We start from the raw sequence: 57,671 nt of genomic DNA, 5'->3' as shown, positions 1-57,671 counted from the left end.
AATACTTAAAAAAGGGAATAAAGAATTTTCACGATAATTTTCAAGCTAGCGATGTTTTTGAAAGTAAAAATGTTGATGAACAAGAACTTTCTAAAAAAACAAAGATTGGATTTTCTATCACTCCGCTTTAATTTATCATAGGTAACTTTTACCCATTCTTCAATAAATAAACAACCGAAAAGTAATAACATTTCTTTTCAAAAAGGTTGGTTTTTTATGATTAATATTGGCCACAGAAGAAAAGTGCACATATTTTTCTTAGTTTTTGCAATGTATTTTCCAAAAACTTATGCCGAATCCATTCCAACTGATTGGAATGGTTCTCGATCAGCTGGAATGGGGTCATCTTTTACAGCAAATTCAAATGATGAAACAGCAATCTTTGCAAATCCATCTGGTATCAGTGAAACAAGAAATCCTTTAGCAAAAAGATTTCTCCATGAATTAAAATTGCCTGATCTCCAAGTTGGCGGAAATCCCCAAATGTTATCCAATTTAAGTAGTGATCCTACAAATTGGGGATTTGATATGTATCGATCCGCAAAAGCAAATTTTGGGAATCAATCTTATCTTCTTCTTCAGAGTTTTAATGAAATTATAGTAGGAGCAAAAAATTCTCTTACCATTTTGCTTGGAGTACCAATCAGAAGTGAAAATAAAATGGCTTTTATTGATCCAAACTCTCCTAGCAAAGCCTATTTTGTTTCAACCACAACAGCTACAGGAGCAATTGGAATTGCAGGTGCATCGACAAGAGGTTTTTTTAGATATGGAATTTCACTTCGTCCCAATTATCGTGTGGATTATCAGACTCAAAACCTTGATACTAATAAATATAATTCAACCAACGATCTTGTAAATGTAAGTAATAATTTGGGCTATCAGACCACTGCATTTGCTACCGATGCTGGTTTTTCATTAACAGCTGCTGACTATTGGTTTCCTACTTTTGCCGTTGCTGTTAGAAATATCCCTACTGGTTGTATAAATAACTACACAAATCCTATGACACAACAAACCGAGACAATGTGCGGAACATTACGAGATGGGGCAAATACATCTGCACCTAATACATCAAAAATTGACCCCACAGAACTTAGAGCTGGTCTGTCATTAACTCCAAGGGGAAAAATAGGAAAATCAAAAGTAAATCTTCGACTTTCTGTCGATGCTTATCCAATTCCTCTGCAAGTTTCACAAAACAATTATGGAGTGGATGGTTTAAATTTAAACCAAATATTGCATGCAGGAGCTGAACTCTTTTTTGGTAATGTTCTTTTGCAACAAGGTTTTGCTTTGCGCGGAGGACTCATGGAAGGTGGGCCGACATGGGGTGCTTCTATGGATATTGCCTTTTTATCTATCGAATACTCCTCTTATTTAGTAACCGATACTTTACCAACAACCACTTCCGCTACAAATAAATTTGTTGAAAGAAGACACTTGCTAGGGATCTCATATCACTGGTAACATGCCCCATAAAACTTGAGCTATTTCAGCTCAACTTTCTTTTAAAATAAAATTAAAGGACTACGACTTGAAAAAATATCATACTTTAAAATGCATATTAGGTATAAATTTTGTTTTTTTATTAACAAGTTGTACATCTATGAATGGTAAAAAAGAAAATGTTAGTATTGTTAATCCCCCAATAGTAAATCCAAGTCCTTCCGTTATTCCAAATTCAACAGGGAAAAACAATTCCACTAAAAGTACTGAATTTAAAGAATACCTTGAAATAATTAGTGACATTGAAGAACAGTTTTTAGCTCAAAACTGTGTTGAGGTTTTAAGTAAGGTTAAAAAGTTAGAAAATTTAGTAAAGAATATTAATTTAAATTCACTGCCTCCACTTGCCCAAGCTGCAATTTATTCCTGCGATGCTAGAGCTGGAATGGACAATCCTTTACGAGTACAAAAAGCTGTAACTGTTCTGCAAGGACTCTCTCTACGTTACCCAGTGATCCATGAACCTTGGTTGCATAATATGCTGTCAGACTTTTACTTTGCTTTGGGTGATAAACAAAATGCATTAGCAGAAAAACGTCTTGCAAGGGACCTCATATTAGCTCAACAACAAGATATTTCTTCATTAAATGCACAAATTTTGCAAATTAATCCTAGCGAGCCAGGACTATCGCAAAATAGTAACAGCAATAACGAATCAAGTGGTAATTTTAATCAAGACCAAATTGCAGCTTCGGCTTCCCAAATGTTGAATAATGATTCTCCTGAGCAAGCAATTGCTTTAATAGATTCCATTCCCCCAAATCAAAGAAATGATAATTTAAAGCGAATTCGCTCCGATGCTATAAATTCTCTTGTTACAAATTTACGTTATAAAGTTCGCGCTCTATTTGTCCGCTCAACTCAACAAACAGGTTCAGCTAGAAAAGAAACTTTACAACAAAGTGAACAAATCCTTAAAGGAATAATAAAAAATTATCCTGAATACACTGATATGGCTGCAGTGCAAAATAATTTAAAACAAGTACAACGTGAATTAGCAAAACCTTAAGGAAACAAAATATGTTGCAAGAAACATTAAATGAATTAACAGCATCAAATTTTTCAATGTTAAATGATTGCTTTGATAAAATTTCTGCATGGCTAAATGATTCTTCTATTAATGATGAAGACAAACAAGAAATACTTAGCTTAATTAAAAATAAAAAAACTGAAGAATTACGCGATAGATTTTATCGTGATCTTGAATTTGGTACTGGTGGTATGCGTGGCGTTTTGGGTATGGGAGCTAATCGTTTAAATAAATATGTTATTCGCCGTGCAGTTCAAGGAGTTGCAAATTATATCAAAAAATTTGGTTCTGAAGGTTGTTCTAGGGGAGTTGCAATAGCCCATGATTCCCGGAATTTTTCTAATGAATTTGCTAAAGAGGCTGCATGTGTCTTAGCCGCAAATGGAATAAAATCATATTTATTCCCAACATTACAAACAACACCTTGTTTATCTTTTGCTATAAGAAGATTAAATTGTATTAGTGGCTTTTGTATAACGGCAAGCCACAATCCACCACAATACAACGGTATTAAAGTTTATTGGGAATATGGTTCGCAAATTATTTCACCCCAAGATGAAGAAATTCTTTCTCACGTCTTTGCATTAAAAAATTATTCTGACGCAAAATATATTTCTTTTTCACAAGGTATTGATCAAGGTTTTATTCAATTCATATCTGAAAATACTATTGATGATTATTTTAATGATTTACAAAATTTAAGCATTTTAAAGGATAACTCAAAAAAAGATTTTGAAATTGTTTATACACCATTACATGGCACTGGTAAAATACCAACTTTAAGAGCCTTAAATAATTTTGGTTTTAAAAATGTGTTCGTTGTTCCTGAACAAGGTGAACCAAATGGTAATTTTCCAACTGTAAAAAAACCTAACCCCGAAGAAGCCGATGCTTTATCTTTAGCAATATCTTATGCTAAAAAAAGAAACTCAAAATATATATTCGCCACAGATCCTGATTCCGATAGGCTTGGAATAGCTGTTTTTGATCCTAATATGTCAAAAGGATTAATGAAATCTCAAGCTAAAGATGACTACATAATTCTTAATGGAAATCAAACCGCTTGCTTAATTATCGATTTTATTTTATCCGCTAGAAAAAATTCTGGCATTTTAAAACCTCAACACAAAATAATAAAAACAATTGTTACTTCAGACTTAGTTGCAAATATTTGTAATTCATATGGAGTAGATTGTTTTAATACTTTAACGGGTTTTAAATGGATTGCTGGACTAGTCCAAAAATGGGAAAAAGAAAAAAATGGCTTTGAATATCTATTTGGTACTGAAGAGAGCTTTGGGTACATGCCTAATAATAACGTAAGAGATAAAGATGCCATCGGTGCAATGTGTCAAGCTGCAGAAATGCTTGCCTTTATTGAAGGTCAAAACAAATCACTATGCGAATATCTATTTGAAATTTTTGAGAAATATGGAGCTTGGCAAGAGCATCTCATCAATGTAGATCTTTATGGAGAAGAAGGTTCACTAAAAATTTCTAAGATGATGCAGACGATGCGAGAAAAGCCTCTTATGGAATGGTGCGGAGAAAAAGTAGTTAATATTATTGACTATTTAATTCCAGAAACACAAGTAAAATATCAAATTCCAAAATCTAATGTACTCCAATTTTTACTTACAGATGGCAGTAAAATATCTATGCGTCCGAGCGGAACAGAGCCAAAACTTAAATTTTATCTATCTGTTTGCACTAAAGAAACTGATACACAAGCAGCATATCAAAGAACTTTAAATAAAATCGATATTTTATCCAAAGAAGTTCATCGTTTTATCGAACTTTTTTAATAAAAAACATTAAAAAATTGTTCAAAAACCCTCTATTTTATCCGAACACAAAGAATATGGGGGCTTTTCTAAAATGCAATCACTGGACCAAGACGTATTAATAAGAGATGTTTTACTATTTATAGCCGCTCTTATTGGTTTAGTCTATATTTTGATTGTTCATTTTAAAGAATCTCGCTTTCATTTTAGGTACCTTGGTAAAATTAATAAAGAAAATAATGATTATGATTTTTCTAAACTCGAATGGTTTGGTCAATTTTCAAGTTTTTACTCATTAACTTTTGATGAGCCCCATGTCATTTGGGAAATAAATATGTTTTCTATTAGAATGATTAAAAAAGATAAAAAATTCTCATCTTTTGCTGGTTTTTCATGGTTTGAATTTTCTAAATCTCAGTCAACTACTGAAAAGATAATGGCACCTATTTTAAGAAAAATATTTCTAAAATACCGCATAAAATATGAAAAAATTCATCCAATAAAAGTAGTTAGAGTTCCAAAGGAATCTGTTCATTTGTATACCTGGTTACAAAATGAAACACATACAACAACAGCTATTTTTAACTTCCTTGATGAAGCATTATATATTTCTTCAGAATCTAAAGTTTATCCAAGTCTGTCAATAGTATGGGATGATGTCATTTATGTAGAAGTTATTTTACCAAATAGTGTGAATATTAATAATTTAGATAAAAAATTTGAAAAAATAATTGGGGTTGAATATACTAAAACAGAATCAACAATTCATTTAAAACTTTGGGTTGCATTTAGTATTGAAAAAATTCCGAATTCTTTAAAAGAAAAAGAAAAGAAAATTGGAAATCTGCCTTCTTACTACAAAGTTTCTTAGCTAATTAATTTCAATATTTCTTCTCTAATAACATCTTTCGCATATTTTGGAGCTTGTTCTTTAACCCATTTATCAATTAATTCTTTCATATAGTTTTCAATTTCAGTAGATTTTATGTCTATATGAATAGCCTCTTTTTCTTTCATTTCATGAATATCTAAGATACTATCAATTAATTTTTTCCACTCAACACTCTCAAATGGTTTTTGGAGAAAAAAGTATTTATTGGTTTTCGGGATATTTTCAATTTCTTGTTTACTTTCATAAATTATTAATAACCTCTGATTTTCAATCTTTTTTTTATCTAATGCATTGTAAAATTTTGAGTTGACTATTAATAAATCAAAATTATTTTTACTGACTTCTAAATCAAAATTTTTACTGTTACTTACTATAAAAATTTTGTATATATTTTCATTAGCTAGGATTAATTTTATTGCTTTATGCAAAGAGAGGCTATTTTCTAAAAAGAGAATATTTTTCATATTTTCTCCATCAAATTATTTTAATATTTTATCTAGTCTCCTTGCCCTCATTATAGCCCTAAGCTAAATTTCTTTTGCTGATTAACTCGCCACATCTTTGGCATATGAAAGTAAGCAAATGATCGGTTTAATTAAATTAAGGAATAGTTATGCAGTCATCAGTATATGCCGGTTCTTTTGATCCTTGGACACAAGGCCATCAATTTGTTTTAGAAACCGCTTTAGAAGTTTTTGAAACAGTTCATGTTGTTTCTGCTGTTAACCCCGCAAAACAAAGTTTGCTGAAACCAGAGGTTCGGGCTCGAGTTATTGCACATTCTATAGATCCCTTTTTAGATTGGTGGGCATTAGATCCGCCTTTTCGGGTTGGTGAAAAAGTAATTGTTACTTCTCAAGAGGGACTTATTGCTGATTATGCTAAAGAAAATAATATCACCCATTTGGTCAGAGGTTTGAGATCAACTTCTGATTTTGAAGCTGAATTTAATTTATATTTCTCCAACCAAGCTATTAACCCTAAACTTCAAACTTGGGCTATTTTATGTCCAAATCATCTTCTCCATTGCTCATCAACTTACGTAAAAACTGTGGTAGGCAAACCACATGTCCGCTCCGTTGGTGCAAAGTTTATAGCTCAATCTTTAATGCTAAATTGGGTAAGAGTTATTGGCCAAATCTTTGATCTCATAGAAACATGCTCAATTCACAGATTTGATATAGATTCTTCTAATTTAACTGAAACAGATTTAAATGAAAGCTTGCAACTATTATTTACAGCCTTAAGTTATAGAATACTTCGCATATCTCGCTCAGTAATGGTAAAAACATCTAAATATGTTGATCAGTTTTTAAAGCATCATGGCTCGCGTCTACGAGAAGAAATTAGAAATCAAAAAACTTATCCTAGAAATGAAATTAATACTCTTTGGGCAATCTTAGCGCATTGCATTGAACAAGACGCAATCTTTCCTGATGGTGTTGAAAGTGGTGTAACTTATTTGCTCTCACTAGCTAAAAATTTAGGAAAAACAACAATTAAACTTTTTAATGAAGATGAAGTAAACGAGGCCTATGAAAACCTAAAAAATAAATAAAGGAAACAGTATGGAGTTAAATGCAAGTGATTTTCTTAATGCGTTTGCTAATCTTGATGAATCACAAAAGTTGATGAAAGATACAGTTAGAAAGTTTGTCACTGAAATATTTCTACCAAACATAACCCTTAATTTTGAACAAGGTTATTTTCCAAAAGAATTTATTACAGAGCTAGGGAAACTAGGATTACTAGGCTGTAACTTAACAGGCTATGGCTGTGCAGGACTAGATGAAGTTTCCTATGGATTAATAATGAAAGAGCTTGAAAGAGGGGACAGTGGCCTGCGGAGTTTTGCAAGTGTTCAAAGCAGTTTAGCAATGTATGCCATTCATGCATTTGGCAGTGAAGAACAAAAAAATACTTTTCTACCATTGATGGCTAAAGGTGAACGCATTGGTTGTTTTGGCTTAACCGAACCAGATTTTGGTTCAAATCCAGCTGGTATGAAAACGTATGCAAAGAAAGATAGTGGTGATTGGATATTAAATGGTTCAAAAACCTGGATAACAAACGCTCCAATTGCTGATGTTGCCGTAGTATGGGCTCAAACAGATGAAGGAATTCGTGGTTTTCTAATAGAAAAAGGAACAAAAGGATTTTCAGCCCCAGAAATCAAACATAAATTGAGTTTAAGAGCTTCTATCACTGGTTCTTTATTCTTTGATCAATGCCGTATTCCAAAGAAAAATCTTTTAGAAAATACTGTCGGATTAAAAAATGCCCTCATGTGTTTAAATCAGGCTCGTTTTGGTATTGTCTTTGGAGTTCTTGGTGCAGCTGAAGATTGTTTACAAGAGGCTATTCAATATACAAAAGAAAGAATTATGTTTAAAAGACCTTTAGCTGGATATCAATTAATTCAACGTAAATTAGCTATTATGGCCACCGAAATTGCCAAAGGAAACTTGTTAGCAATGCAGTTAGCGCATTTAAAGCACATAAAAAAATTGCATCCAGCACAAATTAGTATGGGTAAACAAAATAATGTACAAATTGCATTGGATTGTGCAAGAACTGCAAGAGATATTTTAGGTGCAAATGGAATTAGTGGTGAATACCGCTCTATGCGCCATATGTGCAATTTAGAATCCGTCTATACATATGAAGGCACAAACGATATTCATTTGCTGATTGTAGGAGAAAAACTTACTGGTTTATCAGCGTTTGAATAAAGGAACAAAATTAAATGTTAATTGATACGCATTGTCATCTCGTATCTGATAAATTAAAGGATAATTTATCTGAAATTTTAGCTACAGCGAAAAATAATGGTTTAGAAAAAATAATCAATATTGCCTACGATCCTGAAACAATTCAATTAGGATTACAACAACTTCAATTATCTGAGATGATTTACTTGACTCTTGGTATCCAACCCCACGATGCAGCAAAATTTACCATTTCGGAAGCCGAAATTGTGCGCACACATGCTAAAAGTAACAAAAGGGTCGTTGGTATTGGCGAAATAGGTCTTGATGCCTATTACACTTTATCTCCTATGGAAAATCAAATTGAATGTTTTGAATATTTTTTAGAAATGGCAACTGAATTAAAATTACCAATTGTTGTTCACGTCCGTGAGACTCATGCATTGGTATTAGAAAGAATAAAACAATTTATAAATAAAGGTCTTACAGGTGTTATCCATTGTTTTACTGGTACTTTATCAGAAGCAAAAGATTTTTTAGATTGTGGTTTTTTCTTATCATTTTCAGGAATTGTTACTTTTAAAAATTCAACAAGTCTGCAAGAAGTTGCAAAAATAGTTCCTGAAAACCGAATTTTAATTGAAACTGATAGTCCCTATCTAGCACCAGTACCTAAGCGCGGGAAAATAAACGAGCCCGGAAATTTAAAATACACTTGTGATTTTATAGCAAACCTGCGAAACATATCTTCACAAGAGTTAGCAACTTTGACTAAACAAAATGCAGAAACTTTATTTTTCCGTTTAAAAGATAATTCCTAAGGCTTTAAAGAATGATATTGCAAAATTTAAGACTCCCAATTGATGATTGCCTCCCAGATATACTCGATACCATTAAAAGCAATAATCAAATTATCATCCAAGCTACCCCTGGTGCAGGAAAAACAACGCGTGTACCACCAGCTCTTCTTAATGTTCTACCTGGAAAAATATTAGTATTAGAGCCCAGAAGAATGGCAGCTAAACTATCTGCAGAAAGAGTTGCCCTTGAGTTAAATGAAAAAATTGGGGAGACAATTGGATATCAAATTCGCTTTGAGAACGTTAGCAATGAGGAAACAAGAATAAAATATGTTACTGAAGGAATATTTACACGCCAAATACTTTCAGATCCTTTTTTAACAAATATTTCCTGTGTCATAATTGATGAGTTCCATGAGAGACATCTGCATACAGATATTGCATTAATGTTAGTTAATTATATCCAAAAAAATTTCCGTAATGACTTAAAATTAATTGTAATGTCTGCAACGCTAGACACTGAAAAATTAAACTCCTATCTCAATGAAGCAAAAGTATTTATTTCAGAAGGTAAAAACTATTCTGTTGAAATTGAACATACATTAGATTATGAACTAAAAAAACCTCTACATATTTTGGTTTATAACGCTATTGTTGAGCTTTTAAATAAAAATAAATATCCAGGAGATTTTCTTGTTTTTCTTCCAGGAAGTAATGAAATTCAGCGAAGTGCTGAAACACTAGAAGATCTTGCTTTAAAAAGAAATTTAGAAGTTATACGATTAAAAGCTGATTCTGCAAAGAATGAAATTCAAAAATTATTTTCTAAATCAGAAAAAATAAAAGTTATTCTTGCTACTAATGTTGCAGAAACTTCAATAACTCTCCAAGGTGTAACAAATGTAATTGATTGTGGGTTAGCTAAAATTGCTGGACATGCTAGTTGGAGTGGAATGCCAACATTGGATCTTCTACCTATAAGTCAAGCTTCAGTTATCCAAAGAACAGGCAGAGCAGGAAGAACTGCACCAGGAATAGCTAAGAGATTATTTACATTAAATGATTATCAATCAAGACAAGCATATCAAAAACCTGAAATTCAAAGGGTAGATCTCACCCAAATGATTCTTGAATTGAAAATGATTCAAGAAAAATTAAATATTAAAGAAAGCTTATTTGAGTTACCTTGGTTTGAAAAACCTGCAAGTAATATCTTTCAAGCAAATCTTCAATTATTAAAACAAATTGAAGCTCTTGATGAAAATAATCAGATCACAAATTTAGGAAAAGAAATTTGTTTCTTCCCTCTCCACCCTCGATTAGGAAAAATTTTATCTACTGCAAAAACATTAGAATGTTTACCACAAAGTATTTTAATTGTAGCAATTATAAATGAAGGATTTTTGCTAAAGAAAAACTTTAATTCCCAAGAAATTCACAATTCTGATATTATTTTTCAATTAAATTTATTCAAGAAAAGCGTTAAAAAAGAACATTTAAATAATGAAATAATAAATTACATTGATAAAATTGCAATTCAAAAAATAAATAATTTAGTTCATCAACTTTGTCATATTCTCCATATTAATTATCAAAAATGTTTTACAGATGTATCAGATGAGAAAGTCAGTTTAATACTCATCTCTGCTTATCCAGATAGAATTTGTCAAGTTAGAAAACAAAAAAATAATTCAAATAATTTAAAAGAATTAAATTTATGCTTAGGAGGAGGTGCTGTTCTAGCAAAAAATAGTGTTGTTCAAGATTCTGAATTTATAATTGCTATTGACGCAGAAGAAGCAGCAACAGCGGTTTCACAAGCAAATTCCATCCAAATTAAAATTGCACATGGAATTGAAACTGAATTACTTGTATATGCCTCAGAAGAATTTATGAAAGATGTAGAAGAGTATATATGGGATAAAGATGCTGAACGGGTGAAAGGAATCAGAAAAACATTATATGGAAAACTTTTGCTAGAAGAAAAGCCTATTGCAGAAAATTCAGAGAAATTTAGTGAAATACTTTACAAAGAAATTGCTGCACAATGGCCAAAACCTTTTTCTGATGATTTTGCATATTGTAATTTTAAAAACAAATTCAATCTTGCAGCCCAACAAAATATTACGATAGAAAATATTGATATTAAAAAGTTAGAACTACCATTTATACAGAATTTTATAACTAAAAATAAAAAAAGTTTTTCTGAAATTTTAGAAAAAAATTTAGAAGATTATTTGCAAGAATTATTTGAATCTGAAGATATGCTAAAATTAGAGAATTTATTTCCTAATTATATAAAAATAGGCAAAGGACGAAAAGTAAAAGTTCACTATGAAAGCGATAGACCGCCCTGGATTGCTTCGCGTTTACAAGATTTTTTTGGCACAAAAGAAACCCCAAAAATCTGCAATCAATCAATACCTTTAGTTGTTCACCTACTCGCTCCAAATATGCAAGCAGTACAGGTAACACAAGACCTGTTTAGTTTTTGGCAAAAAAGCTATCATGTTGTGAAAAAAGAACTATCTAGAAAATATCCAAAACACTCTTGGCCAGATGATCCTTTTACTGCTGAACCTCCAGATTTATTTAAAAAAAAGAAAAATTAAAATCCACTATTAATTCTCGCAAAACTTAACTATTATTAAAAATACTTTCATAATATTTTAAAGCATTATCCGAGGAATAAATGGGTGGATAAATTTCAGATAAACATCCAAGATTAGGCCAATCGTTTTTTTCATTAAAAAATTCAAATAATATATTTAATCTACATCTTTCTGCTCCAAGATATTTTTCTTCAAAAAAATCTTCATAGTTTATTCTAAATGCTAATGGGATATGCGCTAAATTTTTTACTCCAATAAATTTTACCTTCTCATTTATAAATTTTTCTTTTAGTTCTAAGGCAAATTCTTTTGTTGAGGAAATGTCTGCCTCACCACTAATAATAAGTGTATTCATGTTCAAATTTTTAAAACTTTGTTCAGAACTTTCGTTACTATAAAAAGGAACATATTGGCATTTATTAATATAATTTTCTATGAAACCAAACTCTTTAATAGTAGCATTATTATTTTTAAAATTTCCAATGATCTCATTACAAAAAATATTGTAATGCAAATATATTGAATACTTAAAGTTCCCTATCTCAGTAACATTTATTTCACTTTTGTATTTAAAAATATTAGTAATTAATTGTTCATCACAGTGTTTAATTCCTGAAATGAGTAAAGCAAATAGTGGTGCTGTATAATTGTATTGAAGAAGCCATAACGAATTCTTAGCTATTAATTCTCTTGTATTTTGATTAAATTGCGCACTACATGTTTTTTGATTTGCAGTATCTCGAAATAGTTTTTTTAAACTGTTAAGGTTATTTACCTGTATTTTATCATTACAATATTTTGCTTGTTTACAATTATCATAAAAACTAAATAATGCTGCTTCTAAATTTCTTTCTAAGAAATTATTTTTCCCCGCTATAAATGGAGATTCTAAATATACCTTTTTGATATTCAAATTTTTTTTATTTAAAACTCTTTGTGCCCATATTGTTCCATAACTTGAAGCATATAAATAAATAGGTACATTAGGATATAAATTAATTAATGCATGAATATCTTGTCCTGCTTGATATGAATTAAAATGTTTTAATTTATCAGGCCACTTACTTTTTAAATAGTCAAAGCAGGATGCAAATTTATTATTATCAATATCCTGAATACTTAATGTCCTTTTGTCATTTGGGCAATGCAAATTTTCTGAATACCCCGTCCCTCTATGATCAGGCATAAGAATTAGGCTCGATTTATCATGTTCATAAAATTCTTTTGCTAAGGAAAGATATGAATTTCCAATACCACCAGGCCCCCCACTCAAAATCAAAATAATTTTTTTAGGATTGTCTTCGCCATATCTTTTAATAAAAAAACCTATTTTTTCAGAATTTTTATCCTCCCAATTTAAGGGTACTTTTATTTTCATACATTTTTCTAACTTACTAAAAGAAGAATATTCACAACGATGCCATTTATTATAAATATGTTGATTTAAATGTGTTGTATTTGTTATTTGATTAAGAAGATCATGTTCAAAAATTTCAATCTTCTTCCTATTAATTTTATTTATACCCCAAAACCACAATATTACAAGAAGAAAGCTAATTCCAAAAAAATTTGGAACAAAATTGATAATATTATTTTTAGAAATTTTTCTGTTAATTTTGTAAAAAATTATTTTAAAAATTTTTCCCATTTTTCCAATCCAATTAGAATTTTCCAAAATATCAAATTCATTAAAAAATAAAATACATTTTATTGTCAAGAAATTAATTACTTATTTTATATTGAAAATAAGTAATTATTCGACAGATAAATTTATGGAAATCTTTATTAAATATTTGGTAATTTATAGAAATATATATTTTTCTAATTTCTTTTTACTCCTTTGATATAAATTAAATTTATAACTAAAATCATTTCTTTTTAATTCCAGCAGAAAATATAATTTTCTTGCACTTTGTTAAAAATTTAATAATTAAGAAACTTATCACTTATCTAAATTTTAGATATTTAAGTATAAGAGTATTTTGTTTTCTTGAATAAGTCTAAATAACTCTCCAATCTAAATTTTAATTCTGAGGGTTTAAATTATTACGTTCTAGTTTAGAAGAACATTTTTTTACTATCTCTTTCTATTTTTTCTAGACAATTTTTTTTTTAAACTATAATATATTGATAAATAGAATATAATTATGAACTTATATGCATTAAAAAAAATTATATTAATTGTATATTTTTCCAAATTATTGTTCTATACATTTTTAAAATATTAAATATTAAATATTAGTATTTTTCTATAAATTCAATAAAGTGAGAAAAAATGAATATTTATAAGCATACAATTTTATTATTATTTATAAATTTTTTAGGTTTTAAAACCTTTTCATATGCTACTTTTTCAATCATTGCAATAGATCTGCATACTAATGAATCTGGAGCTGCTTTAGGTACGTGCTACACAAAACAATTTAAAATATACACAACTAAACTAAATATAAATCTTGCAGATTATGTTGTTCTTGAAAATAATGGTTTTGGAATTATGAACTTGCAATCAGATATAAATGATTTTACACCAATTTGGCTATCTACTGCAAAAGGAATTTTGGCACAGGATGAACCCTACTATACTGCTAAAGTAATTAGTAAATTTTTAACCCAACCAAACCAAGACTATAAACACAAAGATAGACAAATACTCCTCTTAAAAAAAGATAAATATAATAATATTACTAGTGAAATATATCATGGCGAAAATGTAACAAATTTTAAAGCTGGTAAAATTCGTTTACATATTGATGATCGCTTTAGTATTGCCACTGCTGGAAATTATATGACCAATACCCATGCACCTGAAATTATGGAAAAAGCATTTATTGCAGCAGAAGGTAACTTAAGTGATAAATTAATAGCAGCTCTTAACTCAATTGGTTTAACAAATGATTTAGGAGATAGTCGCTGCCGCACCTCTGAAGGAGTATCTGCTAATTATGCATTTTTGAGAACTTTTCAAAATGGAAAAATAAAATTAGATTTAAATATAACAACGGATGAAGAGGAACAAGAAGCTACTTCTCTGCTAAAAGAAAAATATGAATTTCTCCAAGAATAATAATTTTATTAAACTATTAAACTTCTTATTTTCTCTTCATAGAATAGCATTTAACTCATCTATCCCAGTATTTAGCTGGCTCAAACCTTTTTCCATACTTTGCAGCGAGTTCTGTTAATTTTTGTTTTACCTTATCTTTTCCTAAAACTTTTGCATAATGAAATGGTCCCCCTAAAAATGGAGGAAATCCTAAACCAAAAATTGCTCCTAAATCACCATCATCTTCAGACTTTATTATTTTTTCATCAAAACATCTAGCAGCTTCATTCATAAAAACATAGACACAGCGATCTGCTATTTCTTTTTGATCAATATTTTTTCTTGGCGTTGAGAAACTTTTGTATACACTTTCATCTGGTTTTTCTTTTTTGCCATTTTCATATTTATAAAAACCATGGTTATTTTTCCTTCCTTTTCTTCCTTCTTTAGAAATACTTTCTATTTCTTTTGGTACTATAAGACGATCAGAAAAAGGTTCCATAAGTACTTTAATAATATGTTCACCTACATCAATACCAACTTCATCTAGCAACGTTATAGGTCCCACAGGCATTCCAAATTTTTCCATAGCTTCATCAATATCTTCAGTTTTTCCACCTTCTACCATTATATTTAATGCTTCAGCAATTTGAAAGGCAAGAATACGCGTGGTGTAAAAGCCAGGTCCATCATTTACTACAATAATTTGTTTTCCCATAATTGAAGCTAAATCAAACACTGCAGAAGTTGCTTCAGGATTAGTTTTATCTGTAGTTATTATTTCGACTAGTGGCATTTTAGGTACTGGAGAAAAGAAATGCATGCCTACTACATTTTCAGGATTTTTTGCTTTGGCTGCAATTTTAGCAATAGGTAGACTACTTGTATTTGTTGCAAAAATAAAATCATTTTGGGTGATAGTTTCTTCGCATTTCTTTAAAACATCATGTTTAATTTTTATATCTTCAAAAACTGCTTCAATCACAATTCTTGCTGAACGTAATGGAGCAAATTCTAATGCTGGGCTAACACGATAGATTCTAGAATCTCGTTCAAACCATTTTAATCTTTTCTTTTTAAAACGTTCATCAAAGTAACTAGAAACAGATTTTAAGCCACGCTGCAATCCAAAAGAGTCTTTATCAATTAAAGTACTTCTGACTTCTTTTTCAGCCAGAACAGTTGCTATACCACTTCCCATTAGTCCTGCACCAAGGACTCCAACAGAAGTATTTCCATCTTCTAAATTTTGAATGTATTTTTGTGTAGCAGCCTCTTGTACAGATTTAGGAAAAGGATTTTTCTTTGCTGCAGTCATAATATTAAAGATATGAACCAAAGATCGACTTTCTTCACTAACAACTAATTCACCAAAAAGTTTAGCTTCAATTTCTAATCCTTTTTCTAAAGGTAATTCAACTCCACGCATGACACTTTCTAATGCTTTAAGAGGGGCAGGATATCTTCCTTTTGTACTTTTTAAAACCATTCCTCGGCTTTGTTTACTTATTAATAATCTTCCTAAAGGATTTCCTTCTAAAGCTAATTTTTGCAAATCAAAATTACCTTGCATTGATGAAACCATTCCTAAAGAAGAAGGTAACAAACGTTTTTTAAATTTATTTTGTTTACATAAAGAAATAGCTTTTTCTAATAATTGATTGGGAGGTACGACATCGTCCACCAAACCAAGTTTTAAAGCTTTTTTTCCGTCTATTTTTTTGCCTGTTAAAATTAAGTCGAGTGCAGGAGCTATGCCAATCAATCTTGGTAATCTTTGTGTTCCTCCTCCGCCGGGTAAAATTCCAAGTTGAACTTCAGGTAAACCCAATTGTGTTGACTTATCTGCTGAACAAATTCTAAAGTGACAAGCAAGTGCGAGTTCAAGTCCCCCTCCCAAGCAAGTACCATGAATTGCTGCTACGGTAGGAACTTTCGCAGAAGCAAAGTAATTTACTATTCTATGCAATTCTTTGCTGCCTCTTTCACCAGCATCTTGACTTGTAAACGTATTAAAAATTGAAATATCTGCGCCTGCTGCAAAGCAATTCTTCTTTGATGAAGTAATTACAATACCTTCAATTTTATCATTAGCTAAAATCTTTGGCATATTTTCATCGATATCTTCAAGCATTGATATTGTAAAACTATTAACCGCTTTACTTTCATCATTCATATCTATAATACAAATGCCGTCACGCATAGAAAAATGAAATATTTTTGATTTGGATTGAAGTTTTAATTCCATATAAACATCTCCTTTGTTTATTTAAATATTGTTACTTTGATTCAAGTAACATGGCCATTCCTATTCCGCCCGCAGCACACACTGCAACAACGGCATATTTTCCACCTTTTCTTTTTAAAATACGCAAAGCATTTCCAATTAATCTTGCTCCAGTGGCTCCAAATGGATGGCCAATTGCAATTGCACCGCCTTGTATATTTATTTTTCCTGGAGGAATTTCACCAAATAATGGAGAGTCTAATTTTTCTCGACAAAATGTTTCATTATTCATACATTCCAAGCAACTTAATACTTGTCCAGCAAAAGCTTCGTGGATTTCAAAAATATCAATATCTTCTTTTGTTAAATTATTTCTTTTTAGAATTTTTGGAATAACGTATGCTGGACCAATTAATAATTGATCATGAGGATCAACTGCTACAGTTACTGTATCTACTATGTATCCTAGTACTGGTAATTTTTTTTCTTTAACATAACTTTCACTTGCTAATAAAGTTACAGCCGCTCCATCTGTTAAAGGACTTGAATTACCCGCAGTTATTGTACCATTTTTTTTATCAAAAGCTGGTTTTAATTTTGCCATTGATTCAAGTGATGTATCAGATCTAACCATATTATCTTTATCAACAAAAATATTTTTATCTTTCCCGCTCCAAACAGGAACTATTTCATCTTTAAAGTATCCAGCTTCTTGCGCTTGGGCTGCATTTAAATGACTTTTTAATGCAAATTCATCTTGCTTAACTCTTGAGATATTGTTTTTGACTGTCATTATTTCAGCATGCTCTCCCATGCTTAAACCTGTAAATGGTTCAGCAATAGCGGGGGGTTTTGGTAAAAACCATTTTGGATTAACGTTACTAATTAATGATAATCTTTCTTTTAAAGAACGAGCTCTAGACATTTTAGTTAAAAATCTTCTTGCTTCATCTGAAAAAGGAATTGGTACATCAGATAAAACTTCAACACCACCAGCTAACACTAATTTATTTTTTCCTAATAAAATTCTATCAGCCGCAATTTCTGCTGTTTGCAGTGATGAGTCACAAGCTTTATTTAATGTAAATCCTGAAATACTTGTTGGTAATCCAGAAAATAGAACTATTTCTCTTGCTAAATTTGCATTTTTTGTCTGAGGAATAACTACACCCCAAATGCATTCGTCTATATCAGAGGCTTGTACACCGGTACGTGAAATAATTTCATTAGCAACCCTTAAACTTAAAGATAATGCTGTCTCTTGTTCAAAAACACCGAAAGATTTTACAAATGGAGTACGCACTGTACTAACAACTGCAACTTTTTCTTTTCTAGAATTAGTGCTTTTTTTTGTTGTATTTTCTTTTACATCATTCATTTCCATTCACTCACCTCACAAAAGTTAAACCAATACCACTAAATATATAGACGTAACAGTATCAGAGATTTAGTTAACACCCAAATTTTTAGAGCTTCTAAATCAAAATACTTATATTACTATTAAATGAATGCATTATCCTATTAGAGGAAGGTTAAAATTAATATTCTTTCTTAAATTTACCTTTTAGATTAAAAATAATTTTAGTTTAATTTGTTTCTTATATTGCAACTCAATAAGCCCTTTTCAATCTTAAATCTTAGTGGTAAATCTCTTAATGTATTTAAGAGCACATTATTGAATAAGTTTTGTGCAAATATTAATTTCTATATCTGTAAGGAATTTTTATGGGACGACATAATACCGTTGCCGGCAGAATGGCTTCCAGTGCCGCAGCTAAGGCAAGACTTTTTACTAAACTTGCACGTGAAATCATGGTCTCAGCACGTGCTGGAAGCGATATCAATTCCAACTCAGCTCTCCGTGCTGCAGTAAACAAAGCTAGAGACAATAGCATGCCAAAAGATAATATTGAGCGTGCTATTAAAAAAGGCTCAGGCGAAATGACTGGAATGAGTTTCGAAGAAATCACTTATGAAGGATATGGACCTGCAGGTTCAGCAATAATGGTAGAAGTTTTAACTGATAATCGCAATCGCACACATCCAGAGTTACGGCGCATCTTTCAAAAACATGGCGGAAACATGGGAGAAATGGGTGTTGTTGCATGGATGTTCAAAAAAAAGGGTGTATTTGTTATTAATGCACAGAAGGTTGCTGAAGATAAAATAATGGAAATCGCTCTTGAATCAGGTGCTGATGATGTCTTAACAGAAGACAACTTTACTACAGTCTACACTGAGGTCACTTCTTTTGCACAAGTCCGTGAAGCCTTAGTAAAAGCAGAGATCCCCTTTGAAAAAGCAGGTCTTGAACTTATTCCTGATAATTCTGTTTCTTTATCTGGAGAAAATGCCAAAATTGCTCTTGAATTAATTGATAAATTAGAAGAACATGATGACGTACAAAACGTCTATCACAATTTTGATATTCAAGAATAAAAAAATCCAAAATACTAAAGGAGATCTTATGTCTAAATTATCTTTTCCTCATAAATATTTAAATTATAATGAAATGATTTCAGATTTAGATCTTCTTTGCAAACAATTTCCAAAAAATGTTGAAATAGAAAAAATAAACTTAATTAAAACATCAGAAAACAGGTCAATTATTGCTTTGCGAGTCTACCCAAAAGGCAAAAAAATTAAACAACCAACTGTCTGGATGGATGCCAATATGCATTCAGCTGAACTTATTGGTACAAATACCGTTCTTGCACACATTCAGCAATTAGCAATAAAATTAACCACTTTAGAAGAAAAGTTTTTCCAAGTTAACTATGTTTTTATTCCTAGAATTTGTCCAGATGGAGCAGAACAGTATTTCACTTCTGGGAAAAAAAATCGCAGCAATGCAAGAGATATGCGAAATATTTCAGAATTAGGAAGTTATTGGCGGAGAACTTGTCTTCTTGAAAAAGAGATAAAACAGAATTCTTATGAACTTTTGCAACAAAAAAATAGAATAGGCTATATGCGAATAAAGAGCCCTTCTGGTACTTGGGTGCAAGATGAAATTTATCCCCAACTCATTCGCAAACGCGAACTAGGTGACAAAGAACCCTTTTATGATATTTATCCAGAAGGGGTGATAGAAAATTTTGATGGTACATATATTCCACCTGCAAATTGTGTAGGGGATAACGAAGTTGATTTAAATCGTAATTTTCCTGTTGATTGGGTTCCAAATTTTTTAGAAAACAAAGGCGGAAAAATGCCTTTGTCTGAACCTGAAAGTAGAGCAATCGCAGATTTTGCTTTAAGTATCCCTGAATTATATTTTTGGTTAAATTATCACACTTTTGGTGGAGTTTTTATTCGCCCGTTAGAAGGAAAAGATGATTTTGCCATGGATATTGCAGACAGAAGTATTTATTTTACCTTAGATAGAAAAATTCAAGAATTAACAAACTACCCAGCAGTCAGTTGCCATAACGAGTTTACTTACATACCTGGTAAACCTTTACAGGGTTGTCTTACAGGATTTTCCTATCAAGCCATAGGGGCAATTAGTTACGTTTGTGAATTATGGGATTTGCCAAAACGAATAGGTAGAGATGAAAGACCTTTTGTAAGAAGATATGATTTTTGGACAAAAAAAGAATGGCGTAAAATTTATGAACTAGATAGAGATTTTAATCACAATACCATTTTTGGTACTCCTTGGAAGAGCTATCATCATCCACAGCTTGGTGACTTAGAAATATCAGAATTTCCATTGACGTTTGGAATTTTTAATCCACCTGAATCTTTGATTCCTGAAGTTGTTGAAAATCAAATGGGATTATTATCTCTAATTGTAGATATTGCACCGCAACCAAAAGTCACAGCTAAAATATTAGATGGCAATGATCAATCTCTTTCCTCTATCCTACTTCGCATAGAAAATACTGGATTTCTCTCAACCAATATTTCTGCCGCAAGAGTGAAGGCGCAAGGAGAAAAAAATATTATTGCACAAGTGATTGATTTGAAAAATGCTGAGGTTTTGAGTTCTTCTATTCATCATTTTAAAGCGTTAAATGGATATGCACCCATAGTAAATGGTTGGCTTGATTCTCCCGATTTAGGCAGCAATTATTCAGCCTCATATTCAATAAAAATACCTGTAAAGAAATTAAATCCTGAGAAAACAATTCAAGGTGCAATCAAAGTTCAAATTCCTTTTCTTGGCGAATATTTTGCAGTCATTGGTGAAAATTAACTATTTATTTTTTCTATTAAATGATGCTATCAAAAATCTTTAATTAATTGTTAATTTATAATTTTTTTCTCAATTACTTTATTCTTAATTTTAAAGAAAATTTCTTTTTTTCTTTGATAGAATTATTTTCTTCTGTAACTTCAATAATCACATTATCTGTATTTATATTAGAACATTGATCTGTATTTTTAAGATATACAAATCCCCCATAAGACTCAGCCATTTGAAAAATACCACATTTTGGACTTTGTAAAACTTTAAATGAAACATTCGTATTTTTCTTTATAAAACCATTTTCATATAAATTTAAATATGGTGTATGGCTTTCATAAACATAACCCGAAATTGTATCAGAAAAACTTTCAAAAATAATTTCTGTTGAACTTGTAACATTATGTTGGATAATTTTTTTGATATTCAAATAATTTTCTTTTTTAACTTCATTTTTTGTTAGAAAAAAGTCCCATTTTTGATTTAATCCTCCATGAAATTTATATAATATGACATTATTTTTTCCTGAATAATCTAAGACAAAATTTTTATTTTCTTTAATTGATATTCTTTTATCAGGAAAATACTTCCATTTATCTGCAATATTACAATCTATAAAATATAATTTTTCTAAATTCATCAACTTATTAACATGCAAACATTTTTTATTTCCTTTATTAAGTAATTTACCATATTCATTTAAATTCCAATATTGATTTTCATCTTTCAAATTACATATATAAAGTTTTAAAAGATGATCAGCAGAAGTTAAACAAAAGTTATTCATTTTAATCTGATAAAAATTGAGATTTAAATTTTCATTAATTTCAGGAGAAAATCTTTTTTTTCTTTTAAAAATTTGGTTTTCTATTTCTTTATTTGCTTTTTGATCGAACTTTACAATATTTGTTAAAATACCTTTTTCAAACACACCTTCAGCCATTAAATGCCAATTAATATTATCAGAAGATGCAGATATATTATAATTTTTAATCCCATGAAAATAGCTACTTTGATTAATTTCTAATTGACTTTCCTTAAGATCATAATAGTCTCCCAAATCTACTACAATTTCATGAGGAAAAGAAATAGGTTTTCCAGCATCCCATCCAACTGTATATTCAGAATGCCAACTAGAATAAAGATTGCCATCAATAATATTTTTAGCAGATAATTTTTTTGCATTTTCTTCGCTAGTGACATATTTAATATACCAATTATCCTTTGCTAAATAATTGCCATTTTTATCTATCAAAAATATTTCAGAAATACTCGAATGCTCATTTAAAAGATAACTACTTAATATTTTTATTTTTAAATATCTAAATAATTCTTTTTTATGTGAAATTTGTTCATCTGAAATAATTACACCTTTTAAAAGAGTTGACTGTGGTTGTTCTATTTTTAATGTTGAAAGTTTTTTAATATTTCCTTTTATATTACAGAAAATATTTGCATGCTTATATTTAATATTTTCGTAAATAAAATTCACATGAAATAAATTCATCTTATTTTCAATAAATCTTTTTGAACTTAAAGGAATTCTATCAATTTTATACTCAGATTCGACTTCTAACCAACAATCTTCTTGTTTTTGGTTTTCATAAGAATATACATATCCAAGATTTCCATATATTGCAGGATAAATATGACTCTGTAGTTCACCAAAAGGATCATAAAAACCAACTAAAGTCATAACAGAAACATCAAAATATTGAGGTTTTGGATAATTTGAATTCCATAAAATAATCATATCTTTATGATAATCATTCCATATTTTGTATCCTGTTGGACTATCTGCTGAAATAACTGGGTAAGATTCTAAATCTTGTTGAACCACTTGTGCAGTAAAATTTGTAAATTGGGTAAATTTTGAAACATTCCCATTTTCTGTGGCTCCTGCCATAGGATGGGCATTAAATTGAAAAATATTTTTCCAATAGGGAGCACTCTTTTGGTGCTTATTCCTATTCCAAATTAAGGAACCTAGCATTACATTTCTATTTGCATCATAACCCCAGCCAGAATTTTCATTCTGAAAATTATACATATCCCCACCATGGAAATGCATAACATTGAAAGAATGACCTAATTCATGACTAAATTCATTTCCCAAAGTTTGATCTAAGGTAGCTAATCCGTTACCTCCACTTCCACCATGTACAACATCTTTTCCATTACTATAACTACCAGTTCCTGAATGAATTTGAATTTGTTTAAAATTGTAAAACTGCTGTTCCTGCAATGCAGAATTTGTTATTCCATAATTGGCTCTACTAATACCTTGACCAAAAACACCTTTTAAAATTTCTTCACGCATATCCCCATTATGCCAATTTCCAATGCTTGTACTTAAATTACTTGGGGTATATTCCTGACCATTAGACATCACAATTTTATCTTTTATTTCTAAAGGTAAATATGTACCTAATTTTAATTTTGCTACTGGAATTGTTTGGAAATAGTCATTCGCCATATTTATTGGATCTAATTCTAACTCTTGCGGTTTTCTTAATTCACTTAACATTCCTAAACGAAAATTTGTTAGAAATAATTCACTTGCTCCCCCAAAATTTAGTTTATCTTTAGATAAAATAGCTGAATTCCCATGTTGATCTATAAATTTTAACCACAATCCTTGCTGCATCCAAGCGGCAGGAAAAGGCACACTCCAAGCCTTTGTTGAATATTTAACTTTTGGAGACTTATATTCTTTAATAAATTCTTGATCTGTTCCTGGAAAAAAAGAAGGTGAATTCATCCGCAATCTACCCAATTCTTTTTCATTGCGGTAAGCAATTACTTCCAAAGTTTTTAACTCATATTCGTTTTTTGGTATCATTAATAATAAAGCGCGTCTATGAGTCACTAATTTTAATGTACTATGTGGTGGAATAGATCTAAACTGCACAAACTCAATCATACCTTCAAAATCATTTTGCAAATCATTTCGAAATGGCAAATCATCTCGAAAGCCTATTATTTCTGCTTTTCCATTGAAAGGAAAAGAAAAAAATAATGTAAAAAAGATTATAAATTTTTTTCCCATTGCTTATTTCCAAACTGAATATCTATTAATTTATTTAAGTTAAAATCTTTCTTAACAAAAATTTAAATCAAAAATCTTTGTTTAAAAATTCAACTATAACAAAATTTATAAAGAATAAAGATTCGTATTTACATATTACAAATCATATTTGTAAAAAATTAAATTTTTATTTTTTTTTATAAAATAAATTTTTTATTGAAAATTATTTAAAAATACTAAAAGTAAATAAGAGAATATAATTATATGGATTTAAAAACTATTAAAATTAAATATCTGGATATTAAATTATTTAAAAAGAATGCTGCTAATTAAATCTAATGAGATCCTAATATGAATCTAATCTTAGTTAGTAAATCGTTCAATATAAATGGTTTATCAAGATAATCAATATTTTCCTGTATTTCTCCTAATTCAAAGCTATGCAAATCATTATATCCAGTTAAAAACAAAATTTTACCTTTAAAACCTTCATTAATTAAAATATCTTTTAATTTAACTCCATTTAGTAATGGCAAGAGTATATCTAAAATAATTAAATCATACTGGATTTTATTCTGCTGCATGAGATGAAAAGCATCGAGACCGTTAGATACAGATTGTACATTATAACCATATAATTCTAAAGATTGAACAATAACTTTTCGCAAATCACCATTATCTTCCACTACTAATATATTTTCATTTCCTTTTAATTTACTAGTCTCAATTTGTTTAACTGTTGGAAAATTAATTGCTTCTAAATGAGATGCTGGAAAATAAAGAGTAAATGTTGAACCTTGATCAACCACACTATCAACAAATATTGCTCCACTACATTCACGCATAATATTGAATACAGTAGCAAGACCTATTCCAGTTCCTTTGTCTTCCTTTGTAGTAAAAAAGGGTTCAAATATTTTATCAATAATATCTTTTTCAATTCCTTTTCCATTATCTTTAATTGAAAGGACTACATACTGTCCTTTTTTTAGCAGAAAATTTTGATGACTTACTTGTTGATTTATTTCTTTATTAAATGTACTTATTTTTATTTCACCATTACCTTTAATTGCATCTTTAGCATTAATTACCAAATTAAGAATAATTTGTTCAACATGTATAGGTTCAACTAAAGCACTAGAAAGATGCGGGTCTAAATCTTTAATTAAAATTACATTTTCTGGTAAAATTCTTAATAACATCTTTTCTAAATCATCAATTAAATAATTTACATTAATTGGCTGAAATTTATTAGCAGATTTCTTTGAGTAATTTAATATTTGCTGCATTAAAACAGCAGAGTGTTTAGAAGTTTTTTTTATCTGCTCTGTCTGTTTTTTTATCACTGGAGAAATAATTTGTGATGAATTCAAAATAATGTCACAATTTATATTTATAATAGTAAACATATTATTTAAATCATGAACTATACCCAATAATAATTTCCCTATATTCTCAAATTTTTGTGAACGAAATATTTTTTCTTGTAATTGACTTTGATAACGAGCACCTAATGAGTAAATATTTTCAAATAAATTAAAATTATGGTTTTTATGCGTTCTATTTTCAAAATAAATTAAAATATTAGATATTTTTTCCTCAAAAAAGACAGGGATTATTGCTAATTTAAAATCAACTTTAGTCAACTTGTTATTAACTAGTGCTTCATTTTCTAGTTTAAGCTTAATAGAATAATGCGTGGGAATTTTATTTTTCAAGACAAAGTTAATTTTTTCTTCCAGAAGATTCAACTTTAATTTATCTTGAGATGAAGAATGGGAATATAAAAATTCAGAAAATTTAAGTTGATCTTTTTGATGAAATTCAAAAATAGCATTAAATAAGTGACTGGAAAATACTATTTTTAGATTTAAATCTAATACACAAAAAACTGCAGGCATAGAAAATAAAATATTATTATGATTTAAATCTTTATTCAAACTAAACTCCTGGATAATTCTATAAAATATAGAATAGCACCATTGCATTTAAAAGCATAATAAATATAAAAATATTTTTACTTTTTAGCTTGTACTTCTTCGTCTATCCATTCATTGAATCCATGTTTTCTTAAAGCTTCAATTATAGATGAGCGTTCAGTTACAATCATTTCTCTTTCACAAAACTTTTTATCTAAGTAACCTCTATGATCATCATATGGATTACAAATCGCTAGCCTATGTTCTTCTAAAGGAGCTGCTCCAACACTCATTAAATCGTCAAAATTTTCTAAACTCACTTCCGAAAAGTCAAATTTAAGTTGATTGCCTGGTAAATAAGGTAAGTTATGCGACCGAGCAAGACATCTTGCTAACGTAGATTCATCTATATAACTTAGGTCCAATAGAGCATCAGCGACAGAAAGCTTCCAGTTTTCAGCAAATCGGGTCACTATTGTCCAGTCAATTCTATCTATTTTAATTTCATGATGCAAAGCTTCATAAAGATGGGGTAAAATTAAAGTTGTATTATTCATAAGATCCTTGAAATATTATGTTTTTTTGTTTCTAAAATACGTTTCACTTCCTGCACTTTTTCACCCAACTTACTAGCTATTTTAGTCAATTCAGGATCGGATTCAACTTGATAAGGAAGCATATCATTTAAAATTTTACTCGTCACTTCTAACTTTTTTAATGCCTGTTCATATTGCTGTGACTTTAAAAAAACTAAAGCATGATGATAATTGATAACAGGCTCATCAGGTTCATATTTCAAAGCTTCTTCTATATACTTTAAAGAATTTTTCAAGTCATTCTTTTGAAAATATAGCCATCCTAAGGAATCTAAATAAAATCCGTTTTGAGGTTCAAGAGAAACTGCTTTGTGCAAAATTTTTCTCGCATATTCCATTTTTACATTTTTTTCTGCTAAAGAATAACCTAAAAAATTAAGAACTTCAGCATAATTTGGCCACTTTGCAGAAAGTTGTTCAGCAAAAGCAATGGAAGCGCTCTCTGATTCAGTATATTTTAAATATTCAGCTTTCTTTAAATATAATTCTTTTGCTGTCGGAGCTTTTTTAATAGCATAATTTAGTAATTCTAAAGCTTCATTATATTTAGAAAAATAGGCCAACATATTAACTTTAAATATTGTGTCTTGAACTAAATTTGTTTCTGCAACACTAAATTTCTCTATACTTTTCTTTGCAGAATCAGTATCTTTTGCATTTATATAAATAACAATTTTTGCTTTTAGAGCATCTCGATACAATTCATTTTCTGTTGGAATTTTATCAAGATTAGCGATTGCATCTGGAAATAAACGGAGACCTTCACTGCAAATAGCTAAGTAATAATGAATTGTAGAATTATTATAATTCAACCCAAGCAACTCTTGCAGTCTTTTTTTTGCCCCAATAAAGTCTTTATTTACAATCAATATTTTTGCAATCTGAAATGAAAATTCAGGCGGAAATGGAACATGCTCATCAGAACTGGCTTCAAGTTTTAATAAAATAGATAAGGCAACTTGAATTTTCTTTTGAAAAAGTAAAATATTAATATAATTTTGAGCCGCTAAATTATTTTCAGTTTCTTTATCAAATGCAATTTTAAAAAATTTTTCTGCTTCTGTATAATTTTTAAGATTTTGTTCTATTTTTGCAATTAAAGTTATTATTTCAATATTATCATAATCTATTTTATATGCTCTTCTCGCATATCTTAAAGAACTTATATAATTTTTTTCATTATAATATTTTTGGGCTAAAGCCATCATAATATTTGTTGATTTTGGATTTTTCAATAAAAAATTTTCTAAAATATTTTTCCTATGCTGTTTAACATTTGCAACATAATTAATGACAATAGCTTCATTATTAGGATATTTTTTATAAGCTTTTTCTAATTTTTTTACTAATTCAGGATAATTGCCAGTTAATTGATATATTGAAGCTATTGCAAGATCAATTTCTGGTTTGTTTGGATACAAAACCGATAATTTATCTCCAACTAGTAATGCTTCATGATACTTTTTCAAATTTAAATAAACATTAACTAAACTTAAACCACAATTTAAATTATTATTGAAAGAAAATGAAATTACATACATTTTTTCAGCATCAAGATAATTTTTTTTCTCTTCTAAGATTTTTCCTAACATAAAAGCTTCGTCAGAATCTGCTTGGGTCAATCTATTTGTTTGAAAATTATATGATATTCTGAGCAATCTTGCTTGCAGATAGGAAGAAGGATTTGCTTCTAGTGCTGGTAGACTTCCCGCTTGTATTTTAGCTCTTGGTTGATTAGGAATGGAAGAAGTATTATTTTCTTTATTTGTCTGACAAGATATGAAAAAAAAACAATTTAAAATAAAAATTAAAAATACAGCTTTTAATCTTTGCAACATATCTTTAATCCTCTTTAAGGAGTAGTTATAGCTCCTTTGCAAATCGTGCCGGAATTCCATCAAATGAACCACTTGACATGAATACAATTGTATCACCAGGACGAACTTCTTGTTTCAAACTGAGAAGTAATTTTTCATTGTCGTCAAAATATTTTGCATTTCGTCCACAAGCTTCAGCCACAGCTGGTCCATCTAGTACTTCTTCTTTATTCATGCGTAAGTCTTGCGGTACTTTACCCAACAAAATTTCATCTGCGTGATAAAAACTTTTTGCTAGCTGTTCTTGAAGAACTCTTCTTCGCATAGTTGCATTCCTTGGATCAAAACATGCAATTAATCTCCCTTTTTTACCAACACTTTTCATATAACTACGAAATGCTTCTAAAGTGGTAACAATAGCTGTTGGATGGTGAGCAAAATCATCAAAAACTGTGATATTATTTTTTTCCCTTAAAAGCTCAAATCTTCTTTTAACTCCTTTAAAGGAAGTCATAGCTTTTGCAATTTTTGCTAAATATGTTTTATTTTCTATATATTTTATTGATCTTTTTACTCCAGTTTTCTTTTCAATTTCTAAAATTTGATATGCAGTAAGTATAGCTACAGCAGCAACTGAATTTAATGCATTATGCTGGCCAAAAATACTTGACTTGAATTTAAGTAATTTTCCATTTGGTTGTTTACATTCAACTTCAATACCATTAGAAACAGTTTTATAAGACTTCAATTGCCAAAAATAGGGATTTTTTTCTTCTTTTTGTGTGCCAAAACCTATCACAAAAGCACCAGAAGCAAGGGCTACTCTTTTTGCTCTTATGTCATCAAAATTTGCAATAACAATTCCATTTCTCTCTTTTGTTAACTTAGCTAGTCGCAAGAATTCCGCTTCAATTGCCTCTACATTTGCGTAGATATCAGCATGATCAAATTCTATATTATTTATTAGACAAATTTTTGGTTCATAGTGAAGAAATTTAGGGCCTTTATCAAAAAAAGCAGAATCATATTCATCGCCTTCTAACACAAATAAATCTTTTGATTGGAATGAAAAGCCAGATGAAAAATTTGCTGGACGACCTCCAATTAAAAAAGATGGCTTCTTTCCTAATTGAGTTAATAAATGCGTTACTAAACTACTTGTTGTTGTTTTTCCATGTGTTCCACTTATAATAATATTTGTACTTTCAGCTAAAAAATATTTTCTCAAGGCTGAAGGAAAACTAAGTAATGGAATTGTTTGCTGTAATAATTCCTCTAATTCATCATTTTTTTTCAAACTGGCACTGAGTCTACTTACAACATTTGCCAAAATAACAACATCAGGATTATTCTTTTTTATATTCTCGGCTAAAAATCCAACATCTGGTTTTATGTCAAGATCAGCAATTACTTTATCCATAGGAGGATAAATTGGTGTATCACTTCCAGTAACTTTATAGTTTGCAGCTTTAAATAAGCCAGCAACTTGCGCCATTCCCGTTCCACCAATTCCAGTCATATGAATTTTAATATCTTCCTTAAGTAATTCTTTATTGCTTACAAATAAATTTACTGGAAAAGTTGTAGCTATTTTTTTCTCATCTGAAATTTTATTTGTAAAGTTAATAGTATATTTGCTTTGAGATTTTTTTACTATAATGTTACTTTTCATAAGTAATGGAAATCTAAATTCCTCATGTCCAAATAAAGGAAAATCAATTATTGGAAGATTAGTTTTTTTAGCTAATAAATTTAATAATAGTTCTCGACTTAATGGCTTATCACTTGGATCTAAACAATCAGAAAAATTCCCAATAACAATTGCTTTTGTTTTAGACAAATAGTTTGAATTAATTAAAGAATCAAATTTTCTTAAAATTCTATATAAATGTTCGTTACATTCTTCTAAGAAAATTATATTATCATCAGGAAAATTTAAATATTGAAGCGCTGTTATACTTTCAGCCAAACTAAGATTTAATGGAATGCATTTTCCTATTATTTCTGATTTAATACCTTTATTTTGATTAAAAATAATTTCTACAGGAAAAGTATACAAATCTGGTTTATTATTTAATAAGTCAAATAAAGCTTTTTGATCAAGCATTGGTCCTGAAAATAAATTTGGACTATATGCATTTTGCCCATGAATATATTTAAAATTCGGGAATCTAAGAGCCAAATAAACTCCTAAAAAAGAAATATCTGAAAATCCAACTAAAACTTTATCTGAAATAACTGGTGGAAGAAGATTTTCTAAATATGGAATGAGTTCTGTACAGCCCATACCACCCCTAGCTGCAAATAAAATATCAAACTTTCGCATTGTTAAACCATAGCCCAATAAACAAGCTCTTTCTAATATAGGTGCGGCAGTTACACCATCTAAAGAATTTTGCTGTGGTAATATTTCAGTTACCAAATAGCCTAAATTTCTAAATTTTTCTATACGTTGATTTCTTTTTTCATCTGATAATCTATTTTTCCCAGCTGGATGAATAATTGCAATATGTTTAGCATTGTTAGTCATCAAAACTCCTCTAATATATTTTTAAAATTCATTGAAATACTATATTTATTTTTTTCAGATATACTCCAAACAGTTACATTTATAGCGTCAATATTATTGTAGTTTTTATAATTCTGAATTAAATATTCTTTAATTGAAGATTTAATTTCTTTAGTATTTCTTTTTTGCTCAAACAAAGAAGGACATGGAAATTTAATGATTGAATTATTTAAATCGCGAGCTATGCAAAATGCCTTTAATTCACTTTCATCTTTTTGATTAAAAGAAGCTCGTTCATATTTTTCATGAGAGTCAACTTGGCAAATTACATTATCTCCATTTTTATAATTATCAATATCAAAAAACACTCCATGCATGTCACCATTTTTTACTTGATGTAATTCTGAATTTAAAAAGATTGAGAAATTAACATCCTTTAAGTTTTTTAACTCATTACTTGTTACTTCACAATAAAATCTATTATTTTTCTTAGTATCTTGATATAATCTCACCGAGAAAAATAAATTTGAAAAATCTTTTTCATTTTTCCTTTGATTATCAAAGAAATAATCTTTCTTTTCTATTTCATTTCCATCATTAAAAACTTTTATAGGGAAATATATACTGAGAAACGTTCTACTATCTTTATAATTATATTCAAGATTAAATAAACTTTTATTATAATTTTTATTCTCATCAATTTTAAAATCAGTTTTAATATTTTCAAAATTATTCATTAATTTTTTTGAATAGGTATGGTATAATTTATCTTTCTTATGAATAACTAAGTTGCTAGAAAGATTATTTACTTTAATTTTCATATCCTTCAATTTTGAAAATTCATTTAGCATTTCTTTTTCTGAAACTAATTTTGCTTTACTTGAAGAACTTTCAGTGCCATTTGACACAATTATAGAACAAGAATCTTCTTGTTTTGGAAGTTTAAATTTGTACTCATAGATTTCTAAACTATTTATTTTATTTTTTATTATTTCTTGCTGTATTTTTTGACCTATATTATCAAATGGTGTAAAAATCTTTTTAATTTTATTATTTCCAAGGGTAAATTCTGTAGTTAAAAAAAGATTTTGCGGATCATAAACTACAACATAACACTTTTGCATGTTATCAATTATATTAGTTATTCCTGAAAAAAGAATAACTGGTTTATAATTTGGAACAACAATTTTAAAAGTAGAATAATAGTCGGTTACTTTTTTATTTTCAAAATACCTTATTAGAAGGGGAAAATTAGGAATATTAAAAATATCAAAAATTTCTTTTTGCATGAGGTAGTCAGATATTATACTGAAATCTATTTGTTTAATATCAATTTGATAATAACCATTTTTATTTTGTTTACAGATATTATCTGTAATTTTGTCTGCATTTGAATTTAAAATAAAACATTCTAGTTTATTAAATTTATTATTTTTTTTACTTTGAAATAATAAAATTTTATTTTTAATTTCTGGATTATAAAGATAAGCTTCTTTTAACCAAGAAGGATTTTTTTCATTTAAATTAACAAGCTTTTTTCCATTTGAACCTAGAAAAGATATTTCTTTATTTTTACCATATACTATACAATTTAAAAATCCATTAAATTGATTATTTTTAACTATAGTGTAATCTCTATTATCAATCAATTCCTGCTCATTTAAAAACCATTTAACATGAAAATCAGTTTTGTCTTTTATAGTAGAAGGTAATCGGCATTCAAAAGTATCATCTTTAGAATTATATTGAATATCTATATCCCCAGAAATATTTTTTAAGTTTAATTTATCAGATTTCAAATAATAAAGAACAATTTCTTTTTCTATTAATTGATTCTCATTTTCTAATTTAAGATTAACAAAAGAATTTTCTGCTCCTTGCTTTATCTTTTCTAGACCTTCAATAGTAATTTGAATTTTATTATCTTTTCTTAAAATTTTACAGGTTAAATTATTATTAACAGAACAAATCCAATTAATTTTATTTTCATCCAAATTAGTATTTGTATAATATATCTCAGATATACTATTATCTTTTTCTTTAAAATATATTTGTTTTTTTCCAATTATTTTTAAATTCTTATTATCTATTTTTACAACATTGGAGGTTCCATTACTATCTTCGCAAGTATAGTTATTTCCATAAATTATCTTTTTACTAGAAAGTATTTTTGAATTCTCGTCTAGTATTTTTTTTCCATTTTCATACCAAACATATTTTTTTGAATTTGGATTATACAAAAATCCTCTAGTATTGCAAGATAAACTAATCAATTTATCTTGTTCTATAATTTCAATATTAGGAGCTATATTTCCTTTTTCGTTAATAAATTCTTGTTTTATCAAAACAAATTTAACATTATTTTTTAATTCAATATTCTTTTCATCTTTTATACCAACATTAAGATTAAATATTCTATATTTTTCTGAATCTAAAAGTTGATAAAGCATTTGACTATCAGAATTTTTTTTCTCAATTTGACCCGTGTCAGGATCTAGTAATGAACAAAATTTTTTTTCATACTCTGTATTAGATAAGCTTTCACAAAAATAAAAACTATCGTTAGATTTTTTTCCAAAAAAATCGCTAATTGAAAATTCGCTTATATTTGACAAATTGTAAAAAGAAATACCTGGGGATAAATTTTTCCAAGTTAAAAAATCTGAAAAAACTTCTTTTTCTTTTCGATATAAGGTTCCATCAAATAATATACTTTCACATGATATTATTGGATATTTTTTTGCTAAAGAAAAATCTATTACTTCATTAAACAACTCTAGTTCTTTTTGTTTATCAGCAGATTGCAATATCCATTTTTTTTGAAAAATGTGAACATTCTTTGCAAATGGATTCAACTTGCATTGAATATTCTTATTAATATAGTCAGGTAATATCGATATATATGCTGGATGATTTGCTTGAATATTATTAAAATATACAATATTCTGAGCATCAATTGGCATTGCGAAAATTCTTTCTTTATAAAATAAATAAAGATCTATAAAACAATTTAATACCTTGGTATGGAATTGTCTATTTTAATACTATACGCTTCTATCCCGCCTTGTAAACTTCTTGCATTTAAAATGCCATTATCTTTTAAATATAAGGTTGCATTCATCGATCTTAGCCCATGATGACACACCACAATAACACACTCAACATTTTTAGACTTTTCAACATTTTCGGAAAAGTTTTTTTCAGTCAATAAAATTGAATTTGGTAGATGAGCTATTTCATATTCCCATTCTTCACGAACATCTAAGATTAATATTTTCGCATTTCTATTTTTCAATTCTGCTAATTCTTGCACTGTGATTTCAGATTTTTGCATATCTTGCAGACCTAAATTAAGTGCTTGCAGCATTAATTCTGCATCTTTTTTATGTTTTCCTGCAACTTGGGTAATAGTTTCCTGTGGCTCATAACCACAAGTAGCACAACCTCCTACATGGAATTTACTATGGAGGAGAGATCTTGCAAATGGAAATTGCGTTTCAACTTCTTTCATAGTTGTTTCTAAAGTAAATTCTCGCATACTCATGCTCCTTTTTTCGTATTCAATAAAACCAAAATAAGCTTGGTTAGCATGTAAATATGCTGAACTGAAACACGAATTGCAAATACTAAAATTATCCTTTTATACTAGTAAGTTGTAATTCTTTATGATATTTTTAGCCCGCCCTTTTTTTTATCAAATTTGTTTGTCAAAATTTATTTTATAAATACGAAAGGAAAGAAACTATGGCTGATAATCAACAAACAAATGAAAATACTGGTGGATTTGTATACCTAAAAGACTTTTTAGATCCAAATTTTAAGATAGAAGAATATTTAAAAAATGAAGAAATAGACAGAAAAATTCGTTTGAAGGAAGAAATCTTAAATTTTCATGCACATGTTTATTATACATTAGAAAGCAAGGAAACTGCTAAATTACTTTATCAAGAAATCGCCGAAAGATTTAGAATCCAATTAGGAATGATGTACGATTTTGCAGCAGGCCCGCACACATATCCGCAATTTGAAGTTGCATTCACAACAAATGAGTTTTCTAATTTGATTCCATGGCTTATGCTTAATAGAAAGGGACTTAGCATTTTAATTCATACTAATACCGTTTATCCGCGTGATGATCATTTAAAAACTTGTTTTTGGTTAGGCAAACAACTACCTCTAAAAGGCGAAAAACTCCCAGAACATTTAAGCGTAGTTGGAATGAAAGAACCACCTCAAATCCACCCCAATACTGTTCCCACAATTTTATCACATTAGTTTAAACTATAATTGCATATAACCATCGCAATTTATGTCGCTCTTATTTGTCACAAAGTAGAAGTAGATATAATGTACTCCTAGACAGAAAAGCTCACTATGCAATTTTGGAGGGCATTGTATTTATGCATACAATTGAAAAGTGGATCGCAGAACGCTTGAATCAAACAAATTATTCCAAGTTTGAAGGAAGTGGAAGAAGGCACTTTTCCCAAAATAGTCTTCAAGATGTCTCTATCAGTTATTTTGATGTCCCCCTCTCATCAGGACCAGGTACTGCTTTTTTATCCATCCCTAAAGGGTATGAAAGCATCCAAAATTCATTAGTTATTTTAATGCACGGTTTAGGAGATGATTGTTCTTACCCTCTTTTACATTGGATAAAATTTTTAAATGCAGCTGGTCTTTCTGTATTATCGTTTGATTGGGATGGACATGGCATTGATGGTTCATCTGTTCTAGACTTCCAGCAAGCAACTAGAAGCTTACCTCTTCTCATTGAACGTCTCTACGGAACAGAATCGGGGATGGGCTTAAGTGCAAAACGTCAAGGTCCTGCATGCTTTTTAATGGGACATTCTATGGGTGCCTCTTATACCTTAATAGCAGCAACACGGAACGATGTTGCAAGAAATATTGATGGCATTATTGCAGTTTCCCCTGCTTTAAGTATCAATACTTACTCAAGTGCTGCAGGTGAATTGTGGAATTACTTATATCCAAGCGCTTGGCTGAAAGACTTTGTAAATAAATTTTCATATTACGGTCTCGACGGTTTATTTCCTGCAGTAGGATCATTTAAGCGAAAATCTTTTCCAATCCGTGTAAAAACTGCGATTAGCTATGCAGAGCAGGCTCGTTATTTTGTTTCTGAAACTTTTGAAAAGAGACGAATTTTAAGAGATATCAGAACTCCTGTATTATGGCTGCATGGGATGAAGGATAAAATAGCTCCTTATCCTAACGTTGCATCTCTCATGATGGAAATTCCTTCTGGTTTTTTTGTTCATAATGATGAAAAAAGAGGCCATTTAAGAATGGCTTTTTCAGATCAAATACCAAAATATTGTGCTTCATTTATTAAACAATGCAGCGATTTAAAGATTAATAAATAAACTCTAGGTGGTAAGCGTGAATACAAAAATGAAATGGTTGATAGGTATATTAAGTTTTTTTGTAACTATACTAATAATTTTGATTGCTCTTCCTTTTTTAATTGATTTTAACAAATTTAAGCCACAAATTCAAAATGCTGTTGCAGAAAAAATGAACGCTAAAATTAATTTTTCTTCTGCTAAATTAACTATTTTTAGTGGCCTTGGCATAGTAATTAAGGATGTAACTATAGAAAATACAGATGAAGTTTTTATGGGGACAGAATTATTTAAAGTTAGAGAAATAAAGTTTAAAACTGAATTAATGCAACTTTTTAAAGGCAAATTTGTTGGCACAATTGACATACAAAATCCTGAAGTTAATATTTTAAGAGGTTCAGGAAAAACAAATTTAACTACCCTTGCAAAAAAAGATAGCTTTAAAAAAACTGCTGAAGAGCACTCACCACAAGAAGAAAATTTACCCTCAAACATTGGAAGCAATAAAAACTCTAGTTCTTTTACAGATAAAGTATTAATTAAATCTTTTGAAATTAGAAATGCAACATTTAATTTATTTAATGTAAATGGGCCAAAAGAAAGATTAGTAGCTAAAGTAGAGAATACTAATTTAATAATTTCAAATATTGGATCAGGAAAAGATACCAAAGTGGACTTTTCTACTGAAGTTGATTATTCAGAAAACGATATCTCAGCAAAAGGTTTAATAGTTTTATCTTTAAATGTAAATACAGAGTTAAATGGAACAGAATGGAAAAATTCATTATTCAATGGAAAATTAAGTTTTGATAAACTTGATGTAAATTTTAGAAATGCTTTTGTAAAGAAAAAATCTGTTCCTTTTAATTTATCTTTTGCTGGAATAGCTAATCCAAGATTACTAACTATTGATGATTTCAAACTAAGTTTACAATCAATTGATACAAAAGCGAAAGTGGCATTAAGTTTACTTGATAAATCTAATGCAAGTATTAATTTCGCAGTAAACTCAAATAATTTAGCCGAATTAGGAGAAATTCTCCCGCAGCATAAAGAAATGCTCATAAATGCTACCTTGAATTTAAAGGGAAAAATAGAAGGTTATTTAACTGCCCCCGAAACTCTCGATACAAGTATAAATTTGCAATCAAAATTAGGTGATTCAGATATTAATCTCCAGTTTGATACTAAATCATTTAAACCACTTATTGGATCATTAAAGGTACAAAGTAAAAACTTATATTTATCAAAAATAATTAGCCCATTTATGGCAAAAAATAAGAATAAAGAAGAAGAGAAGAAACAAGATAAAGAAGAGCACGAGTCGTCAAACTCATCATCTACAAATGAAAGCAAGAAATCTGAATCAAGTAGAGACGAATTTAGTCTTTCCGATAAACAGAAGAAACTTCTTTCAGGATCCGATTTTAGTACTGACATTACAATAGGAAAACTTGTATATGAGAATTTTAACTTTTCAAATTTTGTTTTAAATTCAAAAATAAAAAATTATACTGCTACATTAAATAAATTTTCCATGAATCTATTTTCAGGGAATGTATCGAGTAATATGAATATTGATTTAGCAGTATATCCTATCATGTATAATGGAAATCTTAATTTAAATAATGTAAAAGTTGAAGAAATTTATAAATCTATAAAAACTGAAGCAAAATCTAGTCCTATAGAAGGCTCTGCTGATATTAAAATGAGTTTTAACGCGAAAGGATATTCAAGAGCTTTTCTTTCTAAATACTTAAATGCAAAAGGTTACTTTCTTTTTAATGATGGTACATTAAATACAAAAAGTTTATTATCTCTTGCAGGAGAACAATTTAATCAATTTATTAAATCAGGTCCTTTTTCGAGTCTGAAAATTGATAATAATTCGTTGAAAAATTTAAGTCTTTCAGATGATAAAGATTCGAAAAAAAGTTTAAAAAACCAAAAAGGTGAATTTGAAATTAGAAATGGAAAATTACTGATAAGAAATTCAATAAATACTGAACAAGGTTTACTAAAACTAGATGCCGATGTTGGTATTGATGAATCTTTAACCGGCTCAGCTTTATATATCGCAAGCAAATCTGTTAAAGATCAATTAATTCAACAGAGTAATTATGCGAAATATTTATTAAACGAGAAAGGGGAATTCGAACTTACTCTTTATTTAGCTGGTACAGTTTCTAAACCTGAAGTAACAATTTATACAGAAGCTCTGCAAAAGAGATTTATTAAAAATGCTACAAAAGAAGTTACAAATAAATTGAAAGAAGAAATTAAGAAAAATCCAGAAGTGCAAAAAATTCAAGACGATGCTAAAAAACTACTTGAAAAAAATGGTATAGATCCTAGCAAGTTTGGATTTTAAAGATACAAATTAAAACTCAATGCTAGTTACTTATTCTCTCAAGAGATAGTAATTTGCATTTATCCCATTTTTGCTTCCTTTAAATCCTTTATATGTTTTGCTAAGCGCACAAAAAATATAATTTCTAGTATTGGAATATATGCAAAGTATAGAATATTTGCAAAATCTCCCATATGTTCGTTGGGAATTAAAAAAGAGAATCCCCAAAGAATTGGCATACTTGCCAACATTGTAAGTAAAGTTAAAATGATAAAACGAAACGCGATGACAACATAAATAGGAATAAATTTTGCAACAAAAAAATTTCCTTCCTTACCTCCATGCATGCGATAAGCAAAATAGATTCCTATTAACTGAATTAAAATACTTAGGATTGATTGAATTTTATCGAAAATTGTTGGAGTAGTAGGAAAAAATACATAGACTTCAGAAAACACTGAAAAAAAAGCTATAAAAAGAAACAAATATGCAAATTGTAATTGTTCAGTTAAACCTTTCTCAAGTATTTCTTTTTTCAAACCTTTAATACTTAATAAAAACATATTACCCCCTAATTTATAAAATTCATTCTATTTATAATTGAATTTTTAAAAACTAAAAATAAAATGATTAACTAATAAAAAAGATAATTACTTTACCTGCTTCACTTATAAGTAGAAGAAAATACTATAATTGTAACAAGAACGAATAAAAAATAGTCAATTTCACTAACTCTAGTTTTTGAAATTTTCGTTTTACAAATTTTTCTTTAATTTTTAAAAATACTTATAAAATTTACACTACATTATAAATTTTTTTTATTGACTTAACAATATTTCATAAATTAATAAAAAATTTAATTTTAAGGAAGGCTAAATTTCTTAAAATAATATATTTTAAACAAATAATTCAGGAACATAAAATGAAATTAAAACAGTTTTCTACATTTCCCATTATTCTCTCTGCAATTCTCTTATCTAGTTGTAAAGACTCTAAAAAATCTACTGACTCAACGCAAAATGAAAAAAGTAATTTGGTAAGTTTAAATTTGACTATGGTAAGCAAAGGAATAGTAGTAGAGAATCAAACATTTAACCTTAAGCTATTTGCTAATTGTACAGGCAAAGAAAGTCTTGAACAAACTATTTCTAGCGACAAAAGTAGAATATTATTACATAATGGAGTTAATTGTGATATTATAGTCGAGCAATTTTCTTTAGCAGATAATAATGTATTTACTCCACAATCTAATCCATTAACATTTACTGCAATCTGGGATGAAACAAATAGTTTTCATAAGATAGATAATATTTCTTCTGCTAATTACAATTCAAATAACATTCAGATAACTAGAAGACTTAGTAACAGTAAAAAAACAGAGTCAACAGAAAATATTACACTCAATATTTTAGAAATAGATAAAAATACAATCATTAATTCAAGTGATTTTACAAATGTAGTAGGTGAATTTGTATCTAATAATTTAAGCATTTTTAGTCTTCCAGCTCCAAATATTAGTTCAGATGAATTACCAAAAATTTCATTCATGAAAGTGGATAATAATCAAGAATTCACCTTAAAAGTTAAAGATAAAAATGTAATTGGCTCCAATTGCGCTCTTGCTGAAAAGGGGGTTAATTCTACAGCTCTTACTTGGGAATTAGTAAATAGTTTATATAGCGCAGATAATATTGCAAATTGCGAAAATTTCAAAGTTAATATTTATGGTAATTGGACTGAGAATTCAAAAAAAGATTGGTATATCATTTACGCAAATATTGGCCAAAATAATTTTGGAAACTCATATAAAGTGGTAGAAATAAAAAGATATGTACAACAATAATGCTAAAAAGTAATTATTATTCCTAATTAAATACAACAAAATTCTCTAATAATTACACACCAAATGGCAATATGATGCGTTCTAAAAGTTTTTTAATAAAATTTATGTTACTTCAACTTACAATTTTTTATTTTGCTTCGTGTGGGAAGAACAAAAATGAAAATTTAATGGATAAAGAAGTATCTATTGAGTATTCTGTCCAAACTAAAGATAGAGAAAAACATAATTTAGAAGCAACTTTTATTTTTACTTGTCAGAAAAAAGTTAATAAAAAAATCTTTGTAGATGTAAGTCCAATAAGTAATCGCATTATATTGCCAAAAATAGCAACAAATGAACAATGTAATATTAAAATTAAAAATTTCACCTATAATAACAATAAATATATTCAAATTAGCAATAATACTATAAATTATTCTTCATTAAATAATCAACATCTTTTCACAGGAGAATTAAAATTAAAAAGCAATAATAAAAATTATTCTTTTTCCATTTTACATACAGATAAAATAAATTTTTTGTTAAAAGGATTGGAGATTTCAGAAATTTCTAATTTAGAAGGATATACTCTTAAAAAAATAAACGATTTAGAAGCAATTTTATATTTTTATTTTGCTAAAAAAAGTAGCTTGAAAGTTACAAAAGACAACCAAAATTTTTTTCTATCTGACCAAAAAAATATTCCCTTATCAGTTTCAGCAAAAGAAACATCTCCATATTGTAGTCCAAAAACAGCTCAAAATAATTGCTATATATATATCAAACATAATAATGAAAAAATAAATGATTCTTTACTCCTTAATCTCGAAGTAAAACATAGAAATAAAATAGAAAAAAACCAAGTAATGGTTTACAAAGAGGTAGAAGAATATTTTATAGTTGATGATGAAACTAGATTTTGTAATGGGTTACTAAAGAAAAATAATGATCAAATTAATTGTCTATATATAAATAATAACAAAAATACAAATAGTTTCTCAAATAGTTCAATTACAAAAATTGCAATAGATAGTAATAACCATCTATTTTTACAGGTTGATGATGAATATTATAAACTTTTTGAAGACACTAATGAGTTTAAAACATTTGCAGAATTTTCTAAAACAGATTTATCCTGGCATGCGTTTAAAAAAAATACTGAGAAAATTTTTAACCAAATATTCACAACAAATAAACATATTGTATTGAATAAATGGTCAATGACAAATTTGATAAAACCCAAAAAATACTCTTTAAACATCCTAACTCACAATATCAAAGATATTTTAGGAAAAGATCAAAGAATCATTTTAACTTCTGAAAATGCAAAAAATATTATCATTCAAAACGCTTTTTTAATTGATAATCCTGAAAATAATTATTTTTCTGCTAAAATTTCTTCAAACGATGAAAGCCCTATTTATCTTCAAACATTTGTGCAATGTGCTCGTTATACTATACCTAGTAATAGTAATTTTGCTTGTAATTTTTTTACAGATCAACTACAAAATAGATACTTTAAACTTAATTTTATTTTTAATTTTTCAGATAATACAAAAATTTTAAGAGAATTAAGACTTAATCAAAAAGAATTAAATAAATCTTTGAAAATAAATATATATACCTACTTCGAGAAACAATTGATAATTGTAGGAAAATTATCTTTTCCTATAAAAATTATGTACAAAAATGAAGAATATACTGTTCAAGAGATAGAAGAGAATGATATCTTTTTTAAAAAATGCCTTCCACAAGCTGTTAAATTAACCCATAATTTAATAGATAACAACTATTTTAATTTCATAGAACAACCTACTTGCGTAGAAGTCCACTAATCATATAAAATAATTTTAGTAACTTTTTCTATGTTCAGATTTTAAATTAAAAAATAGAACTAAGAAGCATTTTTTATTTGTGAGACATTTTTATGCCTAAAACTTCTCTTTCAATCAATATTATAAGATGTTTCAACACTATATTTTTTTATCTAGCAATTTGTAACTTTAATTTTCATGTATATGCTCAAAAAGTTGTTTTCCGAGATGAGTTAACTCGATTTTCTGGTGGAAAACCCATTACTTTTGATCCCACTAATACAAATGATAAACCTACAGCCCAAATTCTCCAAGATATGTTTGAAGGCCTTACCCGCATAGATAGAAATGGCAAGGTTATAATGGCAATAGCTGAATCCTATCGGGTAGAAAACAATAATAAGACCTATATTTTTAAAATTAGACCGAATGCAAAATGGTCTGATGGTACACAAGTTACCGCAGAACATTGTGCACTCCCTATTAAAAGACTTATGAATCCAAATATCTCAACTGTTGTTGGTTTTAGTGCTTATCCAATTTTAAATAGTAAAAAGGTATTTGAAGGTAAACTTCCGCAAAAAATGTTAGGTATCCAAATATTAAATCCGCAAACTTTAGTAATAAAACTTGAACATCCTTTTCCACATTTTTTGGAATTACTAAGTAGCATCAATTACGTTTGTTTACATCCAAGAAGTTATGATAAAAATGGAAAATTTATTGAACACTTTCCAACTATGTCAAATTCAGCTTATCAAATTCAAACTTTTGAAGAAGATAAATATATTATTTTAGAAAAAAATCCCTATTTTTACAATGCAGATAAAGTTCAAATAAGTAAAGTCACTTATTTTTTTACAGAAGATATTCTATCTCAAATTAATATGTACTTAACAGGCCAAGCAAATATAACAAGTGCTAATATTTCATCTGAAGATCTCCCTTATTTAGAAAATAAACTAGTAGATAATCAAGTTCAATTTAATCCTTCAAATGATTCAGTTTTATTAATGATAAATACATCAATAGAACCTTTTAAAAATAATCCCAAACTACGAAAGGCAATATCATTAGTTATAGATAGAAGGGATTTAGCAAAAAGAGTTTTGTCCAAACCTGAATATAAAATATTTGATATAGTCCCTTATAACATAGAAGATTATAAAGTTTATATCCCAGATTGGGCATTATGGACTTACGAAAAAAGAATTATTGAAGCAAAAAAATTAATGAAACAAGCTGGTTTTGAAAAAAAACATCTTAAAATTAAAATAAAATATAATTATTATCCAGATAATAATAAAATTGCTTTAGGTATAGCTGAAATGCTAGAAAAACATTTAAACATTACAGTAACATTAGAAAGACAAGAATTTAAAAATAATATTCAAGATGTTAGAAAAGGAAATTATCAAATTTCTATTAACAAATTTTATCCTAATTACATAGATGCGATAGAATATCTAAGTATTTTAAAATCAAATCATAAAGAAAATCTTACATTTATGCATGATAAAAAATTTGATGCACTTCTTGATAAAGCTAGCAAAGAAAACGATTATAATGTAAGAAATAAACTTTTACAGGCAGCTGGAAAAAGAGGATTAGAAAATTATACTGTTATTCCTTTATTAAATTATGTCTCAAAGTATTTAATAAATTATGATTTGACAGGATATACAAATGAAGACAGTTACATAAAGTTATATTCACAAGATCTGTATTTTAAAAAAATGGTTATTCCACAGTAACTTATCTATCCATTTTATTATCTTTAGTCTCTTTAAGATACAAACCACCTATAATTAAGGTCATAAATGCTACTGCCATGGGATAATATAACCCAGCATAAATATTTCCTGTATAAATTACCATAGATGCAGCAATTAAAGGGAGAAAGCCTCCAAACCAACCATTTCCAATGTGATATGGGAAAGACATAGATGTATAGCGAATATTTGTAGGAAATAATTCAACCAGAAATGCAGCAATTGGACCATAAACCATGGTAACAAAGATTACTAAAATTGTTAGTAAGAAAATAACAGCAACATAATTTATGTCATTTGGATTTGCTGTCGCTGGATATTTTGCTGCAATTAAAGCATCTTCAACTAATTTTCCATCAAAAGATTTAATTTCCATTGAACCAATTTTAACATTTAAACTTTCATTTGGAATATTTGTATTTGCTTGCAATTCAAAATTGTAACCTTTTTTCGATAAAAATTCTTTTAATTGTTCACATTCAAGTTTGCAATTATTAGCTTCAATAATAATAGGATTTTTTTCCATCGCCTCACTTAAAGCTGGATTACCATAAAAGGTAATAGCTTTAAAAATTGGTATATACGCAATAGCTGCTAATAAACAGCCAGTTAAAATAACCTTTTTTCTACCAATTTTATCAGATAGTTTTCCAAAAATTATAAAAAAAGGTGTTGCTAAAATAAGAGAAACTGCAATCATTAAATATGAATTTTTGAAATCTATTTTCAAAGTATTTTGTAGGAAAAAAAGAGCATAAAATTGACCTGTATACCAAACGACACCTTGTCCTGCGGTCGCTCCAAATAAGGATAATAGAACTAATTTTAGGTTTGGTATTTTTGTAAAACTATCTCTTAAGGGAGAACGCGAACGAGTACCAGACTCTTTCATTTTTAGAAAAAGAGGAGATTCATGTAGCTTTAAGCGGATATATACAGATACAATAAGCAAGACTATTGAAATCAAAAAAGGAATTCGCCATCCCCATACTTTAAAATCATTTTCACTTAAAGACAATCTACAGGATAAAATAACAATAAGTGATAAAAGAAACCCAAGTGTAGCTGTTGTTTGAATAAAACTTGTGTGCAGACCACGTTTTTGATGCGGAGCATGTTCTGCCACATATGTAGCTGCTCCGCCGTATTCACCACCCAAGGCAAGTCCTTGGGTTAAACGTAACAATGTAAGTAAAATAGGAGCAAATATTCCTAGCTGCTCATATGTGGGAAGCAATCCAACGAGGGCAGTAGAAAGACCCATCACTATGATGGTGATTAAAAATGTGTATTTTCTTCCAAATAAATCACCAATTCGACCAAATATAATGGCACCAAAAGGCCTAACAGCAAAGCCAGCTCCAAATGTTGCTAGACTTGCAAGAAAACTTGCTGTTTCATTTCCTTTTGGAAAAAACAAAGAACCAAAAAAGACAGCTAGAGTACCATAAAGGTAAAAATCATACCATTCAAAGACAGTTCCAAGAGAAGAAGCAATCACAATTCTTTTCATACTTTTATCGTTTGACATAACGTACCTCAAATTGAAAATGCGTCTTTTTTTCGTCATTTTTTCATTAAATTTAAATGTCAAAAATTTGGATTTGTACTTTAGAAAATTAATTAAAATACTTTTTCAATATTTTTTCATATTTTCCTGAACTTTTCCATTTATCTAAAAATTTATTAAAATTATTAATTAATTCTTGATTATTTTTTCTTGAAACAATTCCATATAATTCATGATCTTCTTGGGTTAATTTATAATTTAATTGATTAGGATTTTTTTTCTCAACAAACGATGCAAAACTTAAATCTACAATAACATAATCAACAGAACCCATTATAACCGCATTTATAACTTCACTGTAATCTGTAAATTTTGTGATATTTGTATTTCCTAAGTACTTCACTGCAAAGTAATCATTTGTAGTTCCAAGTTTGACTCCAACTTTATATTTATTCGAGTTCAGCATTTCAAATTTTTCAACTTTATCAATCTCTAAATTTTCTTTTTTATACATGTACACAATGCCGCTTGAATAATAGGGCAAGCTGAATAAAAATTCTTTTTTCCTTTCATCGGTTATTGTTATACCTGCAGCAATAAGATCACATTTATAGTCATTTAAAGCCTGAAATATATCATCAATATTAAAATTATATACTTTATATTTAAAGTGACTTGTTTTGCTAAATTCTTTAATCATTTCTATATCAAAACCAATCCATTTACCATTTGCATAAGATGAAAAAGGAACAAACCCACCAGTTGTGCATACTTTCAAAGGAATACTTTGTTTTTCGCAATAAGCTTTCAAAGGAAAGTTAATTATAGTAAATAAAAAAGCTAATTGAAGATAAAAAAATTTTAAACTCACAAAATGCTTTCCCAAACCAAATTTTGTCACTGAATTTCCTTTAATCAATTTAATTTATCTAAATTACCAGTATCTTATCCTTAGATGAGATTATGAATCAAGATCTTTCCTTTTTCTAAATATTTGACATCTGATTAAGTGCTCTTTAATTTATCTTTGAACAGGATTGTTTAATTTTGAAATATTGCATGCCAATTGCTTTATCATTTTTATTAATCAGGATTTTATAAATGAAACATAATATTCAGCAAGAAGATCGTATTATTGTCGACACTATCCGAGGGCAAAAGATATCCCAACAGAACGAATTAGTTGAAAAACTTAAGAAATTGGGGATAGATATTCCTCAATCTAGCTTATCAAGAAGACTTAAAAAATTAGGAATTGCAAAAATAAATAACTACTATACGGTATTGGATCAATTTACCAAAACTCAAAGTCCTATTATTTATATAAAAGTTTCTCAACCCAATATTCTTGTTTTGCATACCTTACCAGGTCATGCAAATTCACTTGCAATCGTAATTGATGAAAGATTAAGCTTTGAGGGAAAAACTGAATTAGATAATGGTTATAAGTATTTATGTGGAACAATAGCAGGGGATGATACTATATTAGTTTTAGCAGATGGTTCAAAAGATTCATTACAAAAATTAAAAGCTCAGATAGAAGAAGATTTTGTTTTTCCTAGAGCACAAGAATAAGTTTAAATTAAGCAAACGTATTTCTTAAATTTATACCAATATATTTATTAAATTTTGCATATATAAAAAAAATACTTCTTAAGTTCTTTAAAAAAGAAGAAAAAATTAAATTAAATTTTATCTAATTGATACCCAAAACATTTGCTGGTACAAAATATTTAGTTTTATGATTCTTATATATTTCATAAAATATACTATACGTTTTTTGATAAGAAGGGGTTTTAATGAAATTACTTGCCACCTCAATTGCTTTTTTCGCCTCCTGTAGTGCATTAGCATGTTTCGCTCCTATTAAAGAACAAGATGATTTTGTTGCAGAAAATGATTATGACTCGTACATACAAACCCAACCCTATGCAGTAGATAGTGATTTCCAAATTATGGAATATTGTACTCCTTATGCTGCTATTGTTGAAAAAAATAATACCTATCTAGGTAATTTTTCTTTTGCTAATTTGTGGTATGATTTTTCATTTGCTTATATTAAATTGCAACATAATAACAATAAAAACTCTAACTTTATTGTTATAGAACCAAGTCAAGAAAGTCCCTATTTTTGTAATGGAAATAAATTGGAGAATAATTTAAGATCACCAATAATTTCTACTAGTAAAAGTATCTATAAAAATGATTTTGTGCGCATTAAGTTTCTAAATGCGAAAAGCAATAAAAATTATTTGACAGTATATTCTTCAAAAAATTTAACTTATTTCGCTTTAAATAACAAAGGAAGTGAATTTCAATTAGAAAATATTATAAACAGAATTGATTGCAATGATATTAATGCTTACTGCTCCTTTAATAACAATAAGCAAGATTTACAGTTAAAATTTATACCTCTTAATGAGAAACTATAAACGTGTAACATATATTTCTGGCTTTATATCAACTTGTCTAGGCATTTCATACTGTCCAATATTTCTTAGACCTTTTGAGTAAGCCTCATTTAATTTCTGATTATAATAATTTTCTATTTCATAGAGCTGTGATTGATGAATAAATTTAGTATATAATATAGATCTAACTTGAGTAATATATGTTTCTGAATTAATTTTACTAGAATCATAATTCTCTTGAAACAGAGTATAATGAAACATTAAAAATTCTTTAGATTTTCTTTTTATTTCAACCGTCAAAACATCTAATAACTCTTCTAACGTCAAAGGATGAATAATACTTCTTTTTATTGCTCTATCTACACGACTTCTTTCACCAAAAACAAATGTAGGAAGAAAATCCTTTTTTAAAATTTTTAATGCTGCGAGATAAGCAGAAGCTAAATTTAATATATTTTTAGCTTCTGTTAATGGACTAAACATACCACATAGTGAATGTGCATTTAATCCTACTAAAATTTCATTATAATTATCTGCTCTTAATTTTTCTTTTGAATGATTTAAAAGCTCATTTCTTAATTGATCAATTTCAATATAAAGGTCTTTGTATACATCTTTCAAATACATGTTATTTATTTTTTGATTTCCTACCCACCACTTAGAATTTGTATATGCATTAGACTTAAATACATACTTCCAATTTTTATTGTGCACCTGAAATAAATTGTGAATAAATCCTACTGGATTTTCTATATTACCATAAAATGCTGTATTCCCATCTGGACGAATTAAAGTTGTTGATAATTTTTTTGAATAAGCTCTATTAGTATGCTCGCCTCTAATTCCTGATACATGTCTAAATTCTTGTTGCCCTGTTCGAGGATTATAATAAAGAGATCTATTTCCTTTTGCATCTCTATCTTTACCAAAGAAATTATAATCAGGATCACTTGGATTTTCTAAATGTTTTACTTCTTTTAAAACATAATCATCATATTGATCTAGACTTTTTTCAGTTAATCGACCTAAACCATAACCATATGAAATTAATTTTAAAGTAACTTTCGTGGCCAATTCATTTCTTTCTAATTCATTAGAATACAATCCATTTTTATTTAGGCTTTCAATTCCAGATATTGCACGTAAATATAATTTTTCCTCTAAATATTGAATAAGATTTTTAATTGAAATTTGATTTTTTTTAGGAAAACCTATCCAATGTGCTAATTCTTCAAATGCACTAAAGCTATAGTACATCTGTAATTCATTAAAAGCTAAGATAAGTATTTTTCTAATATCTTCACGATCAATTTGCTTTAAAGCATATAATTTTTGTGCAAAAGAATAATTTGGATTTGTATAAAAATCACCATAGTCATAGTCCGCAAAGTGATTTGTTGGTTTTCCAAAGCCATTTATTTTTGACCAAGGAACTTTTTTATAATCCATTTGATTCTGGATTTCAGCAAAACTCCATCCATGATCAATTTTAACAAAATGCATATTGCCTTCTACATTTGCTAAACCCAAATTGGCTATATGCGTATCATAATCCCCAAGCCATAAGCTCACAGCTAAAACTTCACCTAAATTACTATTTTTGTATTGTGTTACAAAATTTTTTGCTTTTTTATCATGAAAGGTTTGAAGAAATATAGGCCGATCTTTTAAATTCATGATTTTATATATTTCTTTAAATTCTTGAAAAAAAACTGATCCTATATATATTTCTGAATGTAATTTTTGTTTGTTTACAACTTTTGTTTTAGTTTCTGAATTTTTTGTAGCTAGAAATACGCTTGCTCCAAAACCATGTAGAGCATAATTATAAAATTTAGACGCTATAAACTCACTTAAAGTTTCTCCATCATTTCTTCCTTGTTTAAACAAAACATAATAATTTGTATTGCCTACAGAAGTTTGATAAACACCACCCAATTCAGATTTAGATTCTTGTCCACCCTCCTTTTTTTTAAAAGGACGATATGATCCATCTTGAATAAATCTTGAAAAACCAGTTAATTTTTCATCTACAAATTCTTTTTGCATAAGTCATCCTAACATTTAGATTCAGATAAATATTTCTCTTCCAAGAAGGAAATTTTAGCATTTTTTAAATGTCTATTTTATGAAAATATGATGAAAAAACACTGATTTCATTACATTATTCTTTGCATTAGAATTAATAATGAACCCTGATTTTATTTTCTACTTGGCTAGATAGGTTTCTGTATTTTTTTTATTTCTTTAAAAGTTTTGTGTCCATTAAATTTTGGCAAGTAAAATCATTGTTACATAATTTATTTTCTTTCATTTCTTTCAAATATAGAAAAAAATTACTAAATTGCTCATCTGAAATTTTTACTGGCGGCATTTTTGCATTTGCCCTAAATGAAGTAGGTGATTTAGTATAAGCCTTTATATATTCAGCAGTATAGTATTCAGAAAAGTTTTTAGGCACATTCATTTCCAGGCCCAATTGCCCACCAATTAAATTCATTGAGTGGCATGCCGAGCATGTCTCCTGATATACTTGAAAGCCTTGCATAATATTTTTCTTGGAAGTATCTTTCGGGATACTAGCCCCAAAAGCTTCTTTAAAACTACTAAATTGCAATTTTACAACACCAAATGCCCAATATTCATTTTGTACTTTTTTTTCTTCTTCCCACATCAGATAATATGGCCCCCCATTTATGACCCGCCCTCCATCTCTTACATCTTGCCAATCCATTTTATTTTTAAGGGTATTATCCTTTATTGCCAAAAAAGGTTTGTATTTATCAATAAAGGAAATTGGAATAGAGATTTTGAAATCATCTTTTGCAATAAAAGTAATAATGTCATATTTTTTATAATCTATTTTTTTATCTTGAAGGATATTAATAAATTGATAACCAGAAAAACTGCGACGTTCATTATAAAGAGGGGCAATTGTAGTTATGTTACTTACTTTTGTTTTAAAGCCAGAAAAAAAGTCGCCATTCAATTGAAAAATTTTTCTTTCTTCTGCTTTTGCAGATAAAACAGAAAAAAGCAAAAATACTAAAATATATTTATACCGTTTTACTTTCATAAAATACTCCTTCTTAATTTATACAATTTATATTACATTAATAAAAAATTGACTAAACAAAACTTAGTCAATTTTTTAAATTAAATATGAAGGAGACAATCAAAAAAAGTATAATTAATGATCAATCAGTGCCAAACAAATTTCCATAATTGATAATTTCCGCCATTGCACTCAAGAGTATATAAATCTCCAGCACCATTGCTATCTAAGCATCTTCCAGTTGCTTCGTTCCTTAAACGAAATTTTCCTTCATTTTCATATCTAAGTTCCCACTTTTGATAGTTGCCACCATTCCCAACAAGAGTATAAGCATTTCCTGCACCATTACTATCTAAAGTTAACCCTGTTGCATAATTTCTAAACGTAACAATACCTCTATCAAACCAAATAATATCCCACATTTGATAATTGCCACCATTTCCATTCAAAGTATATGCGTTTCCTGCACTATTACTATCTAAATACTTTCCAGTTGCAACATTAACAATATTGACTAGTGCGTGTGCAAAAGAAGGTACTAACGAAAATAAAGCAAAAAATAGTGCTGAATTAATTTTCATGTACTTCATAAATTTTGATTTCATATCAATACTCCTATAAAATTATTATTTAAAAACTTTTCTTTTACTAACACGATTGAATTACACATTCAACTTTTTTATCTATTATTTTCTTGATAAATTATTAATAAATACTCATTATTTTACATTGTAATAAAAATATTTATAATTAATATAATTAATTTTAATTATAAATATTTTTATATAAATAAATTTTGCAAATATATTTTTTTATAAATTTTTTAAATTTATTTTAAATATTTATATTAATAAAACATTTTTTTATTATTAATTTAAAAATATTTTTTATTAAATTAAAATATTTTTATTTTCTTACTTTTAAAATTAGAATTACAAAATCTAAGCATTTTCCAAAATATAAATTTTTACATTACCTAGAGCAAGTCATTAAATTATGGAGATTAAAAATGTGGAACAATAAAATATTTTAAAATATATTTTCAATAAAATAAATTATTAATTTTTTTAATAGTACTATTGAGCAGTTTTTTATCAGCATAGTTCATTTTATGTTCAGCACCACACATTTCATTATTTTTTATTTATGCTCCTTTTCCGTTTACTTGAAAGGAGTTTTAATGCAATTCGAATTGCTTGATATTAAAAATGATTATGTTTTTAAACGCATTTTTGGTGAAAAAGAAGATATCTTAATTCACTTTTTAAATAGTGTGTTAAATTATCCAGAAAATGAAAAAATTATTTCCTTAACATATTTAAATACTGAAATAAATAAAGATCAAGAAGACGATAAGGAAACTAGGCTAGATGTGTTGGCAAAACTAAATAATGAAAGCTTTGTTAACATAGAAATCCAAGTACAAAACACTTATGAATATGAAAAACGGTGCTTGTATTATTGGGCTAAACTTTATGAACAACAATTAACCATTGGAAAGAAATACAAAACTTTAAAACCTGCTATCTGTATTCATATTTTAAACTTTAATTTCTTTAAACATAAAGAACATTTTTTTACTAAAATTAAAACGTTAGACATTGATACAAAATACGTTTTCAGTACTGATTTCCAACTCTACTTTTTAGAAGTTCCAAAAATCCCAGATCAGTATTATAATGAACTGGATAAATGGATGCACTTTTTTAAAGGTGCTTCAAAGGAGACCGTCATGGCTATGCAAACACCTGAAATTGAAAAAGCATTTAGTACACTTGAATATATCAGCCAAGATCCCATTGCTAGAGCAAAGTACGAAGCCAGAAGAAAATATGAACTGGACTACAACACCGACATGGATGGAGCTAGAGAAGAGGGTTTTACTAAAGGTTTTCAAAATGGGAAAAATGAGGGAGAGCAACTAGGTTTTACTAAAGGGAAAAATGAAGGGGTTCAAATTGGCGAGTACAAAAGAAATAAAGAAATTGTTTTAAACCTTTTAGCAAATGATTTTTCAATTGAAATGATTAGTAAAATAACAGATCTCCCCATTTCTGAAATAGAGAAACTAAAGAATAGTTAGTTTCTCTATTATTCATTAAATTTTTAATATTGATCCTTAAAATTCAACAAAAATAATGATTTTTAATCCATAAAAAAATATTGACCTAATATCCTACCGAAATAATTTAATTTAATATTTTGAAAAATTAAAAGAATTTATTTTAATACTGAAAAGAAAAATATAAAATAGAAATTTACTTTGATCAGTTTTTTTGATCATTGTTCAGTTTCTGTGCAGCTCCCCACATTTCATTTTTTTTAATTTATGCTCCTTTTCCGTTTACTTGAAAGGGGCTCTAATGGAATTTGAATTGCTTGATATTAAAAATGATTATGTTTTTAAACGAATTTTTGGGGAGAAAGAAGATATCTTAATTCACTTTTTAAATAGTGTGTTAAATTATCCAGAAGATGAAAAAATTATTTCCTTAACTTATTTAAATACGGAAATTAATAAAGATCAAGAAGATGATAAGGAAACCAGGCTAGATGTCTTGGCAAAACTCAACAATGAAAGTTTTGTGAATATTGAAATTCAAGTACAAAATACTTATGAGTATGAAAAACGTTGTTTATACTACTGGGCCAAACTTTATGAACAACAATTAACTAGTGGAAAAAAATATAAAACTTTAAAGCCAGCTATCTGTATTCATATTTTAAACTTTAATTTTTTTAAAGATAAAGATTATTTTATGACAAAAATTAAACCGTTAGATACAGAAACAAGAAAAGTTTTTTCCCAAGATTTCCAACTTTACTTTTTAGAAGTTCCCAAAATCCCAGATCAGTATTATAATGAACTGGATAAATGGATGCACTTTTTTAAAGGTGCTTCAAAGGAGACCGTCATGGCTATGCAAACACCTGAAATTGAAAAAGCATTTAATACACTTGAATATATCAGCCAAGATCCCGTTGCTAGGGCTAAATACGAAGCCAGAAGAAAATATGAACTTGATTACAATACCGACATGGATGGGGCTAGAGAAGAGGGAGTAAAGATTGGTTTTACTAAAGGTTTTCACAATGGGAAAAATGAGGGAGAGCAACTAGGTTTTGCTAAAGGAATTAATAATCGAAATAAAGAAATTGTTTTAAACCTTTTAGCAAATGATTTTTCAATTGAAATGATTAGTAAAATTACAGATCTACCCATTTCTGAAATAGAGAAAATAAAGAATTCTTAGTTTCTCTATATTATTTATTTTAAAATATAGAATATAAATTAATATTTTTTTAGCATTGACTCATTACTTTGTTGGTGCAAGAATTGCTGGAATATAGCAATCACCCACTACATGTGCTTAACCATTTTGAATTTACTTGCATTTTTTTACACTCATCGATTATAAATTTTTCACATTCAGATTTTTCTTCCTCTGTAATTGCTTCAATAAAAGCGTATTTTAAACGCCAGAAATTAATTAATTCCCCTGGATACTCATTTTCATAATAGTACTGACAAATTTCATTTGTACCTTCATATGGAGAAATTTGTTTATCTATAACTTTATTTATTATATCTAAAACTAAATAATGCATAGCCAGATTTTTTGGAATATGAAACTCATTATAATATTTGATTAATACATCATCTATTTCTGGAATATCAGGATTTCACAATGAAGCCAATTCAAGAATAGCTGGATGATTTTCTCCGTTAATAACTGCCTCACACGCAATTTCTGGAATTTTATTCAAAAAATAAGTTTCTTTATAAGACCAGTAAATTTTAATTAACTCTATATAATTTATCATTTTTTAACTTTTACTCCATTAAGTAAATAATAAAATAAAAATTTTCAATTACTTTATTCTCTCTAACAAATATTTTTGCTAGTTCATTTTGTTTCAACATGCAATTACTATTTTCAAATTAAATTCTATTTCTAAATGTATGTTTGGTTTAAATGATATAAAATTTAACTACATCAAAATACATTATTATTTCTTATTAATTAAAAACCCATTTCTAAGATTATTATTTACAAAAATATTTATATTATTTCTAACTATTCATCTAATATATTAATTTTAATAAAATTAGTTTTATATTTAATTCTAATATAATCGCCTTTTTTTATTTCCTCATGATATGGGATAATAGGAATTTTAATTTTACTTCCGTTAAAATAGCATATTAAATTTGTAATAAATACATCATTAAAAAATTCATCATTAAATTCTTCAATTTTTAAATTCATTATGAGCATATCTTCATCAACAATACTTTTTAAATCTATATCATCGTTTATAAAATAATTTACATATAGCTCTAAAGGATTGATAAATTCTATACAAACATCATACCATTTATTTTTTTCTAAGTTTAAATAATTAACAATACCAGCAATATTTCCAAATTGATTCGAAAAATACGAAATATTATTTTTTATTTCCAGTAATTGCATTCTTAAATTTGGAAATTCAGTGTCAATTAATTTTTTATATTCTCGATATTTTTCTATTTCTTCATAGTAATCATCTAATATTTTTTCATAATAATATTCGTCTTCTATCCACTCTTTCGAGTTAATTTCATGACTATCAAAACTACTATAAAATCTAAAATATTTAGACATTCTTGGATCTATAACTTCAAAAAAGTATGTCAAATAAGTATATGGAATAAACAAATCATCATAAGGAAAAATTAAAAAGTACATTTGTCCTTTAAATACTGTTAAACCATATACATTATATTCCTTATTTTTTTCAAGATTAATACCATCTACTTTATTTTGCAGCAATTTATTTCGAATATTTTGATCAACTATATCATCAATAGTATTATACTTACATCTAACTTTCATTTGGAGTCCTATTTAACCACAATCAACAAATCACTTTAAGCTCAATATCATGTTTAACTTATATTACATTATTTAAAAATATATATTTATTCTAGTTCAATAAATTATTTTTTATTTTTTTTAAATATACAATAAACATATTTATTTTTAATAAATAATGAGGAAATATTTAAATAAGAAAATTTCCTCATTCAATTTTTTTATTAATAAAAGAATAATTCTGCAAATATTTAATCATTAAAGTATAAAGCTTTTATTCTTTCAAAATATTCTTTATCTTCTTGCTCATCTTCACAAACATGAATTTTAATATTTTTTACATTGTAGAGTCTTAATTCTCCAAACCCATCATCTGTTGGACCTTTAAATTCAAGATATTCATCATTTAAGTTGTAATCTAAAATTTCTGTAAAAAATTCATTTCCTAACTCTATAGTATTAGTTTTAATCCAATCATATTTACCTTTTTCATTCCTAACATATTCCTCGACTTTATGTTTTGATTCAATTTTATCCCAATTACTTAGCCAGAATTCAACATTATCTATTCTAACTATTTTACCATCTATTAAGTTTTCATAATAAGCATTTTCTACTTTGAAATATAGCCTTTTATTTTCTACATCATTTATATATTTATTTACTGTAGAATCTGCAAATGATATTTTTTTAATATCCAAATTATTTAAATCATTTATTTTCTTCATATTAGTTTCCGCTTTTATTAAGGTTGTTTAATAGGGATATGGGCTTCTAAAGTATCGTACTTTACTTTTATCAAGTCCTTACTCAATGAATTTCCTTTTGCATCATATATATGTAAATGATGAAAATTTGTAGTTTTACTTTGATCTGGCGGATGAATTTTTGCTTTTACAGGAGGTCTTTTAATTCCGGAATCTAATAGTGATTTTTTACAAAAATCTATCCAAGGCCCTATTTCTTTACCTTTCGGAACCAAGCCAACTTTTTCTAGACTAGTAATAATTTCTTGTCTTGTCATATTGTTTATGCTTAAAAGTAGTAAAATTCATATAAATTATTGAAAAAAGATCTTTAAAATACATTAAATCGATTCCTTTTTACTGTTAACAAGTATATATTTTTAATTTTTTATATTATTAATTATATATCTAAATCAACAGGAATTGGTTCGCTTAAAATTAGAGCATAAATAATATTCCTATTATTCTCATTATAATTCAAAATAAATATCTCGCATTCTAATTTAGATCTTACAATAAAATCAAAATAATTTTCAGAATCTATTCTATCAATCGAGAAACTATCATAAGTATGTTGTATATCAACATTATTAATAATTTCTAAAACATCAACTCCTAATATATATTTTTCAATTAAACAATCATCTTTAATAAAATTTAGTATATCTTTTCTTTTCCATGCTAAATTTCATACTCCAATAGATGATAACGAAAAAGATTTTTCAAGAAAAATCTCAGGGATAGTAATCATAAAAAACCTTTCAATATATTTTGACTTTACTTATTAGGAACGAATAATCTATGATTTATTTTTTTATTATTTTCAATAATTCATTTAAATTTAATCTGTTTTTCTCCATAAACTCATTCAAATTAAATTTTAGTTCTATAAATTCCTTCATCCAAAAAATTAAATTACATATTTTCTTGTTATTTCATTTTTAAAAATAATTCAATAAAACATATTCTTAATTTCAAAATAAAATATATAATTATCTTTAAAAGTAGAACCTCATTTTAAATTTCTATAAAACCATCATTTCATAATTACTTAATGTAATATTAATAGCTTCTGGAAATGAATAAGCATCATCAGAAATATCAACCAATAACTGCATATCATCATGAATATAAATTAGAAATAAATTTAATTTATCATCAATTTCAATTCTTTTAATTACTTTACCATGAATAGAAGATAAATCAGAAATTTCTTCGCCTTTGCATTTAATAATATACTTGTTAAATATTGATATAGAAATATCTGTACAAGCCAATTGTATGTAATCTAATA

At 28.0% G+C, this 57,671-nt stretch carries 45 protein-coding genes and 1 pseudogene (2 of these 46 cut by a window edge); 22 read left to right on the top strand and 24 right to left on the bottom strand.

The features are described 5' to 3' along the window. From GOY08_RS01955 to GOY08_RS01935, 5 genes are all read left to right on the top strand, one after another. Positions 1-131, top strand: the end of a protein-coding gene (locus GOY08_RS01955; protein ID WP_158996878.1) for a hypothetical protein. The gene continues 2,572 nt to the left of window position 1, outside the view; only the last 131 of its 2,703 coding nucleotides appear in the window; its start codon lies beyond the left edge, outside the window; its stop codon occupies positions 129-131. Positions 132-216: 85 nt separating this feature from the next. Next, positions 217-1,470, top strand: coding sequence for a hypothetical protein (locus GOY08_RS01950; RefSeq protein ID WP_158996877.1), 1,254 nt, complete (start codon positions 217-219; stop codon positions 1,468-1,470). A gap of 67 nt (positions 1,471-1,537) precedes the next feature. Beyond that, on the top strand, positions 1,538-2,518 hold the full coding sequence (locus GOY08_RS01945) for a hypothetical protein (RefSeq protein ID WP_158996876.1): 981 nt from the start codon (positions 1,538-1,540) through the stop codon (positions 2,516-2,518). 11 nt (positions 2,519-2,529) lie between these two features. Beyond that, positions 2,530-4,344 (top strand): phospho-sugar mutase, encoded by a 1,815-nt coding sequence (locus tag GOY08_RS01940; RefSeq protein WP_158996875.1) that lies wholly within the window; start codon positions 2,530-2,532, stop codon positions 4,342-4,344. Positions 4,345-4,417: 73 nt separating this feature from the next. Then, a complete protein-coding gene (locus tag GOY08_RS01935; protein ID WP_158996874.1) occupies positions 4,418-5,194 on the top strand; it encodes a hypothetical protein in 777 nt (258 codons plus the stop codon). On the opposite strand, the gene GOY08_RS01930 is transcribed toward GOY08_RS01935, so the two are convergent. Further along, a complete protein-coding gene (locus tag GOY08_RS01930) occupies positions 5,191-5,679 on the bottom strand; it encodes a hypothetical protein (protein ID WP_158996873.1) in 489 nt (162 codons plus the stop codon). The two genes, GOY08_RS01935 and GOY08_RS01930, sit on opposite strands and share 4 nt — an antisense overlap. Positions 5,680-5,828: 149 nt before the next feature. Between GOY08_RS01930 and coaD the strand changes: the two genes are divergently transcribed. From coaD to hrpB, 4 genes are read left to right on the top strand one after another with little or no spacing between them, the layout of a single operon-like run. Next, a complete protein-coding gene (coaD, locus tag GOY08_RS01925; protein ID WP_158996872.1) occupies positions 5,829-6,773 on the top strand; it encodes a pantetheine-phosphate adenylyltransferase in 945 nt (314 codons plus the stop codon). Between the two features lie 10 nt (positions 6,774-6,783). Beyond that, entirely contained in the window at positions 6,784-7,947 is a 1,164-nt protein-coding gene (locus tag GOY08_RS01920) for an acyl-CoA dehydrogenase family protein (protein WP_158996871.1), read from the top strand. Positions 7,948-7,961: 14 nt separating this feature from the next. Next, positions 7,962-8,744 (top strand): TatD family hydrolase, encoded by a 783-nt coding sequence (locus tag GOY08_RS01915; RefSeq protein ID WP_158996870.1) that lies wholly within the window; start codon positions 7,962-7,964, stop codon positions 8,742-8,744. Between the two features lie 11 nt (positions 8,745-8,755). Further along, positions 8,756-11,335 (top strand): ATP-dependent helicase HrpB, encoded by a 2,580-nt coding sequence (gene hrpB / locus GOY08_RS01910; RefSeq protein WP_158996869.1) that lies wholly within the window; start codon positions 8,756-8,758, stop codon positions 11,333-11,335. A gap of 25 nt (positions 11,336-11,360) precedes the next feature. Here the strand turns inward: hrpB and GOY08_RS01905 are convergent, their stop codons facing one another. Further along, on the bottom strand, positions 11,361-12,983 hold the full coding sequence (locus GOY08_RS01905) for an alpha/beta fold hydrolase (RefSeq protein ID WP_158996868.1): 1,623 nt from the start codon (positions 12,981-12,983) through the stop codon (positions 11,361-11,363). A 627-nt stretch (positions 12,984-13,610) separates the two neighbouring features. Here GOY08_RS01905 and GOY08_RS01900 point away from each other — a divergent pair. Next, positions 13,611-14,402: a DUF1028 domain-containing protein gene (locus GOY08_RS01900; protein ID WP_158996867.1), complete on the top strand. Its 792-nt coding sequence runs from the start codon at positions 13,611-13,613 to the stop codon at positions 14,400-14,402. A 55-nt stretch (positions 14,403-14,457) separates the two neighbouring features. Here the strand turns inward: GOY08_RS01900 and GOY08_RS01895 are convergent, their stop codons facing one another. Then, entirely contained in the window at positions 14,458-16,629 is a 2,172-nt protein-coding gene (locus GOY08_RS01895) for a 3-hydroxyacyl-CoA dehydrogenase NAD-binding domain-containing protein (protein WP_158996866.1), read from the bottom strand. Positions 16,630-16,660: 31 nt separating this feature from the next. Then, positions 16,661-17,992: a thiolase family protein gene (locus tag GOY08_RS01890; protein ID WP_158996865.1), complete on the bottom strand. Its 1,332-nt coding sequence runs from the start codon at positions 17,990-17,992 to the stop codon at positions 16,661-16,663. A gap of 341 nt (positions 17,993-18,333) precedes the next feature. On the opposite strand from GOY08_RS01890, the gene GOY08_RS01885 reads away from it, so the two are divergent. Together GOY08_RS01885 and GOY08_RS01880 are read left to right on the top strand one after the other, a co-directional pair. Further along, positions 18,334-19,047, top strand: a complete 714-nt coding sequence (locus GOY08_RS01885) for a YebC/PmpR family DNA-binding transcriptional regulator (protein WP_158996864.1) — start codon at positions 18,334-18,336, stop codon at positions 19,045-19,047. Positions 19,048-19,075: 28 nt separating this feature from the next. Continuing rightward, positions 19,076-20,809, top strand: a complete 1,734-nt coding sequence (locus tag GOY08_RS01880) for a M14 family metallopeptidase (protein ID WP_158996863.1) — start codon at positions 19,076-19,078, stop codon at positions 20,807-20,809. 73 nt (positions 20,810-20,882) lie between these two features. Here GOY08_RS01880 and GOY08_RS01875 read toward each other — a convergent pair whose 3' ends face one another. The 7 genes from GOY08_RS01875 to GOY08_RS01845 all read right to left on the bottom strand — a co-directional run bounded on the left by GOY08_RS01875 (position 20,883) and on the right by GOY08_RS01845 (position 34,207). Continuing rightward, positions 20,883-23,849 carry a M66 family metalloprotease gene (locus GOY08_RS01875; RefSeq protein ID WP_158996862.1) on the bottom strand — a complete coding sequence of 989 codons (2,967 nt, stop codon included), beginning with the start codon at positions 23,847-23,849 and terminating at the stop codon, positions 20,883-20,885. 314 nt (positions 23,850-24,163) lie between these two features. Further along, positions 24,164-25,768: an ATP-binding protein gene (locus tag GOY08_RS01870; RefSeq protein ID WP_158996861.1), complete on the bottom strand. Its 1,605-nt coding sequence runs from the start codon at positions 25,766-25,768 to the stop codon at positions 24,164-24,166. 77 nt (positions 25,769-25,845) lie between these two features. Next, positions 25,846-26,304, bottom strand: coding sequence for a hypothetical protein (locus GOY08_RS01865; RefSeq protein WP_158996860.1), 459 nt, complete (start codon positions 26,302-26,304; stop codon positions 25,846-25,848). Then, entirely contained in the window at positions 26,301-28,181 is a 1,881-nt protein-coding gene (locus GOY08_RS01860) for a tetratricopeptide repeat protein (RefSeq protein ID WP_158996859.1), read from the bottom strand. The genes GOY08_RS01865 and GOY08_RS01860 overlap by 4 nt, the downstream gene beginning before the upstream one ends. A 25-nt stretch (positions 28,182-28,206) precedes the next feature. After that, positions 28,207-30,690, bottom strand: coding sequence for a Mur ligase family protein (locus GOY08_RS01855; RefSeq protein ID WP_158996858.1), 2,484 nt, complete (start codon positions 30,688-30,690; stop codon positions 28,207-28,209). Next, entirely contained in the window at positions 30,690-33,632 is a 2,943-nt protein-coding gene (locus tag GOY08_RS01850; RefSeq protein WP_158996857.1) for a hypothetical protein, read from the bottom strand. The genes GOY08_RS01855 and GOY08_RS01850 overlap by 1 nt, the downstream gene beginning before the upstream one ends. A 47-nt stretch (positions 33,633-33,679) precedes the next feature. Further along, positions 33,680-34,207: a rhodanese-like domain-containing protein gene (locus GOY08_RS01845; RefSeq protein ID WP_158996856.1), complete on the bottom strand. Its 528-nt coding sequence runs from the start codon at positions 34,205-34,207 to the stop codon at positions 33,680-33,682. Positions 34,208-34,413: 206 nt separating this feature from the next. Here GOY08_RS01845 and GOY08_RS01840 point away from each other — a divergent pair, with 206 nt between their 5' ends. From GOY08_RS01840 to GOY08_RS01830, 3 genes are all read left to right on the top strand, one after another. Then, complete coding sequence (locus GOY08_RS01840) at positions 34,414-34,944, top strand: DOPA 4,5-dioxygenase family protein (protein WP_158996855.1); 531 nt, start codon at positions 34,414-34,416, stop codon at positions 34,942-34,944. A gap of 125 nt (positions 34,945-35,069) precedes the next feature. Next, a complete protein-coding gene (locus GOY08_RS01835) occupies positions 35,070-36,059 on the top strand; it encodes an alpha/beta hydrolase (protein ID WP_158996854.1) in 990 nt (329 codons plus the stop codon). A gap of 16 nt (positions 36,060-36,075) precedes the next feature. Further along, on the top strand, positions 36,076-38,409 hold the full coding sequence (locus tag GOY08_RS01830) for an AsmA family protein (RefSeq protein ID WP_158996853.1): 2,334 nt from the start codon (positions 36,076-36,078) through the stop codon (positions 38,407-38,409). A 59-nt stretch (positions 38,410-38,468) separates the two neighbouring features. Here GOY08_RS01830 and GOY08_RS01825 read toward each other — a convergent pair whose 3' ends face one another. After that, positions 38,469-38,951 (bottom strand): hypothetical protein, encoded by a 483-nt coding sequence (locus GOY08_RS01825; RefSeq protein ID WP_158996852.1) that lies wholly within the window; start codon positions 38,949-38,951, stop codon positions 38,469-38,471. A 359-nt stretch (positions 38,952-39,310) separates the two neighbouring features. Between GOY08_RS01825 and GOY08_RS01820 the strand changes: the two genes are divergently transcribed. The 3 genes from GOY08_RS01820 (at position 39,311) to GOY08_RS01810 (ending at position 43,778) form a co-directional block, all read left to right on the top strand. After that, positions 39,311-40,231 carry a hypothetical protein gene (locus tag GOY08_RS01820; protein ID WP_158996851.1) on the top strand — a complete coding sequence of 307 codons (921 nt, stop codon included), beginning with the start codon at positions 39,311-39,313 and terminating at the stop codon, positions 40,229-40,231. 71 nt (positions 40,232-40,302) lie between these two features. Further along, complete coding sequence (locus tag GOY08_RS01815) at positions 40,303-42,045, top strand: hypothetical protein (RefSeq protein WP_158996850.1); 1,743 nt, start codon at positions 40,303-40,305, stop codon at positions 42,043-42,045. A gap of 92 nt (positions 42,046-42,137) precedes the next feature. After that, complete coding sequence (locus tag GOY08_RS01810; RefSeq protein ID WP_158996849.1) at positions 42,138-43,778, top strand: peptide ABC transporter substrate-binding protein; 1,641 nt, start codon at positions 42,138-42,140, stop codon at positions 43,776-43,778. Between the two features lies 1 nt (position 43,779). Here GOY08_RS01810 and GOY08_RS01805 read toward each other — a convergent pair whose 3' ends face one another. Continuing rightward, positions 43,780-45,327: an MFS transporter gene (locus GOY08_RS01805; protein WP_158996848.1), complete on the bottom strand. Its 1,548-nt coding sequence runs from the start codon at positions 45,325-45,327 to the stop codon at positions 43,780-43,782. Positions 45,328-45,415: 88 nt separating this feature from the next. Continuing rightward, the gene (locus tag GOY08_RS01800; RefSeq protein ID WP_158996847.1) at positions 45,416-46,177 is read right to left on the bottom strand and encodes a substrate-binding periplasmic protein; all 762 of its coding nucleotides are present in this window, start codon (positions 46,175-46,177) and stop codon (positions 45,416-45,418) included. 230 nt (positions 46,178-46,407) lie between these two features. Here GOY08_RS01800 and GOY08_RS01795 point away from each other — a divergent pair, with 230 nt between their 5' ends. After that, positions 46,408-46,881, top strand: a complete 474-nt coding sequence (locus GOY08_RS01795) for an arginine repressor (protein WP_158996846.1) — start codon at positions 46,408-46,410, stop codon at positions 46,879-46,881. Positions 46,882-47,105: 224 nt separating this feature from the next. Next, positions 47,106-47,738, top strand: a complete 633-nt coding sequence (locus GOY08_RS01790) for a hypothetical protein (protein WP_158996845.1) — start codon at positions 47,106-47,108, stop codon at positions 47,736-47,738. Here GOY08_RS01790 and GOY08_RS01785 read toward each other — a convergent pair. The 3 genes from GOY08_RS01785 to GOY08_RS01775 all read right to left on the bottom strand — a co-directional run bounded on the left by GOY08_RS01785 (position 47,733) and on the right by GOY08_RS01775 (position 51,377). Continuing rightward, positions 47,733-49,766, bottom strand: coding sequence for a hypothetical protein (locus tag GOY08_RS01785; protein ID WP_158996844.1), 2,034 nt, complete (start codon positions 49,764-49,766; stop codon positions 47,733-47,735). The genes GOY08_RS01790 and GOY08_RS01785 overlap by 6 nt on opposite strands. A 190-nt stretch (positions 49,767-49,956) precedes the next feature. Then, on the bottom strand, positions 49,957-50,793 hold the full coding sequence (locus tag GOY08_RS01780) for a cytochrome c1 (protein WP_158996843.1): 837 nt from the start codon (positions 50,791-50,793) through the stop codon (positions 49,957-49,959). A 125-nt stretch (positions 50,794-50,918) separates the two neighbouring features. Continuing rightward, positions 50,919-51,377: an RICIN domain-containing protein gene (locus GOY08_RS01775; RefSeq protein ID WP_202914007.1), complete on the bottom strand. Its 459-nt coding sequence runs from the start codon at positions 51,375-51,377 to the stop codon at positions 50,919-50,921. A gap of 575 nt (positions 51,378-51,952) precedes the next feature. On the opposite strand from GOY08_RS01775, the gene GOY08_RS01770 reads away from it, so the two are divergent. Further along, positions 51,953-52,855 (top strand): Rpn family recombination-promoting nuclease/putative transposase, encoded by a 903-nt coding sequence (locus tag GOY08_RS01770; protein ID WP_158996842.1) that lies wholly within the window; start codon positions 51,953-51,955, stop codon positions 52,853-52,855. Positions 52,856-53,135: 280 nt separating this feature from the next. Next, the gene (locus GOY08_RS01765) at positions 53,136-54,026 is read left to right on the top strand and encodes an Rpn family recombination-promoting nuclease/putative transposase (protein WP_158996841.1); all 891 of its coding nucleotides are present in this window, start codon (positions 53,136-53,138) and stop codon (positions 54,024-54,026) included. Positions 54,027-54,126: 100 nt separating this feature from the next. Here the strand turns inward: GOY08_RS01765 and GOY08_RS01760 are convergent, their stop codons facing one another. The 7 genes and pseudogenes from GOY08_RS01760 to GOY08_RS01730 all read right to left on the bottom strand — a co-directional run. Continuing rightward, the gene (locus GOY08_RS01760) at positions 54,127-54,381 is read right to left on the bottom strand and encodes a hypothetical protein (protein ID WP_158996840.1); all 255 of its coding nucleotides are present in this window, start codon (positions 54,379-54,381) and stop codon (positions 54,127-54,129) included. Positions 54,382-54,456: 75 nt separating this feature from the next. Continuing rightward, positions 54,457-54,597 carry a hypothetical protein gene (locus tag GOY08_RS01755; RefSeq protein ID WP_158996839.1) on the bottom strand — a complete coding sequence of 47 codons (141 nt, stop codon included), beginning with the start codon at positions 54,595-54,597 and terminating at the stop codon, positions 54,457-54,459. A 254-nt stretch (positions 54,598-54,851) separates the two neighbouring features. Then, positions 54,852-55,652, bottom strand: a complete 801-nt coding sequence (locus GOY08_RS01750) for a hypothetical protein (protein ID WP_158996838.1) — start codon at positions 55,650-55,652, stop codon at positions 54,852-54,854. Between the two features lie 230 nt (positions 55,653-55,882). Further along, on the bottom strand, positions 55,883-56,359 hold the full coding sequence (locus GOY08_RS01745; RefSeq protein WP_158996837.1) for a hypothetical protein: 477 nt from the start codon (positions 56,357-56,359) through the stop codon (positions 55,883-55,885). A 17-nt stretch (positions 56,360-56,376) separates the two neighbouring features. Continuing rightward, positions 56,377-56,655 (bottom strand): hypothetical protein, encoded by a 279-nt coding sequence (locus GOY08_RS01740; protein WP_158996836.1) that lies wholly within the window; start codon positions 56,653-56,655, stop codon positions 56,377-56,379. Positions 56,656-56,777: 122 nt separating this feature from the next. Then, a pseudogene (locus GOY08_RS15710) lies at positions 56,778-57,050 on the bottom strand (hypothetical protein); the annotation flags it as partial. Positions 57,051-57,402: 352 nt separating this feature from the next. Beyond that, positions 57,403-57,671, bottom strand: partial view of a hypothetical protein gene (locus GOY08_RS01730; RefSeq protein ID WP_158996835.1) — the 3' portion only. Its footprint extends 67 nt past the window's final position; only the last 269 of its 336 coding nucleotides appear in the window; its start codon lies off the right edge, out of view — the gene reads right to left on this strand; it ends in the stop codon at positions 57,403-57,405.

The organism is Pigmentibacter ruber, assembly GCF_009792895.1.
GTDB lineage: Bacteria > Bdellovibrionota_B > Oligoflexia > Silvanigrellales > Silvanigrellaceae > Silvanigrella > Silvanigrella rubra.
Note: the sequence above shows the minus strand (reverse complement) of the source record. Positions and strands in the feature narration are given on the sequence as shown.

Coding starts and splice junctions, on each gene's coding strand:
- GOY08_RS01825 (WP_158996852.1), bottom strand. CDS start 38,951: ATGTTTTTATTAAGTATTAAAGGTTTGAAAAAAGAAATACTTGAGAAA.
- GOY08_RS01765 (WP_158996841.1), top strand. CDS start 53,136: ATGGAATTTGAATTGCTTGATATTAAAAATGATTATGTTTTTAAACGA.
- GOY08_RS01930 (WP_158996873.1), bottom strand. CDS start 5,679: ATGAAAAATATTCTCTTTTTAGAAAATAGCCTCTCTTTGCATAAAGCA.
- hrpB (WP_158996869.1), top strand. CDS start 8,756: ATGATATTGCAAAATTTAAGACTCCCAATTGATGATTGCCTCCCAGAT.
- GOY08_RS01795 (WP_158996846.1), top strand. CDS start 46,408: ATGAAACATAATATTCAGCAAGAAGATCGTATTATTGTCGACACTATC.
- GOY08_RS01810 (WP_158996849.1), top strand. CDS start 42,138: ATGCCTAAAACTTCTCTTTCAATCAATATTATAAGATGTTTCAACACT.
- GOY08_RS01785 (WP_158996844.1), bottom strand. CDS start 49,766: ATGCAAAAAGAATTTGTAGATGAAAAATTAACTGGTTTTTCAAGATTT.
- GOY08_RS01820 (WP_158996851.1), top strand. CDS start 39,311: ATGAAATTAAAACAGTTTTCTACATTTCCCATTATTCTCTCTGCAATT.
- GOY08_RS01755 (WP_158996839.1), bottom strand. CDS start 54,597: ATGATAAATTATATAGAGTTAATTAAAATTTACTGGTCTTATAAAGAA.
- GOY08_RS01840 (WP_158996855.1), top strand. CDS start 34,414: ATGGCTGATAATCAACAAACAAATGAAAATACTGGTGGATTTGTATAC.
- GOY08_RS01905 (WP_158996868.1), bottom strand. CDS start 12,983: ATGGGAAAAATTTTTAAAATAATTTTTTACAAAATTAACAGAAAAATT.
- GOY08_RS01780 (WP_158996843.1), bottom strand. CDS start 50,793: ATGAAAGTAAAACGGTATAAATATATTTTAGTATTTTTGCTTTTTTCT.
- GOY08_RS01940 (WP_158996875.1), top strand. CDS start 2,530: ATGTTGCAAGAAACATTAAATGAATTAACAGCATCAAATTTTTCAATG.
- GOY08_RS01850 (WP_158996857.1), bottom strand. CDS start 33,632: ATGCCAATTGATGCTCAGAATATTGTATATTTTAATAATATTCAAGCA.
- GOY08_RS01805 (WP_158996848.1), bottom strand. CDS start 45,327: ATGTCAAACGATAAAAGTATGAAAAGAATTGTGATTGCTTCTTCTCTT.
- GOY08_RS01855 (WP_158996858.1), bottom strand. CDS start 30,690: ATGACTAACAATGCTAAACATATTGCAATTATTCATCCAGCTGGGAAA.
- GOY08_RS01760 (WP_158996840.1), bottom strand. CDS start 54,381: ATGCATTATTTAGTTTTAGATATAATAAATAAAGTTATAGATAAACAA.
- GOY08_RS01745 (WP_158996837.1), bottom strand. CDS start 56,359: ATGAAGAAAATAAATGATTTAAATAATTTGGATATTAAAAAAATATCA.
- GOY08_RS01860 (WP_158996859.1), bottom strand. CDS start 28,181: ATGTTGCAAAGATTAAAAGCTGTATTTTTAATTTTTATTTTAAATTGT.
- GOY08_RS01895 (WP_158996866.1), bottom strand. CDS start 16,629: ATGGAATTAAAACTTCAATCCAAATCAAAAATATTTCATTTTTCTATG.
- GOY08_RS01885 (WP_158996864.1), top strand. CDS start 18,334: ATGGGACGACATAATACCGTTGCCGGCAGAATGGCTTCCAGTGCCGCA.
- GOY08_RS01740 (WP_158996836.1), bottom strand. CDS start 56,655: ATGACAAGACAAGAAATTATTACTAGTCTAGAAAAAGTTGGCTTGGTT.
- GOY08_RS01835 (WP_158996854.1), top strand. CDS start 35,070: ATGCATACAATTGAAAAGTGGATCGCAGAACGCTTGAATCAAACAAAT.
- GOY08_RS01890 (WP_158996865.1), bottom strand. CDS start 17,992: ATGGAAATGAATGATGTAAAAGAAAATACAACAAAAAAAAGCACTAAT.
- GOY08_RS01845 (WP_158996856.1), bottom strand. CDS start 34,207: ATGCGAGAATTTACTTTAGAAACAACTATGAAAGAAGTTGAAACGCAA.
- GOY08_RS01915 (WP_158996870.1), top strand. CDS start 7,962: ATGTTAATTGATACGCATTGTCATCTCGTATCTGATAAATTAAAGGAT.
- GOY08_RS01920 (WP_158996871.1), top strand. CDS start 6,784: ATGGAGTTAAATGCAAGTGATTTTCTTAATGCGTTTGCTAATCTTGAT.
- GOY08_RS01865 (WP_158996860.1), bottom strand. CDS start 26,304: ATGAATAATACAACTTTAATTTTACCCCATCTTTATGAAGCTTTGCAT.
- GOY08_RS01900 (WP_158996867.1), top strand. CDS start 13,611: ATGAATATTTATAAGCATACAATTTTATTATTATTTATAAATTTTTTA.
- GOY08_RS01815 (WP_158996850.1), top strand. CDS start 40,303: ATGATGCGTTCTAAAAGTTTTTTAATAAAATTTATGTTACTTCAACTT.
- GOY08_RS01775 (WP_202914007.1), bottom strand. CDS start 51,377: ATGAAATCAAAATTTATGAAGTACATGAAAATTAATTCAGCACTATTT.
- GOY08_RS01875 (WP_158996862.1), bottom strand. CDS start 23,849: ATGGGAAAAAAATTTATAATCTTTTTTACATTATTTTTTTCTTTTCCT.
- GOY08_RS01750 (WP_158996838.1), bottom strand. CDS start 55,652: ATGAAAGTTAGATGTAAGTATAATACTATTGATGATATAGTTGATCAA.
- coaD (WP_158996872.1), top strand. CDS start 5,829: ATGCAGTCATCAGTATATGCCGGTTCTTTTGATCCTTGGACACAAGGC.
- GOY08_RS01770 (WP_158996842.1), top strand. CDS start 51,953: ATGCAATTCGAATTGCTTGATATTAAAAATGATTATGTTTTTAAACGC.
- GOY08_RS01935 (WP_158996874.1), top strand. CDS start 4,418: ATGCAATCACTGGACCAAGACGTATTAATAAGAGATGTTTTACTATTT.
- GOY08_RS01880 (WP_158996863.1), top strand. CDS start 19,076: ATGTCTAAATTATCTTTTCCTCATAAATATTTAAATTATAATGAAATG.
- GOY08_RS01790 (WP_158996845.1), top strand. CDS start 47,106: ATGAAATTACTTGCCACCTCAATTGCTTTTTTCGCCTCCTGTAGTGCA.
- GOY08_RS01950 (WP_158996877.1), top strand. CDS start 217: ATGATTAATATTGGCCACAGAAGAAAAGTGCACATATTTTTCTTAGTT.